The organism is Actinophytocola sp., assembly GCF_036555685.1.
In the GTDB taxonomy this organism is placed as follows: domain Bacteria; phylum Actinomycetota; class Actinomycetes; order Mycobacteriales; family Pseudonocardiaceae; genus Actinophytocola.
In genome coordinates, this window is record NZ_DATBKY010000311.1 from 1 (window position 1) to 41,271 (window position 41,271).

At 72.9% G+C, this 41,271-nt stretch carries 44 protein-coding genes; 20 read left to right on the forward strand and 24 right to left on the reverse strand.

Annotated elements, in window-relative coordinates:
• A partial coding sequence (locus tag VH969_RS32900) for a TraR/DksA family transcriptional regulator (protein ID WP_414638658.1) occupies positions 1 to 325 on the forward strand: 325 nt, incomplete at its 5' end.
• Here the strand turns inward: VH969_RS32900 and VH969_RS32905 are convergent.
• The 7 genes from VH969_RS32905 to VH969_RS32935 form a co-directional block, all read right to left on the reverse strand.
• The gene (locus VH969_RS32905; protein ID WP_331981667.1) at positions 281 to 1,264 is read right to left on the reverse strand and encodes a nucleoside hydrolase; all 984 of its coding nucleotides are present in this window, start codon (positions 1,262 to 1,264) and stop codon (positions 281 to 283) included. The two genes, VH969_RS32900 and VH969_RS32905, sit on opposite strands and share 45 nt — an antisense overlap.
• Complete coding sequence (gene ligA / locus VH969_RS32910; protein WP_331981670.1) at positions 1,261 to 3,339, reverse strand: NAD-dependent DNA ligase LigA; 2,079 nt, start codon at positions 3,337 to 3,339, stop codon at positions 1,261 to 1,263. The genes VH969_RS32905 and ligA overlap by 4 nt, the downstream gene beginning before the upstream one ends.
• A gap of 54 nt (positions 3,340 to 3,393) precedes the next feature.
• Entirely contained in the window at positions 3,394 to 4,545 is a 1,152-nt protein-coding gene (locus VH969_RS32915) for a VWA domain-containing protein (RefSeq protein ID WP_331981672.1), read from the reverse strand.
• Between the two features lie 100 nt (positions 4,546 to 4,645).
• Positions 4,646 to 6,817 (reverse strand): DUF5682 family protein, encoded by a 2,172-nt coding sequence (locus VH969_RS32920; protein ID WP_331981674.1) that lies wholly within the window; start codon positions 6,815 to 6,817, stop codon positions 4,646 to 4,648.
• Positions 6,814 to 7,881 (reverse strand): ATP-binding protein, encoded by a 1,068-nt coding sequence (locus tag VH969_RS32925; protein ID WP_331981780.1) that lies wholly within the window; start codon positions 7,879 to 7,881, stop codon positions 6,814 to 6,816. Before VH969_RS32925 ends, VH969_RS32920 begins: the two co-directional genes overlap by 4 nt.
• 20 nt (positions 7,882 to 7,901) lie before the next feature.
• Positions 7,902 to 9,308 carry a DUF5691 domain-containing protein gene (locus tag VH969_RS32930; protein WP_331981676.1) on the reverse strand — a complete coding sequence of 469 codons (1,407 nt, stop codon included), beginning with the start codon at positions 9,306 to 9,308 and terminating at the stop codon, positions 7,902 to 7,904.
• A complete protein-coding gene (locus VH969_RS32935; RefSeq protein WP_331981678.1) occupies positions 9,305 to 10,612 on the reverse strand; it encodes an SWIM zinc finger family protein in 1,308 nt (435 codons plus the stop codon). Before VH969_RS32935 ends, VH969_RS32930 begins: the two co-directional genes overlap by 4 nt.
• 118 nt (positions 10,613 to 10,730) lie before the next feature.
• Here VH969_RS32935 and VH969_RS32940 point away from each other — a divergent pair, with 118 nt between their 5' ends.
• From VH969_RS32940 to VH969_RS32990, 11 genes are all read left to right on the forward strand, one after another.
• Entirely contained in the window at positions 10,731 to 11,414 is a 684-nt protein-coding gene (locus VH969_RS32940) for an MOSC domain-containing protein (RefSeq protein ID WP_331981680.1), read from the forward strand.
• A gap of 10 nt (positions 11,415 to 11,424) precedes the next feature.
• Positions 11,425 to 12,393, forward strand: a complete 969-nt coding sequence (locus VH969_RS32945) for a DNA polymerase domain-containing protein (protein ID WP_331981683.1) — start codon at positions 11,425 to 11,427, stop codon at positions 12,391 to 12,393.
• Positions 12,394 to 12,916: 523 nt separating this feature from the next.
• Positions 12,917 to 14,428, forward strand: a complete 1,512-nt coding sequence (locus VH969_RS32950; RefSeq protein ID WP_331981686.1) for a sensor histidine kinase — start codon at positions 12,917 to 12,919, stop codon at positions 14,426 to 14,428.
• The gene (locus tag VH969_RS32955; RefSeq protein ID WP_331981689.1) at positions 14,425 to 14,862 is read left to right on the forward strand and encodes a roadblock/LC7 domain-containing protein; all 438 of its coding nucleotides are present in this window, start codon (positions 14,425 to 14,427) and stop codon (positions 14,860 to 14,862) included. Before VH969_RS32950 ends, VH969_RS32955 begins: the two co-directional genes overlap by 4 nt.
• 80 nt (positions 14,863 to 14,942) lie before the next feature.
• Positions 14,943 to 15,284 carry a DUF742 domain-containing protein gene (locus VH969_RS32960; RefSeq protein ID WP_331981783.1) on the forward strand — a complete coding sequence of 114 codons (342 nt, stop codon included), beginning with the start codon at positions 14,943 to 14,945 and terminating at the stop codon, positions 15,282 to 15,284.
• Positions 15,259 to 15,855 carry a GTP-binding protein gene (locus tag VH969_RS32965; RefSeq protein ID WP_331981692.1) on the forward strand — a complete coding sequence of 199 codons (597 nt, stop codon included), beginning with the start codon at positions 15,259 to 15,261 and terminating at the stop codon, positions 15,853 to 15,855. Before VH969_RS32960 ends, VH969_RS32965 begins: the two co-directional genes overlap by 26 nt.
• Before the next feature lie 45 nt (positions 15,856 to 15,900).
• On the forward strand, positions 15,901 to 17,139 hold the full coding sequence (locus tag VH969_RS32970; RefSeq protein ID WP_331981695.1) for a styrene monooxygenase/indole monooxygenase family protein: 1,239 nt from the start codon (positions 15,901 to 15,903) through the stop codon (positions 17,137 to 17,139).
• A 171-nt stretch (positions 17,140 to 17,310) separates the two neighbouring features.
• The gene (locus tag VH969_RS32975) at positions 17,311 to 18,522 is read left to right on the forward strand and encodes a nucleotide disphospho-sugar-binding domain-containing protein (RefSeq protein WP_331981786.1); all 1,212 of its coding nucleotides are present in this window, start codon (positions 17,311 to 17,313) and stop codon (positions 18,520 to 18,522) included.
• Between the two features lie 52 nt (positions 18,523 to 18,574).
• Positions 18,575 to 19,177, forward strand: coding sequence for an MFS transporter (locus VH969_RS32980; RefSeq protein ID WP_331981698.1), 603 nt, complete (start codon positions 18,575 to 18,577; stop codon positions 19,175 to 19,177).
• Positions 19,174 to 19,404, forward strand: coding sequence for a hypothetical protein (locus VH969_RS32985; RefSeq protein ID WP_331981701.1), 231 nt, complete (start codon positions 19,174 to 19,176; stop codon positions 19,402 to 19,404). Before VH969_RS32980 ends, VH969_RS32985 begins: the two co-directional genes overlap by 4 nt.
• Positions 19,405 to 19,481: 77 nt before the next feature.
• A complete protein-coding gene (locus tag VH969_RS32990; RefSeq protein ID WP_331981703.1) occupies positions 19,482 to 19,871 on the forward strand; it encodes a DUF1761 domain-containing protein in 390 nt (129 codons plus the stop codon).
• Positions 19,872 to 19,962: 91 nt separating this feature from the next.
• Here the strand turns inward: VH969_RS32990 and VH969_RS32995 are convergent, their stop codons facing one another.
• The 3 genes from VH969_RS32995 to VH969_RS33005 are packed head-to-tail and all read right to left on the reverse strand — an operon-like array spanning position 19,963 to position 22,185.
• Positions 19,963 to 20,949 (reverse strand): cation diffusion facilitator family transporter, encoded by a 987-nt coding sequence (locus VH969_RS32995; RefSeq protein WP_331981706.1) that lies wholly within the window; start codon positions 20,947 to 20,949, stop codon positions 19,963 to 19,965.
• Between the two features lie 56 nt (positions 20,950 to 21,005).
• Positions 21,006 to 21,719 (reverse strand): DUF6882 domain-containing protein, encoded by a 714-nt coding sequence (locus VH969_RS33000; RefSeq protein ID WP_331981709.1) that lies wholly within the window; start codon positions 21,717 to 21,719, stop codon positions 21,006 to 21,008.
• A gap of 10 nt (positions 21,720 to 21,729) precedes the next feature.
• Positions 21,730 to 22,185 carry a hypothetical protein gene (locus VH969_RS33005; protein WP_331981712.1) on the reverse strand — a complete coding sequence of 152 codons (456 nt, stop codon included), beginning with the start codon at positions 22,183 to 22,185 and terminating at the stop codon, positions 21,730 to 21,732.
• Positions 22,186 to 22,267: 82 nt separating this feature from the next.
• Between VH969_RS33005 and VH969_RS33010 the strand changes: the two genes are divergently transcribed.
• Positions 22,268 to 22,903: a phosphatase PAP2 family protein gene (locus VH969_RS33010; protein WP_331981714.1), complete on the forward strand. Its 636-nt coding sequence runs from the start codon at positions 22,268 to 22,270 to the stop codon at positions 22,901 to 22,903.
• Between the two features lie 77 nt (positions 22,904 to 22,980).
• Here the strand turns inward: VH969_RS33010 and VH969_RS33015 are convergent, their stop codons facing one another.
• Positions 22,981 to 24,129, reverse strand: coding sequence for an MFS transporter (locus VH969_RS33015; protein ID WP_331981717.1), 1,149 nt, complete (start codon positions 24,127 to 24,129; stop codon positions 22,981 to 22,983).
• A 14-nt stretch (positions 24,130 to 24,143) separates the two neighbouring features.
• Positions 24,144 to 24,995, reverse strand: coding sequence for an EamA family transporter (locus VH969_RS33020; protein ID WP_331981720.1), 852 nt, complete (start codon positions 24,993 to 24,995; stop codon positions 24,144 to 24,146).
• Between the two features lie 64 nt (positions 24,996 to 25,059).
• Here VH969_RS33020 and VH969_RS33025 point away from each other — a divergent pair, with 64 nt between their 5' ends.
• Positions 25,060 to 25,542, forward strand: a complete 483-nt coding sequence (locus VH969_RS33025) for an Lrp/AsnC family transcriptional regulator (RefSeq protein WP_331981723.1) — start codon at positions 25,060 to 25,062, stop codon at positions 25,540 to 25,542.
• Between the two features lie 12 nt (positions 25,543 to 25,554).
• Here the strand turns inward: VH969_RS33025 and VH969_RS33030 are convergent, their stop codons facing one another.
• From VH969_RS33030 to VH969_RS33040, 3 genes are read right to left on the reverse strand one after another with little or no spacing between them, the layout of a single operon-like run.
• Entirely contained in the window at positions 25,555 to 26,565 is a 1,011-nt protein-coding gene (locus VH969_RS33030; RefSeq protein WP_331981726.1) for an NADP-dependent oxidoreductase, read from the reverse strand.
• Entirely contained in the window at positions 26,565 to 26,999 is a 435-nt protein-coding gene (locus VH969_RS33035) for an organic hydroperoxide resistance protein (protein ID WP_331981729.1), read from the reverse strand. Before VH969_RS33035 ends, VH969_RS33030 begins: the two co-directional genes overlap by 1 nt.
• Positions 26,996 to 27,445 carry a MarR family winged helix-turn-helix transcriptional regulator gene (locus tag VH969_RS33040; RefSeq protein ID WP_331981732.1) on the reverse strand — a complete coding sequence of 150 codons (450 nt, stop codon included), beginning with the start codon at positions 27,443 to 27,445 and terminating at the stop codon, positions 26,996 to 26,998. The genes VH969_RS33035 and VH969_RS33040 overlap by 4 nt, the downstream gene beginning before the upstream one ends.
• A 154-nt stretch (positions 27,446 to 27,599) precedes the next feature.
• Here VH969_RS33040 and VH969_RS33045 point away from each other — a divergent pair, with 154 nt between their 5' ends.
• Positions 27,600 to 27,899, forward strand: a complete 300-nt coding sequence (locus VH969_RS33045; protein ID WP_331981734.1) for an early set domain-containing protein — start codon at positions 27,600 to 27,602, stop codon at positions 27,897 to 27,899.
• Positions 27,900 to 27,921: 22 nt separating this feature from the next.
• Here VH969_RS33045 and VH969_RS33050 read toward each other — a convergent pair whose 3' ends face one another.
• Genes VH969_RS33050 through VH969_RS33065 form a run of 4 tightly spaced genes read right to left on the reverse strand, consistent with a single transcriptional unit; the run spans position 27,922 to position 31,129 of the window.
• On the reverse strand, positions 27,922 to 28,695 hold the full coding sequence (locus VH969_RS33050; RefSeq protein WP_331981737.1) for an SGNH/GDSL hydrolase family protein: 774 nt from the start codon (positions 28,693 to 28,695) through the stop codon (positions 27,922 to 27,924).
• A gap of 34 nt (positions 28,696 to 28,729) precedes the next feature.
• Positions 28,730 to 29,278 carry an HdeD family acid-resistance protein gene (locus tag VH969_RS33055; protein WP_331981740.1) on the reverse strand — a complete coding sequence of 183 codons (549 nt, stop codon included), beginning with the start codon at positions 29,276 to 29,278 and terminating at the stop codon, positions 28,730 to 28,732.
• A 43-nt stretch (positions 29,279 to 29,321) separates the two neighbouring features.
• A complete protein-coding gene (locus tag VH969_RS33060) occupies positions 29,322 to 29,984 on the reverse strand; it encodes a response regulator transcription factor (protein WP_331981743.1) in 663 nt (220 codons plus the stop codon).
• Positions 29,972 to 31,129, reverse strand: a complete 1,158-nt coding sequence (locus tag VH969_RS33065) for a sensor histidine kinase (RefSeq protein ID WP_331981746.1) — start codon at positions 31,127 to 31,129, stop codon at positions 29,972 to 29,974. Before VH969_RS33065 ends, VH969_RS33060 begins: the two co-directional genes overlap by 13 nt.
• 130 nt (positions 31,130 to 31,259) lie before the next feature.
• Here VH969_RS33065 and VH969_RS33070 point away from each other — a divergent pair, with 130 nt between their 5' ends.
• The 5 genes from VH969_RS33070 (at position 31,260) to VH969_RS33090 (ending at position 34,879) form a co-directional block, all read left to right on the forward strand.
• On the forward strand, positions 31,260 to 31,835 hold the full coding sequence (locus VH969_RS33070; protein ID WP_331981749.1) for a class I SAM-dependent methyltransferase: 576 nt from the start codon (positions 31,260 to 31,262) through the stop codon (positions 31,833 to 31,835).
• A complete protein-coding gene (locus tag VH969_RS33075) occupies positions 31,832 to 32,353 on the forward strand; it encodes a YceI family protein (protein WP_331981752.1) in 522 nt (173 codons plus the stop codon). The genes VH969_RS33070 and VH969_RS33075 overlap by 4 nt, the downstream gene beginning before the upstream one ends.
• A gap of 94 nt (positions 32,354 to 32,447) precedes the next feature.
• Positions 32,448 to 33,422: an acyl-CoA desaturase gene (locus VH969_RS33080; RefSeq protein WP_414638659.1), complete on the forward strand. Its 975-nt coding sequence runs from the start codon at positions 32,448 to 32,450 to the stop codon at positions 33,420 to 33,422.
• 52 nt (positions 33,423 to 33,474) lie between these two features.
• The gene (locus tag VH969_RS33085) at positions 33,475 to 33,945 is read left to right on the forward strand and encodes a hypothetical protein (RefSeq protein ID WP_331981755.1); all 471 of its coding nucleotides are present in this window, start codon (positions 33,475 to 33,477) and stop codon (positions 33,943 to 33,945) included.
• Between the two features lie 28 nt (positions 33,946 to 33,973).
• The gene (locus tag VH969_RS33090; protein ID WP_331981758.1) at positions 33,974 to 34,879 is read left to right on the forward strand and encodes an asparaginase domain-containing protein; all 906 of its coding nucleotides are present in this window, start codon (positions 33,974 to 33,976) and stop codon (positions 34,877 to 34,879) included.
• A 402-nt stretch (positions 34,880 to 35,281) separates the two neighbouring features.
• Here VH969_RS33090 and VH969_RS33095 read toward each other — a convergent pair whose 3' ends face one another.
• The 5 genes from VH969_RS33095 to VH969_RS33115 form a co-directional block, all read right to left on the reverse strand.
• Complete coding sequence (locus VH969_RS33095; RefSeq protein WP_331981761.1) at positions 35,282 to 37,546, reverse strand: NAD(P)/FAD-dependent oxidoreductase; 2,265 nt, start codon at positions 37,544 to 37,546, stop codon at positions 35,282 to 35,284.
• A 19-nt stretch (positions 37,547 to 37,565) separates the two neighbouring features.
• Complete coding sequence (locus tag VH969_RS33100) at positions 37,566 to 37,796, reverse strand: ferredoxin (protein WP_331981764.1); 231 nt, start codon at positions 37,794 to 37,796, stop codon at positions 37,566 to 37,568.
• Positions 37,793 to 38,392 carry a ferric reductase-like transmembrane domain-containing protein gene (locus tag VH969_RS33105; RefSeq protein WP_331981767.1) on the reverse strand — a complete coding sequence of 200 codons (600 nt, stop codon included), beginning with the start codon at positions 38,390 to 38,392 and terminating at the stop codon, positions 37,793 to 37,795. Before VH969_RS33105 ends, VH969_RS33100 begins: the two co-directional genes overlap by 4 nt.
• A gap of 41 nt (positions 38,393 to 38,433) precedes the next feature.
• Positions 38,434 to 39,840 carry a DUF1996 domain-containing protein gene (locus tag VH969_RS33110; RefSeq protein WP_331981770.1) on the reverse strand — a complete coding sequence of 469 codons (1,407 nt, stop codon included), beginning with the start codon at positions 39,838 to 39,840 and terminating at the stop codon, positions 38,434 to 38,436.
• 158 nt (positions 39,841 to 39,998) lie between these two features.
• On the reverse strand, positions 39,999 to 41,271 hold a 1,273-nt coding region (locus VH969_RS33115; protein ID WP_331981773.1), incomplete at its 5' end, for a DUF1996 domain-containing protein.

Below are 41,271 nucleotides of genomic sequence, written 5' to 3' on the forward strand. Positions count from 1 at the left end.
CCGGCTGGCCGCGCGCCGCGACGAGACGCTCGAGCTCGTCGCGGCGCTCGGCCGCCGGCTGGCCGGGATCATCGAGTCGTCGGCGTACACGTCGAACGACGACGAGCACGACCCGGAGGGCGTGACGGTCGCGTTCGAGCGCGCCCAGGTGGCCGGGCTGCTGGAGCAGGCACGCGCGGAGCTGCGCGCCCTCGACGCGGCGAGCGAGCGGCTGGCGGCCGGCACCTACGGCAGTTGCGTGCGCTGCGGCGAGCCCATCGCGGAGGAACGTCTCGAGGCCCTACCCGCCGCCCTCACCTGCATCCGCTGCGCCGACCGCCGTTGAGAGCCGGTCCAGCAGCAGGCCGACCACCCGGGACGCGTCGACATCCACGCAGACGCCGATCTCGGGGCGGCCCTGCCACGGCGCCGGGGTGGCGTCGTCGGTGTCGCCCAGGCTCGGCCAGGTCTTGCCGCGGCTGATGCCCTGCGTCTCGACGCGGACCGGCCAGCGGGAGACGGCGAACGCAGCCGGGTCCAGCAGGCAGGCGAGCGCCGTCGGGTCGTGGAGGTAGATGCCGTCCAGGCCGTTCGTGCGCTCCAGGAACGACCGGTACAGCGGCAGCGCGCGGGCGAGCAGGCGTCCGGGCTCCGTCGGCGCGCTCATCAGCCGATCGACGTCGGCGCCGCGCAGGCTCACCCGGTGGGTCACGTCCAGGCCGACCATCGTCACCGGCCAGCGGGCGCCGAACACGACGTCCGCCGCCTCGGGGTCGCTGCGCATGTTCGCCTCGGCCGCCGGCGTGGCGTTGCCCGGCACCAGCGCGTTCCCGCCCATCACGACCACGCGCTCGACCAGCGTGTCGAGGTCGGGGCGCAGCCGCAGCGCGAGCGCCAGGTTCGTCAGCGGGCCGATCGCGAGGATCGTCAGCTCGCCGGGATGCGCGGCGGCCGTGCGGCACAGGAACTCCGCCGCGCTCTGCGCGACCGGCTCGCGGGTGGGCGACGGCGACGGCCCGCCGTCCCCCAGCCCGTCCACGCCGTGCACCTGCGGCACCGGCCCGAGGTACGGCGACGCGAGCGGGTCGGCCGCGCCGCGGGCCACCGGCACGTCCGGCCGGCGGACGATGTCGAGCAACACCAGCGCGTTGCGGGTCGCCACGTCGATCGCGCAGTTGCCGAACACCGTGGTGAGGCCGAGCAGGTCGAGCTCCGGCGACGCGGTGGCGAGCAGGATCGCGAGCGCGTCGTCGATCCCCGGGTCGGTGTCGATGACGACCTTCACGACGCGTGCTCCGCCAGCAGCGCCGCGAACTGTTCGGCGGGCATGATCCGGATGCCGAGGTCGGCCGCCTTCGTGGCCTTCGAACCCGCGCCCTCGCCGACGACCACGAGGTCGGTCTTCGCCGACACCGAGCCGGACGACCGGCCACCGAGCCGCTCCACGGCCTCGTTGCCCTCGGTCCGGGTCAGGCCCGGAACCGCGCCCGTGACGACGACCGTCATCGGCGCGCCGTCCGCGCGGCGCAGCGGCAGGGCCGCGGGCTCCGCGACCGGCTCGGCCGACGGCTCGGTCATGTTGACCCCACGGGCCATCAGCTTCTCGATCACCGGCCGGTAGTCGGCCAGCTCGGCGGCGATCGTGACCGCGCGTTCCGGGCCGACGCCCTCGACGCGCTGCAGGTCCTCCGCCGACGCCTCGAGCAGTGCCCGCATCGTGCCGAACGAGCGGGCCAGGCGCCGGCACATCGCGCGCCCGGCCATCCGCATGCCCAGTGCGGTGAGCACCTTGGACAAGGGCCGCTCCTTCGCGCCCTGGATGCTCGCGACGAGCTTGCCCGCGGAGATCTCGCCCATCCGGTCGAGCCCGACGAGCGTCGGCACGTCCAGGTCGAACAGGTCCGCCGGGTCGGTCACCAGCCCGACGCTCACGACCTGGTCGATGATCTTGTCGCCGAGGTGCTCGATGTCCATCGCGTCGCGGGTGGCGAAGTAGTGCAGCGTCTGGCGCGCCCCGCAGACCCGGCCCTGCACGCAGCGCCACCGCTTCTGCGACCGGTCGATCTCGCCGCCGCAGCGCGGGCATACGTCCGGCGGCTCGAACGGGACCGAGTCGGGCGGCCGCTTGTCGAGCATCGCGCCGGTGATCTCCGGGATCACATCGCCCGCCCGGTGCACGAACACGGTGTCGCCCACCCGGACGTTGCGCCGCACCAGGTCGCCGAAGTTGTGCAGCGTCGCGGAGGTGACGGTGACGCCGCTGATCATCACCGGCTCCAGCACGGCGACCGGCGTGATCACTCCGGTCCGGCCGACCTGGACGTCGATCGCGAGCAGGGTCGTCGTGCGCGTGTCGGTCGGGAACTTGTGGGAGATGCCCCACCGCGGCGCGCGGCTGGACGACCCGGCCGCGTCGCGGTCGGCCGGGTCGTCGGCCTTCACGACCGCGCCGTCCACACCGAACCCGAGCGTCAGCCGGATCTCGGTCAGCCGCGCGACGGCCGCGACGACCTCGTCCATCGTCTCGCAGATCGTCATGCCCGCGGGCGAGCCGAGCGTCGTGGCCACGCCGAGCCGCTCCAGCTCAGAGAGTGCCCGTGAATGCGGCAGGTCCAGCCCGCGCACGGCGTAGGCGAGGAACGACAGCGGCGCTGCGTACGCGCGCTGGTCCGCTCGAAGCGTGCCGGCCGCCGCGCTGCGCGGGTGCGCGAACGGCGGCTCGTCGTGGGCGACGCGCATCTCGTTGGCGGCGGCGAAATCGGTCTCGGTCATGAAGACCTCGCCGCGCACCTCGATCGTCACCGGCTCGGCCAGCCGGCCGGGCAGCCCGGCCGCGCGGCGGGCGATACGGGTGACGTTCTCGCCCGCGACGCCGTCCCCGCGGGTGGCCACCAGGTCCAGCCGCCCGTCCACGTACCGCGCGGCGATGGCCAGCCCGTCGATCTTGGGTTCGACCGTGTACGTGCGCACCGGGTGGCCGACGAGCTTGTCCAACCGGGCCGCCCACCTGAGCAGCCCGTCGGTGTCGAACACGTTGTCCAGTCCGAGCATCGGCTCGCTGTGCACGATGTCGCCGCCGATCGGCACCCCGGCCGCGACGGTCTCCGTCGGTGAGTCCGTGACCGTCCACTCCGGACGCACGGCCTCGGTGGCGGACACCCGGGCGAGCAGCGCGTCGTAGGTGGCGTCGTCCATGAGGAGGTCGGCACCCTCGTAGTAGGCGAGCGCCGCGGACCGGATCTGCGCGACCGCGGTCGCGTACTCCTCGAGCACGTCGAACGGCACCGCGCGCGCCGGGTCGACGGAATCGACGGGATCGACGGAATCGACGGAGGGGGCGGTCTCGGTCGAGTCGGACATGGCTGCAGGTTACGGCCCGTGACCGGTGCCTGGCGACCTCCTCACGTGCGGACGTCACGTCCCGTCGGGGACCGCGAGCTGGATGTCGTTGTTGCCGGCCCAGACGGCGAGGTCGTCGCGCTGGATGGCGGCGGCGATCAGGTCCGGGAACTGGTCGGGGGTGCACGCGAACGTCGGGATGCCCATCGCGGCGAGTGCGGCCGCGTTGTCGTGGTCGTAGGACGGCGCGCCGTCGTCGGAGAGGGCCAGCAGGCACACGACCTGCATGTCGCTCGCCGCCATGGCCTGCGCGCGGCGCAGCATCTCGTCGTTGTCGCCGCCCTCGTACAGGTCGCTGATCAGCACGAAGATCGTGTCGCGCGGGTTTTCGATGCGGGTCTGGCAGTACGCGAGTGCCGAGTTGATGTCCGTGCCGCCGCCGAGCTGCACGCCGAACAGCAGCTCCACCGGGTCGGTCACCAGGTCGGTGAGGTCGGCGACCGCCGTGTCGAACGCGACGATCTGCGTGCGAACCGACCGGATCGACGCGAGCACCGCGCCGAACACGCCCGCGTACACCACCGACGACGCCATCGAGCCGCTCTGGTCCAGGCACAGCACGATCTCCCGGCTCACCTGCGGCAGCCGCCGGCCGTAGCCGACCAGCCGCTCGGGGATCACCGTGCCGTGCTCGGGCTGGTAGTGCTTGAGGTTGGCGAGGATCGTGCGGTTCCAGTCGATGTCCGCGGCGCGTGGCCGGCTGGTGCGCCCGGCGCGGTGCAGCGCCCCGCCGACCGCCTGCCGGGTGGGCTGGGCGAGCCGGCGCTCCAGCTCGTCGACCACCTCGCGCACCACGGCCCGCGCGGTCTCGCGGGAACGCTCGGGGATGGCCTGGTTGAGGCTCAGCAGCGTGCCGACCAGGTGCACGTCCGGCTGCACGGACTCGAGCAGCTCCGGTTCGAGCAGCAGCTGGCGCAGCCCGAGCCGGTCCATCGCGTCGCGCTGCATCACCTGCACGACCGAGGCGGGGAAGTAGCCGCGGATGTCGCCGAGCCAGCGCGCCACCCGCGGCGAGGACCCGCCGAGCCCGCCGCGCCTCTTCTCCTCGCCGTACAACGCGTCGAGGGTCTTGTCGCGCTTGAGGTCCGCGCCGGCCAGTTCCTCGCCGGTGCCGTCGGCCTCCTCGCCGCCGAGGATCAGCCGCCACCGCTTCAGCCGTTCGCTCACGACGGCCCCTCGCAGGCTCGGTGCCGCCGCTCGCGGTCGCCCTGTGTCGATGGTTCGCTCGCAAGCTCGCCCTGTGTCGATGATTCGCTCGCAAGCTCGCTCATTGCAGGATCTCCAGCAGCTTCGGCAGCACGCGCGCGGCGCGCTCGTGGTCCAGGTCGTCCTCCTCGGCGGCGGAGGTGGTGGTGACGCCGCGGTCCAAACGGGCCACCTGCACGCCGATGGCGCGGCGCTCGGCGGGGGCGAAGTCGGCGAACGTGCGGCGCAGCAACGGAAGCAGGCGCTCGAACAGCTCGCCGTCCACGCCCGTCGCCCACCGGTCGACGACCGCCAGCAGCTCCGGCTCGTGCACCAGCAGTGCCGCCTCGCCGGACAGGAACCCGTCGAGCCAGCCGGCCGCCTGCACGGCGTCGGCGGCCGGGGACAACCGCAGCGACAGCCGCCGGCCGGCCTCGGTCACGTCGACGAGGCCGGCGTCGAGCAGCAGCCGCGTGGCCCGTCCCGCGACGAGGCCGTGCACGCCGGGCTGCTCGGCCACCACCCCGAGCGCCCGCTGCCACTCGCGGCGCAGCTCGTCCTGGTCCAGCAGGGCGATGCCGCGCTGCACGCCGTCCACCAGCTCGCGCACGGTCGCCGCGGCGTCGTCGTCCAGCGCCGCGCACGCCGCCGGCAGCCCGACCGCCACGCGGGTGACCACGCCGGCGAGGACCCGCGCCACCAGCTCGGTGTCCGCCCGCCGCACGTTGCCGTACCGGCGGACCCGGGCCATCGGCTCGACGGCGGCCATCAGCCGCGTCGTGTCGTGCTGGCGGGCCGCCCGTTCGTCCAGAGCGGACAGCACGGTCGCGAGCGCCGCGGGCAGGTCCGCGACGAGCGTGGTCTCCACCAGCTCGGCGAGCACGCCGACGTCCGCGTCGCCCGCGCGCTGCGTCACCACCGCGGTCGCCGCCTGCTCGATCGTCGTGCCGTAGCCGGACGCCTCGATCAGGGCCACCTCCAGCTCCGGGCGCCATTCGAGCGTCCACGCCTCGCGGAACGTGCCGCGCGTGCGGCCGACCTCGGCGGGCCGGCCCCACGGCACGTCCAGCAGCAGCAACCGGTGCAGCAGCTTCGACCGGCCCAGGTGCGACTCGGTCCGCAGGTCCAGGTCGATCGTCTGCTCGGCCGCGCTCTGCCGCATCCGCAACGACTTGCGCGTCGCGGCGAGGTCGCGGGCGAGCGGCACCATCGGGGTGTCCGCGGGCACCCGGCCCAGGATGTCGCCCACCAGCAGCTTGCGCGACACCAGCCGCATCGGCACCGGCGAGCCGCCGCCGAGCACCGCCTGCGCGGACTCCGTCACCTCGGTCAGCCCGGGCAGCGGCCGGTCCCGCAGCCCGGCGAGCGCGTGCGCGAGGCGCACCGCCTCGATCACCGCGGCCGACGACACGTCGTGCTGCTCGCCGCGCAGCAGCCGCGCCACCCGCACGAGCCAGCGGGTGATCACGTCGTCCGGCGCGGTGAACAGGTGGTGGTACCAGCCGGGGGAGTCGATGCCGGCGCCGTAGCCGCTGGCCCGCGCGAGCCGCGTCGACGTCCACGGCACCCACGTGGCCGCGACCTTGGTGGCGCGCAGGCCCTTCAGCAGCTGCGTGTCGGAAGTGGCCGACGGGAACGTCTCCGGCACCAGCACCGGCGCGTGCCAGGCGCCGCACACGACGGCGATCGTGCCGTCCTCGCCGCGCCGTGCGGCGCGCATGACGCGGCGCATCGCGGCCTCGCGGCGCTGGGTCTCCAGGTCGATGTCCTGGCCCTCGCGCAGGGTGCGCATCGCGTCGAGAACGGCGTCGAACAGCTCCAGCCCGTGGTAGCGAAGCTCGATCGCGTCCTCCCACCAGCGCTCGGCGTCGTCGTAGCCGGCCGCCTGGGCGAGCGTCGCGATCGGGTCGAACCGGTTCGCGTCCTTGTCCTCGCGCAGCACCAACGCGTTCGCGGCGGGCAGGTCGAGGAACCGGGCGGGCCGGTCGTGCTCGACCGCCCAGCGCAGCGCGACCCACTCCGGGGAGAACACGGCCATCGGGTAGAACGCGGCCACGGCCGGCTTGTCGACCGCGTAGCAGAGCCCGGCCACCGGTGGCCGCATGCCCTCGGACGCGACGAGCGGCGCCACCTTGTCCAGCTCCGGCGGCCCCTCGATGAGCACCAGCGCCGGATCCAGCTCGTCGAGCGCGGCGCGGACCGCGCGGGCCGAGCCGGGCCCGTGGTGCCGGATTCCCAGAATGTGTGTGCTCACACCAGCTCGCGGCAGGCGCGGTAGAGGTCGGACCACGGCTTGCGCTCCCGCACAACGGCTTCCAGGTACTCCTGCCACACGAGCCGGTCGGCCACCGGGTCCTTGACGATCGCGCCGTGCAGCCCGGCGGCCACGTCCCCGGCCCGGACGACGCCGTCGCCGAAGTGCGCGGCGAGCGCGATCCCGTTGGTCATCACGGAGATCGCCTCCGCCGTGGACAGCGTCCCGGACGGCGACTTGATCTTCGTGCGGCCGTCGGCCGTGACGCCGTCACGCAGCTCGCGGAACACCGTGACGACCCGGCGGATCTCGTCGACCGCCTCCAGCTCCGCGGGCAGCCGCAGCGCCTCGCCGAGCTGGTTCACCCGCAGCCGCACGATCTCCACTTCGGACTCGACGTCGTCGGGCAGCGGGAGCACGACGACGTTGAAGCGGCGCTTGAGCGCGGCGGACAGGTCGTTCACGCCGCGGTCGCGGTCGTTGGCGGTGGCGATGACGTTGAACCCGGCGAGCGCCTGGACCTCGTCGTCGAGCTCGGGGATCGGCAGCGACTTCTCGCTCAGCACCGTGATCAGCGCGTCCTGCACGTCGGACGGGATGCGGGTGAGCTCCTCGATGCGTGCGATGCCGCCGGACTCCATCGCGCGCAGCACCGGGCTCGCCACCAGCGCGTGCCGCGACGGGCCCTCGGCGAGCAGCCGGGCGTAGTTCCAGCCGTAGCGGATGGCCTCCTCGGCGGTGCCGGACGTGCCCTGCACGAGCTGCGTGGAGTCGCCGGAGATCGCGGCGGCGAGGTGTTCGGACAGCCACGTCTTGGCGGTGCCGGGCACGCCGAGCAGCAGCAGCGCGCGGTCGGTGGCGAGCGTGGCGATCGCGACCTCGACGAGCCGGCGCGAGCCGAGGTACTTGGGGCTGATCGGGATGCCGTTGTCCAGCTCGCCGCCCAGCACGTAGGTGGCCACGGCCCAGGGGGACAGGTGCCAGTTGGGCGGGCGCGGGCGCTCGTCGGCCTTGGCGAGGGCCGCGAGCTCGTCGGCGTGCTGCTCCTCGGCATGCTGGCGCATCACCTCGGGGAGGGCGTCACTCACGTGAACTCCTGCTGGATCGTCTGGCGGATGGTCAGTGCGTTGGCGAGGCCGCGCAGCGTGCGGCGGCGGGCGCGCTTGTCGGCCGGGGTGCGGGTGAGCCAGTCCTCGACGCCGGGCAGCGCGGCCGGGTCGAGATGCTCGGCCAGGCTGGCGAACGCGAGCGTCAGCACGCCCTCGCTGTTCGCGGTCTGCAGCAGCTGGGTGACGAGGATCGAGAAGTCGGCCGACCACGGGCCCGGGCACGCGGCGAGCAACGCGGCGAACCGGGCGTCCACGTCGATCAACTCGCCGACGATCCCGGTCGCGGTCGCCGGGTCCAGCGCGGCGAGCAGCTCCGGCGTCGGGTTCGCCTCCGCGAGCGCACGCAGCCAGGTCCGGTTCCGCTGGCGCAGCGCGGCTTTCGTCCACCCGGTGACGAGCTCGGGCGGCGCGCCCGCCAGGTCCGGCTCGTCCGGCAGCGGGGCCGCGCCGACGAGCTGGATCAGCCACGACGCGCGCGGGCCGTAGCCGGGCTCGCGCCGGTTGGCGACGCCGTCCCGTTCGGCGGCCGCGTCGGGCTTCTCCGGCAGCTCGACGATGCCGTCGGGCCGGGTCAGCGCGTGCACCCGCGCGGCCATCCGCTGTGCGCGCCGCGAGTTCGGCAGCCGGTCGAGCAGCGTCGCGGCCGCTGCCCGCACGGTCGCCGCCCGATCGTCCAATGCGGTCTCGAGGAACGGTTCGTCCGCGTCGGACAGCCCGACCTCGAGCGCCTCCAGCAGCGTCGCCCGGCCGGTGGCGGGCTCGGCGCGCCAGGTCTGGTCGACCATCCGCAGTCCGGCGGCCGGGTCGTGGCGGCGGACCGCGGTCAGCAGCGCGACCCGCCTGGTCCACGACCCGGTGACGGCGAACTGCTCCGCGGCCGTGTCGACGTCCACCGGCGCCGCCCAGCTCCACCGCGGGTTGCGGGCGGCGAGCCACGTGCCCCGCGGTCCGGCGACGGCGGCCACCTCGTCGCGGAACGCCGGGTTGCCCGACGCCAGTGCCAGAAGCTGCGCCAGCAGCCGGGTGGGTGGCCGGCGGTTCGCGGCGGCGCACGCGGTGAGCCACTGCCGGGTGAGCAGCTCGTTGCCGCCGTCGATGCGGATGTTGCGGTCCAGCAGCAGCTCGAGCACCTGGGTGGCCCGCGGCGAGCACTCGGACCGCGGGTCGTCGGCGGCGGCCGGCACGGTTCCGCCGCGCCAGGCGGGCGGTACCCAGCCGGCGCGGCGGTAGGAACCGAGCACGGCCGCCGCCGCGAGCACGGTCGCCTCCGGACCGTCGATGTCCACATCGGACGGATCGACGACGCCGGTGAACAGGCCGGCCGGCACCGAGCGGCGTCCCGTGCCCACCATCGCCGTACTCAGCAAGGCCTCCCACGTCACAGCGTCACCAGCCGCCCGTCGGCCGCGACGCTGCACGGGTGCAGGTGCCCGTCGTACCACTCGCCGAAGAGATCCACCGGGTGCCCGCCGGACAGGGCGAGCAGCGGCCAGATGTCGGCGTCCGGGGCGAGCGCGAGCGCGGTCCCGTCCACGTCGACGAGCACGGCCCCGTCGTCGCCGGGCACGACCGTGACCGCGCCGAGCGACATCGGGATCCGCGACAGCCACGGGTTGCCCGCCTGCCACCCGGCCGCCAGGTCGAACGCGCCCAGCACGGTCGACGGCGCGGGGTAGCCCGACCCCGTCGTGACGACCGGCTCGTCGGCCAGCAACGCGCGCCGCGGCGGCGAGCCCGGGTAGAGCGCGAGCTCGACGTCGAGCACCGAGCCCAGCACGTGCGGCACCCGCAGCGCGCCGCCCGCCGCGGCGAAGTCCAGCAGCACCGCGACCTCGCCGGTGTCCTCGCCGTAGAGCCAGGTGCGCTGCGACAGCAGCCGCTCGTCCTCCTCCTGGCTCAGCCCGACCACCCACCAGCGGTCCCGCAGCCGCTCGCCGGCGAGCACCTCGTCCTGCCGCCGTGACCAGCCCAGCACCGCCCGCAGGTCGCCCATCGTCGCCGGCGACAGCTCCGCGCGCCGCCGCCACGCGCGCACCGCGAGGTACCAGCGGCCGAGCTGGCCGAGCAGGTGCGGCGCCCAGTCCTGGCGTACGTGCACCGCGCTGCCCATCGTGCGGACCCGCTCGGCGAGCCCGGGTACCTGCGCGTCGACCAGGCGCGCGGCCGCGGTGTCCCAGAACGACGGCGGCTGGCGGCGCACCCCGGCGAGCCCCTGGCGCACCAGGTCGAACAGCCACCGCTCGAACTCGTCCAGCCCGGCGCTCATCAGGCTCTCGCGCTCCGCCACGCGCCTGGCCTGGGCCTCCGGATCGGGTCCGGCGCCCGACGCCCGCGCCTCCTGCCGGGCGGCCCGCTCCGCGCGGTCGTGCGCCCACGCCCGCGCGAAGTCCGCGGTCGCGTCCAGGTCCGCGACCGACCCGTCGTTGGCCGCCCACATCAGCAGCAGGGCCAGGCCGTGCTTGCAGGGGAACTTCCGGCTCGGGCAGGTGCAGCGGAACGCGGGCTCGTTGAGGTCCACCGTGACCTGGTACGGCTCGCGCGAGCTGCCCTGGCACTTGCCCCACACGAGCGAGTCGTTGCTGCCGAGCGCGGACCACTGACGCGGGCGGGCGAGCGCCCGCGCGGCGCGGGCGCTGCCGGGGTCCGGGGCGAGCCCGAGCACCCGCTCCACAGTCCATCTGCCCACGCCGCCGTCCTCCGATCACCGGAGGTCAACACTAGTCCGCGGCACCGACAGCGACCCGCACGCTGCGCGCCCGGGGAAATGCGTGGTCATGCGGCCGGCGGCCGCTTAGCGTGGGCTCATGGGCGTGCTCAAGTCCGTCAACGTCGGGGTGCCGCGGAAGAACCCGTGGAAGACCGTGCGGACCACGGGGATCGACAAGCGACCGGTCGACGGGCCGGTCGCGGTCGCCGCGCCCGGGCCGAAGGGGACCGGAGCGGTCGGGCTCGCCGGGGACCGGGTGTACGACGTCGCCCACCACGGCGGCGACGACCAGGCGGTCTACGCCTACGCCCGCGAGGAGCTCGACGTCTGGGCGGCGCGCCTTCGCCGCACCCTGCCCGCCGGCGTGTTCGGCGAGAACCTCACCACCACCGGGCTCGACGTGGACGGCGCGCTCATCGGCGAGCACTGGCGGGTCGGGCCCGCCGTGCTGCTCGAGGTGTCCTGCCCGCGGATCCCGTGCGGCACGTTCGCGGGCTGGATGGCCGACGCCGGCTGGATCCGCACGTTCATCGAGGCGGGCCGGCCCGGCGCCTACCTGCGCGTGCTCGAACCCGGCGAGATCCGGGCCGGCGACCCGATCACCGTCGAACACCGGCCCGATCACGACGTCACCGTCGAGGTGGCCTTCCGCGCGCTGACCCTCGACTCCGGCCTGCTGCCCCGCCTGCTGGTCGCCGACGCGCTTCCGGCCGCCGACCTCGCGCTCGTCCGTCGCAGGGTCGCACGAATGCGTGTTGACCAGGGCGGCCCGGCGCGGTGAGGTGATCACCATGGCGAAGGCAGACGAGTCGCGGGACGACGTGCCGCTCACAAACCTCGACGGGTCGCTGTTCGACGGTGCCGACGCGACCAAGCGCCACCTCGTCGACTACCTCGACGCCGTGTCGGAGCGGATCCTGCCTGGTCTGCGCGACCGGCCGCTGTCGGTGATTCGCGTGCGGCCCGGGCAGGACCCGTTCATGCAGAAGAACGTGCCGAAGTACACCCCCGCCTGGGTGCGCACGCTCAAGATGTGGGCCGAGGCCTCGCACCGCGAGGTCTCCTACGCGCTGTGCGACGACCGCCGCACGCTGTTCTGGTTCGCCAACCAGCGGGCCGTGGAGTACCACGTCACGCTGTTCCGCGCCGAGCACATGTTCCGGCCCACCCACCTCGTGCTGGACCTCGACCCGCCCGAGGGGTCGGAGTCCTTCCGGCACGCCGTCGACGCCGCCAAGCTCGTCCGCCAGGCGCTGACCGACCTCGGGCTCTCCGGCGCGCTGAAGACCAGCGGCGCCAAGGGCGTGCACGTCATCGTGCCGGTCGAGGACACCGACCCGGATGACGCCGCCGCGGCCACCCGGGCGATCGCCGCCCGCGCCGAGCGGGTCGACCCGTCGATCGCGACGACGGCGTACGTCAAGGCCGAGCGTGGCGGCAAGGTCTTCGTCGACTCCACCCGCGCGCACGGCGCGACGGTGATCGCCGCGTACAGCCCGCGGCTGCGGCCCGGGGTGCCGGTGTCGTTCCCGGTGGCCTGGGCGGACGCGGACGACGTCGTGCCGCGCGACTTCACCATCCGCAACGCCGCCGAGCTGCTGGGCGACCGGGATCCGTGGGCCGAGGCCCTGCCGGACGCCCAGCGGCTACCGGCGGACCTCGTCGCGGAGGGCCACGAGATCCCGGTCGCCCGGGTGGTGGCGATGCACGAGGGGAAGCGGCGCAAGCGGGCCGCGGAGCGGGCGAAGGACGCGGACTAGGGCCCGACCTCGGTGTACTGGTCGGCCAGGACGGGCCAGCGGCCGTGCGGCGGTGAGCTCGAAGCTCCGCGTCCAGTCGGTCCGCGCGAAGAAGCCGTCGATGAACCCCGCGATGAACCCGGCGGGGCGGGGTGCGCTCTCTCACAACGGCAATTGTCGCCCGTATCGGCAACTGAGGGTTACCACCCGGTCGTGTAACCAACGGCATCGTCGCCCGTCACGACCGGCGCACACTCCACTGTGGACGGTCCAGGTGCGACTACTGTCCGCATTGGAGGGCGGACCACTCGTAGACACCCCACACCCCGTCTGATTACATGTCCGGGTTGCCGTCCGAAGTCGGCCCCGCACCCGCTCGCGACGAGAAACCTGTTGGGACACAATGAGCACCCGCACGAGACAACTGCTTCAACGCTCCCGCGACCTGCTCGAACGCTCTCGCGTCGCGGCCGTCCAGTTCCTGGATCAACCCCGTAACCAACCCGGCGCGCTGCCTCGTGTCATCGAGGGTTCGCGCGAGCCGATGATCCACCAGGAACCCGAGGGAGCCGTTGTCGACATCTGCGCCAGCATCGCGCTGCGTGACCTCAATCTCGTGGACTCGCTGTTGTCGCTGCTGGAGACGATGGAGGAGTCGGAGGCCGACCCCGATCGGCTTACCGAGCTCTACCGGCTCGACCACCTCGCCGCCCGGCTGCGGCGCAACGCCGAGAACCTGCGCGTGCTTGCCGGGCGCGACGCGAGCGACGCCGTCTCCGACTCCGCGTCCCTGGTCGACGTGATCCGCGCGGCCATGTCGTCCATCGACGCGTACTCGCGGGTGTCGATCGGGCGCGTGCTGCAGCTCGGTGTCGTCGGCATCGCCGCGGACGACCTGAGCCGGCTGCTCGCCGAGCTGCTCGACAACGGCGCGAAGCAGTCGCCACCGGACACGTCCGTGCGGGTCAGCGCGCACCTCACCGACTCGGGCAGCGTCCTCATGCGCATCGAGGACGACGGCATCGGGATGCCGGCGGAGCGGGTCAGCGAGCTGAACAGCCGCCTGTCCGACGAGCCGAAGCTGAACGACGACTCGGTGCGGCACATGGGCCTCGCCGTGGTCCGCCGGCTGGCGTCGCGGCACGACATGCGCGTGCGGCTCGACCGTCGCTCGCCGCACGGCACCACCGCGATGGTCCTGCTGCCGCCGAGCCTGCTGTGCGAGCTGCCGGACGCCGCGTGGTCGGGCTCGCAGACCGTGGTCCGCAGCGCCGCGATGGCACACCGCGCGCCGCTGCCGGCGCAGCCGGAGCCGGCGTCGGTGCCGGCCGCCCGGCGTCCCTCGCCGCGCCCGCGGCACTCGGCCGAGCCGGCCGAGATGACCGCGAGCGGACTGCCCAAGCGGACGCGGGCCGGCGGCCGTCCGGCGTCCCGCCCGCCGCAGCCCGAGGAGCTGGTCGACCCCGGCCGCACGGTCAACGGGCTGCCCCGCCGGGTGTCGCGGAGCATCAAGAACCCCGACCACGGCGCCGAAGGTGACCCGTTACCACAGCGCACGCCCGAGGAGGAGCACGCGGGCCACGAGCAGCTGCTCGCCGACCTCGACGCGTTCGCGGCGGGAGAGCAGGCCGCCCGCGGCGGCGGCTGGCCGGAGGGCACCGACCCCGACTCACCGCCCGGCCCGGTCGCCGTCTCGGCGCCGGAGGCACCAGAGGCACCAGAGGCACCGCCGGTACCGGAGGCAACGGACCTGCCGGCGGCGCCCGAGGCATCACCTGCTCCCGAGGTCGAGCAGCAGACGGAGCAGCCGGTCGAGCAGCTGGCGGAGCCGGTCGAGCAGCTGGCCGAGCCGGTGCGGGAGTTCGCGCCGGCACCGGAACCGCAGGCCGCTCCCCAGCCGGAGGCGCGACCGGCCTGGCAGGAACAGTCCGCGTACGCGCCGGACAGCATCTTCGACGCCGCGACCGACTCCACGCCCACGCCGCCGCGCGGCTTCCCCATGCCCCCGGACCCGGAGGCCGACCCGGAGCGCGGGCGTGACGGAGGTGCGCAGTGACGACCGCGCACGAGCAGGCAGCCGACATCACCTGGCTGCTGAACGACTTCGTGGACAAGGTGCACGGCGTCACCCACGCGCTGATCACGTCCTCGGACGGGTTTCCGCTGACCGCCTCGGCGGCAGTGCAGCCCGACGACGCCGAGCAGCTCGCCGCGATCGCGAGCGGGCTGCTCAGCCTGGCCGGCAGCAGCGCCGCGCTCTACGGCAAGGGCAACTGCGAGCAGATCATCATCCGGCTGACGCGCGGCTACTTCCTCTTCATGGGAATCGGCACCGGCGCGGGCCTGGCCGTGCTGACCAACTCGGAATGCGACATGCGCGTTGTGGCCTACGAGATGACGCAGTTCGTCACCAACGCCGGCCATGCGCTGACTCCCGAGTTGCGTGCCGACCTGCGCCGGGTGCTGACCGCGCGTCGGCCACAGTCTTGACCTACCTCGCCAAGGACGTGATCACCGTGTCCAGCCCCGACACCGGCGTAGGCCGAGGCGCCCGGCCGCAGACGTACAAGATGAAGAGCAAGCGGGTCCGCCCCTACGCCCTGACCGGTGGGCGCACCCGCACGCGGCACCAGCTGCTCGTCGAGACGCTGATCTCGGTGCCCGAGTTCGACCCCGTGCTCGCGGAGTCGCTCATGCCCGAGTCGCGGGCGCTCTACACCCGCGCCTGCCAGCGACTGTCGATCGCGGAGCTGTCCGCCACGCTCACCCTGCCGCTCGGCGTGGTCCGGGTGCTGATCAGCGATCTGGTCGGGCAGGACGCCGTGTTCATTCACCCGACCGCGTACGCCTACGAGAACAACCCGCAAGTGCTGGAGAGGATCCTCGATGGACTCAAGCAGCTCCCTGTCTGACTCGGGTCTGCTCACGATATCCGCGAAGATCGTCATCGCCGGTGGTTTCGGAGTGGGCAAGACGACGTTGGTCAACTCGGTGTCGGAGGTCGCACCGCTCAACACCGACGCGTGGATGACCGAGGCGAGCGAGGGCGTCGACGACCTGCCGCCCGGCGGCAAGAAGTCGACCACCACGGTCGCGATGGACTTCGGCCGGATCACGCTGCACCAGGACCTGTTGCTGTACCTGTTCGGCACGCCCGGCCAGTCGCGGTTCTGGTTCCTGTGGGACGACCTGTCCCGCGGCGCGCTCGGCGCGGTCGTGCTCGTCGACACCAACCGGATCGACCAGTCGTTCGCCGCGGTCAACTACTTCGAGCACGACTCGGTGCTGCCGTTCATCGTGGCGGTCAACCGGTTCGAGGGAAAGTTCGCCCACGACCTCGACGAGGTGCGCGACGCGCTCGCACTCGCCGACGACGTCCCGCTGATCGAGTGCGACGCCCGCGACCGGGCCGCGTCGATCGGCGTGCTGCAGGCGGTCGTCACGCACTCGCTGGCGTTGTCCCGGGTCTCCGCACCCGGCTGACACACGGCCGCCTTTCTGTACCCGTCCGGAGGAGCAGTCAACACAATGCGCAAGGTGCTGATCGTCGGGGCCGGCCAGTCCGGCCTGCAACTCGCCCTGACGCTGCTGGAGCACGACTTCGAGGTGACCGTCATGTCGGCGCGCACCCCGGAGGAGATCCGCGACGGCCGGGTGATGTCGACCCAGGCGCAGTTCGAACCGGCGCTGGCGCACGAACGCAACCACGGCCTGAACCTGTGGGAGGAGGAGACCACCCCGTTCGAGGGCATCGGCGTGTCGATCGCGGCGCCCGACGGCAGCCGGGCGCTGGACTGGGTCGCCAAGCTCGACGCGCCCGGCCGGTCGGTCGACCAGCGGGTGAAGATGGCCGGCTGGCTCGAGCTGTTCGAGGAGCGTGGTGGGCAGCTCGTCATCCACGGCGTGACCACCGCGGACCTGGACAAGCTCGCCGGGATGTACGACCTCACGGTCGTCGCCGCCGGCAAGGGCGAGCTGGTGCAGCTGTTCGACCGGGACCCGGCGCGCTCGCCGTACACGGCCCCGCAGCGCATGCTCTCAGTCGTCTACGCCCACGGCGTCGGGCCGCGCCCGGAACACCCGGACTACACCGCGGTCCGGTTCAACATCATCCCCGAGGCCGGCGAGCTGTTCATGATCCCGTGCCTCACGACGACCGGGAACTGCGACATCCTCTTCTTCGAGGGCATCCCCGGCGGCCCGCTGGACGTGTTCGGCGACCGGCCGGACCCCGACGAGCACCTGCGGCGCACCCTCGAGCTGATGCGCACGTACCTGCCGTGGGAGTACGAGCGCTCGCGCGACGCGGTGATGACCGACCCGGGCGGCTCGCTGATCGGCGGCTACACGCCGGTCGTGCGGCGCCCGGTCGGCGAGCTGCCGTCGGGCAACGTGGTGCTGGGCATGGCCGACGTGGTCGTGGCGAACGACCCGATCACCGGGCAGGGCTCGAACAACGCGACGCACTGCGCGGAGATGTACCTGCAGGAGATCCTCGCGCACGACGGCCCCTTCGACCGGGCGTGGATGGAACGCACGTTCGAGCGGTACTGGCACTACGCCCAGCACGTCACGGACTGGACCAACGCGATGCTGCAGCCGCCGCCCCCGCACGTGCTGGAGATCATCGGCGCGGCGAGCCAGAACCCCGTGGTGGCACGCCGCTTCGTGAACGGCTTCGCGGACCCGACGGACTTCCAGCACTGGTTCATGGACCCGGAGAAGGCGGCGTCCTTCCTCGCGGAGGCGTCGGTTCCGGCTCGCTGAGTCCCGCCGACGCTGCGTTCTCCGCGGGCTACCGGCCGTCAGGCCCGTAACACTTCCGCCGCAGGTGCCGACGCCCTTACAGCCCTGCGGTCGCGGTGAAGCGGAGATGAAATGCCCTCTTATCTCGTGTGCAGTGTCCCGGTTCACGGGCATGTGACCCCCTTGCTGGAGGTGGCTCGCCACCTCGCCGGGCAAGGGCACTCGGTCCGGTTCCTGACCGGCGCGCGATACCGGGACAAGGTCGAGGCGACCGGCGCGACGTTCCTGCCGCTGCCCCGCGAGGCGGACTACGACGACTCGGACATGGACGCGTCGTTCCCCGGCCGGATCGGCCGCACCGGCGCCGACGGCATCCGGTACGACCTGTGCACGATCTTCATCGCGCCGGCGGGCGCGCAGCTCGCCGCGATCGACGCCGCGATCGAGGACGAGCCGGTGGACGCCATCCTCGCCGAGACCCTGTTCGCCGGCGCGGCCGCGATGCTCACCCGGCCCGACCGGCCGCGCGTGATCAACCTGGGCATCCTCCCGATGTCCATCCGCCACCCCGATGTCGCGCCGACGGGCATGGGTGTCCCGCCCATGCGCGGCCCGTTCGGGCGGCTGCGCAACGCGGTGCTCACCGCGGCCGCCGACCTGATCGTGTTCAAGCAGGTCCAACGGCTGGCGGAGAAGGTGTTCTTCTCGGCGACCGGCCGTGCGATCGACGGCCCGGTCCTCGACTGGACCGCCCGGGCGGACGCGGTCGTGCAGTTCACGGTGCCGGGCTTCGAGTACCCGCGGCCGGGCCTGCCGGACACCGTCCACTTCGTCGGCCCGATGAGCCGTGGCGCGGTGTCGGACGTGCCGGTCCCCGACTGGTGGGGCGACCTCGACGACGGGGCCCGCCCGGTCGTGCACGTCACCCAGGGCACGGTCGCCAACAAGGACTACCGCCAGCTCATCCGCCCGGCGGTCGAGGGCCTGGCGGACGTCGGCGTGCTCGTGGTGGTCAGCACCGGCGGCCGCGACGTGTCGACGCTGGACTTCCCGCTGCCCGGCAACGTCCGGGTGGCGCCCTACCTGCCCTACGACAAGCTGCTCCCGCGCACGGACGTGATGGTCTCGAACGGCGGCTACGGCGGCGTCCACTACGCGATGGAGCACGGCGTCCCGCTGGTGGTGGCCGGCCGGACGGAGGACAAGATCGAGGTCACCACGCGGGTCGGCTGGTCGGGCGTGGGCCTCGACCTGAACACGAACTACCCGGACCCGGCGAAGGTCGCCGCCGCGGTGCGCAAGGTGCTCGCCGACCCGGGCTACCAGCAGGCGAGCGCCCGCATCGGCGCGGAGATCGCCCGCTCCCCGGGCCTGGCCGGCCTGGCCAAGATCGTCGCCGGGTAGGCCGAGAGCGAAACTCGCCGAACCCGCGCCGGCACTGCGCCATGATCGCCAGGTGCGGAGCGGGTTCCGGCGAATGGTCACCGCGGATGTCGCGAGCCAGCTGGGCGACCAGATCACGCGCGTCGCCCTGCCGCTGGTCGCGGTGGTCGCCCTCGACGCGAGCGCGTTCGAGGTCGGCGTCCTCGTCGCGCTGGGCCGCCTCGCGTTCTCCGCCGCGGTGCTCGCGCGTATCGGCACGCCCGAGCCCGCCTCGGCCGCGCCGCGGCGGGAACGGCGGATCCGCGACGGGGTCGCGTTCGTGCTCGCCGACCAGGGCCTGCGCGCGATCCTGCTCATGGCGTCGACCGGCAACCTGGCATTCGGCGCGTGGTACGCGATCCAGCCGGTGTTCCTCCTCCGCGACCTGCGCCTCGACGCCGCCGCGTACGGCGTCCTGCTCGGCATGGCGGCGGCCGGCGGCGTCGCGGGCTCGGCATTGTCGGCCCGCTTCGCCGGCGCCTTCGGCAGCGCGCGGTACCTCCTGGTCGCCGTGGTCGCGGCCGGCCTTTGCTTCCTGCTCGTACCGCTCACCGGACCGGACCGGGCCTCGCGCCGTTCGTCGTCGGCGCGTTCGGGACGAGCTTCTGCCTCGCCGGCACCGGGGTCGCCGCGGTGACCTATCGGCAGGCGACGTGCCCGCCGGAGCTGCTCGGCCGGGTCACCGCCGTCACCCGCCTGCTGCCGATGGGCAGCGTGCCACTCGGCGGGTTCGCCGGCGGCGCGTGCGCGGAATGGCTCGGCACGCGACCGACGCTGTGGCTCTGCGCCGGCATCCTGCTCGCCTCGCCCCTGCCCGCGCTGCTGTCGCCGATACGCACCTGGCGGGACTTCCCCGTGCGGTGATGTCGAGAACCGCCGGCCGGCCTCTACGTCCCGGGTGACGGCGCCCCGGCCGGGGCGCCCGGACCGGGAGAACCGAGATGATCAACCTCTGGGCCGTCGCGGTGGCGACCGTCGCCGCGTTCGTCGCCAGCAGCGTCTACTACTCCGCCTTCGACAAGCTGCGTGCCGGGCTGCTCGGCACCGAGCCCGCCGCCGGATCACGGCCGCCCGCGTGGAAGGTCGGCGTCGAGCTGCTCCGCAGCCTCGTCATCGCCGCCTCGATCGCCGTCGCCGTCACGCGGCTCGACATCGCCGGCCCAGGCACGATCCTGCTGCTGGGCCTCGGCGTCTGGCTCGCGTTTCCCGTCACGATCCTCACCGGCTCGATCGTCTGGGACGACGTCCCGTGGCGGCTCGCGGCCCTGCACGCCGGCGACTGGCTGCTCAAGGCGATCCTCGTCGCCCTCGTCGTGGGCCTGTGGCAGTAGGCGCGCCGGTACGCGCTGGCGCGCCCCCCGCGGGCCGCTCGGCCCGGCGCAGGTCCTGCCGCACTCGACGGCCCCGGGTGGTGCGAGCCGGCTAGTGCTGCTCCGGCGGGCGGGGGCCGTAGCGCGCGAGGACCCGGGCGCGCAGGTTCGGATCGGTGCGGGGGACTGGTTCGAGGAAGATCTCGTCCAGGTCGCCGAAGCGGTCGGACAGATCACCCGCGATGCGGACGCACGCGTGCTCGAGGTCGGTGGAGGTCAGGCCGTCCACGAAGTCGAGCCGGGCGCACAGCAGGACGCGGTCGGTACCGGTGACCATCGTCAGCAGGTCGACCACCTCCACCACCTCGTCCACCTCGCGCAGGTACTTCCGGATGGCGAACACCACGTTCGGGTCCGCCTGCCGGCCGATCAGCAGGCCCATGTTCGTGCGGCCCAGCAGGTAGGCCACGCACGCCAGCAGCACGCCGATGAGCACCGAGGCGATACCGTCCCAGAACGCCTGGCCGGTGATGTCGTGCATGGCGAGCCCGCCGAACGCGAGCAGCACGCCCACCAGCGCGGCACTGTCCTCGAAGAACACGGTCTTCACCGTCGGGTCGTCCAGCAGCCGTAGATACTCGCGCAGCGAGCGCCCCTCCGCGGCCGACTCCGTGCGCACCTGCTTGAGCGCCCGTAGCCACGAGATGCCCTCCAGCACGAACGCGCCCGCGAGGACGAGGTAGCCGATCAGCACGCTGCTCTGCTCGTGGCCTTCGCCGAAGATCGTGGTGAAGCCCTCGTAGAAGGCGAACAGCGCACCGGAGGTGAAGATCGACACGGCGGCCATCAGCGACCAGAAGTAGCGCTCCTTGCCGTAGCCGAACGGGTGCCGCCGGTCCGCCGGCTTCTCCGAGCGGCGCAGCGCCGTGAGGAGCAGCGCCTCGGTGAACGTGTCGGCCACGGAGTGCGCGGCCTCCGACAGCATCGCGCCGGATCCGGTGATCAGGCCGGCGATGAGCTTTAGGATCGCGATGGCCAGGTTCGCGCCGAGCGCGATGAGCACGGTGAGCATGCTCTCCGAGCGTTCCTGCTCCGCCATCTCGCCTCCCGGGGTCCGGCTACTGACCCTAGCCGGGGAACCCGCACCCGGCGCGGTTACGACGTCGCGGCGCCCATCGACGAGGTGATCTCCCCGACCCGGCCGTCTGGACCGAAGTGGACGGTCAGGGCCAGGCCCGGCCCGCTCATCGTGAGCCGCGAGCCGTTCGGGTCGAAGGCCGGGTTGAGGCCGCGGCGTGCGGCGTAGGAGTGCAGCGCGCGGCGCGGGTCGCGGAGCTCGAGCTCGGCGGTCGTCTCGGTGAGGATCCGGGTCACGCGCGCGGGATCGGGCGGGGGGAGGGCGAAGTCGGGGTGCTCGAGGAGGAACGCGGCGCGCGTGCCGCCCGCGACCTCGCCGCAATAGCTCGTCCAGACGTTGGAGACGGCCTTCGCCGCCTCGAGGAACATGCCGGCGACGAGGTGCGGGTCGCCGGGGGAGCCGGGCAGGCTCGCGAACGGCACCTCCGGCTCGGCGAGCTCGGGGATCGCGTGCCTACGGCCGAAGTCGCGGACGTACTCGCCGAGGCCGATGACCGCGGTCGGGTAGTCGGTCGGGTTGGCCCAGCCCCACAGCCACGTGCCGGGTCCGGGTGCCGCGCTGCCGAGCAGGTGCACCCGGCTGCAGGTGCGGGGTGTCGCGCCGGTGAAGTCGAATGCCGGCCGAGCCAGGTCGACGTGCCAGGAGTGGTCTCCGAGCACGTCGGCGAGATGCAGTTGGTGTTCGAAGGAGAGCAGGGCTGCGTCATCGAGCAGCTCGGTGAACGTCGGCACGTCCTGGACATTAATCAGCGGTCGCGGGATCCGTGGCCGTTTCGCGCTGCCGGCGGGACCAGCGGTTGTGGTGTTTGCAGCTGTAATCCTCGCGCCGGTAGAGCATCGCGAGCAGCATCGTGCCGAGCATCAGGACGTGGCCCCCGGTCATCAGGAACCCGGCGCCGATCACGCCGAGCCACAGCGGGACGAGCAGGACCGCGAACGGCAGGTACATGGCGACGGCCATCTCGACGATCGGGGCGGCGGTGTGGCCGCGGAACCACATCCACAGCGACATCCCGACGACCATGTCCGTGGCCATCGACATCGCCATCACGTCCGTGCGGTCCATGGCGTTCGAGCCGAGCGCCGCGAACACCGCGTGCCACACCGGCGCGAACACGCCCATGCCGATGAACATCGCGATGACCATCTCGACGTAGTGGAAGGCGAACCGGCGGTTTGCGGTGGTTGTCGTCGTCATGGGTCGTATGTATACCCCGTGGGGGTATGAGGTGTCCAGGCTACGCGCGGTCGAGTTCGCCCGGTTGGCCTAGCGTGGAGTCGTGTCCGCCGTCCGGATAGCCGTCCTCGGCGCGCTGGTCCTCGCGGTCGCGGCCCTGACCGCGTCGTTGGGTGGGCTGGTCGCGCTCGACGTCGCGACGCGCGACTGGCTGATCGAGCACCGGGCGCGGCCGCTGACCGCGGTGATGACGGCGTTCACGACGATCGGCAGCTCGGCGGTGCTGGTCACGCTCGCGTTCGGCGTCATGGTGTGGCTCGGCGTGGCTCGGCGGCGCCGCGAGGCGGTGCTCGTGGGCGGCACGACCGCGGGCGCGCTGGTGCTGAGCCCGGTGCTGAAGAACCTCGTCGAGCGGGCCCGCCCGGGCGACGCGCACCTGGTGCTGGTGAACAGCTGGGCCTACCCGTCGGGCCACTCGCTGACGTCGACCGCGGTGATCGGCGTGCTGACCACGCTGGCCGCGAGCCACCTCGCCAGCCGCCGCGCCCGCGCGGCCGTGCTCGTGGCGGGCGCGCTCCTGATCGCGGCCGTCGGCATCAGCCGCGTCTACCTGGGCGTCCACTGGCCGACGGACGTCCTGGCCGGCTGGCTCATCGGCGCCCTCTGGCTCGCGGTCTGCTTGCTGGTCTACGACCGCGCCGCGCGGGACCGGGTCAGGAGTGGTAGCCCTCCGCGATGATGCGTTCCGCGGGTCTCTTCGACGCCCAGGTCGATGTGTGCCATGACCTCGAAGCTTGCGGCGGCCGCGGGCCGGGCCTACCGCTGAATTGCCGGACGCAGCGAGCGCAGCAGCGGCATTGTCAGCACGCTCAGCGCGGCGAGCAACAGGAACGCCACCGGCGGCGCCTCGACGAGCACCCCCACCACCGCCGCCAGCACCAGGCCGCCGAGGTTGCCGCTGAGCCAGATCAGTCCGGTCGCCGTGCCCTCGGCCGCACCGGCCCGCCGCTCGGTCAGCTCCAGCACGATCGGCAGCGCGGGCAGCAGCGCCAGCCCGAGCGCGATCACCGCGACGAACCCGACGGCGAGGCCCGGCACGGTCGCCAGCGCCACGCAGGCCAGCGCGGTCACCGCGAGCGCGAGCCCCATGACCGTCACCTCGAGCCGCCGCCTGCTGGCGAACACCGGTACGACCGCGCACCCGACCACGCCGGCCACCACGTTCGCGACGAGCAGCAACCCGGCCGTCGCCTCCGGCACGCCCGCCGGCTCCAGCAGCGGCTGCAGGAACGTCGACAGCGACACGAACACCCCGAACGGCACGAAGACCAGCGCGCACAGGCGCCGGATTCCCGGATCCCGCAAGGCGAGCCGCAACGCGCCGAACCCGGTGGCCGCCGCGCGTTCCGCCGCGAACGGTGCCGGGCGCCGCAGGACGACCAGTACCGCGAGCCCGACGGCGACCGCGATGCCCGCCTGCACCGCGAGCAGCGGCCGGATCCCCGACGGCGACGCGAAGACCGCCCCGAGCCCGAACCCCACGATCAGCCCGGCGAACGTCCCCGCCGAGCCGATCGCGATGCCCGTGGCCCGGTGCTCCGGCGGCAGGTTCCGCGACGCCACACCGGTGATCGCGTTCAGCACCAGCGGCTGCGCCACCCCGACGAGCAGCTGCCCGGCCAGCGCCCAGCCGTACCCCGGCGCCAGCCGCACCCGCGCGCCCGCCGCCGCCAGCACCGCACCCAGCGCGAGCCCGCCCCGGAACCAGCGGTCCAGCACCATCCCGGCCGGGACGGCCAGCAGCACGTACAGCAACGGGAACACGTTCGCGAGCCAGCCGATCGCGGCGTCCGACACCCCGTAGTAGCTCGCGGCCGCGTCGGTTACCGGCGCGTAGGTGATCCACAGGACCTGCGTCACCGCGCCGAGCAGCGCGTACCCCACGACCACCGACCACCGCGCCATGCCGCCGCCCTTCCTCAGGCGTCAGCGTATTCCTGTTGATCTCGGTGTACCGCGACCCCGGCCACGACGAGCGCCACGCCGAGCACCTCGAGGACGCTCGGTACCTGGGCGAGCACGACGATGCCGATCACGGTCGCGGTGGCCGGCAGCAGCGCGACGAGCAAGGCGTACGTCCCGCGCGGCAGCCGGGCCATCGCCAGCTGGTCGCACACGTACGGGATCACCGACGACGACACGCCCACGCCGATCCCCGCCAGCAGTGCCACCGGATCGGTGAACGCGGGCACCGCGTCCGCGAAGCCGATCGGCGCGGCGACCACCGCGGCGATCAGCATCGCGAGCGCCAGCCCGTCGATCCCGCCCACCCGCGGGCTTCGCGCGACCCGGTGGCCCAGCACGATGTAGAGCGCGAACAGCACCGCGTTGGCCGCGGCGAACACGAACCCGAGCGGCGCGGCCACCAGCCGCACGTCGCTCAGCACGTACACGCCGCCGACCGCGAGCAGCAGCGCGAGCGCGTTGCGGCCGGTCCGCGTCGCGATCGCCGCGAGCGCGATCACCGGCAGGAACTCCACGGCCGCGACCGTGCCCAGCGGCAGCCGCTCGATCGCCAGGTAGAAGCAGCTGTTCATCACCGCGAGCACCGTGGCCCAGCCGGCGAGCAGCCACCGCGTCGCCCGGTCCAGCGACCGCCACACCCGCCACGGCCGGCGCCACAGCGCGAAGATCACCGCCGCCGAGGCGACGCGCAGCCACGCGACGCCGAGTGCCTCGACGCGCGCGAACAGCAGCACGGCGAACGCGGGACCGAGGTAGTGGAAGACCGCGCTGACCACGAAGTACGCGTGTGGTGGAAGGCGCCTCACGAAGAGCTATCCTCGAAGGCCGCACCCGCTAAGCACAGCGCGAACCGACGGGACAAGGACGGAAATGCCTTCGATCAGGACGGCCAGACCGCCGAACGGCTTGCCGGCGGTCACCCTCGACGAGATCAACCGCACCATCCTCGCCGCGCTCGCCGGGAACCCGCGGCAGAGCACGGCCGAGCTGGCCCGCACCGTCGGCATGTCCCCGCCCGCGGTCCGCGAGCGGGTCGGCCGGCTCGAGCGGGCCGGCGTGATCCGCGGCTACCGCCTCGACATCGACCCGGCCGCCATCGGCCTGCCGGTCACCGCGTGGGTGCGCATCCGCCCGGGCCCCGGCCAGCTGCCGAAGATCGCCGAGCTCGCCCGCAGCACCCCGCAGGTCAGCGAGTGCCACCGCATCTCCGGCGAGGACTGCTTCCTGCTCAAGGTGCACGTGCCCGCGGTCGAGGACCTGGAGGGCGTGCTCGACGCTTTCCTCCTCTTCGGACAGACGACGACCTCGTTCGTAGTCGCCACGCCCGTCGAGCCCCGCCCGCCAGGACTGTGACGTGGAGCCGACCTAGAGGCGCACGACCATCTTGCCGGTGTTCGCACCGCGCAGCATGCCCAGGAACGCGTCCACGGCGCTGTCCAGCCCGCCGTCCACAATGGTCTCGTCGGCCACGAGGTCGCCGTTGGTCAGCCAGCCCGACACGTCGCGGATCATGTCCGGGAAGCGGTCGTAGTGGTCCAGCACGATGAAGCCCCGCAGGCTCAGCCGCTTGCCGACGATCTGGCCGAGGTTGCGCGGCCCGGGTGCCGGCTCGGTCGCGTTGTACTCCGACACCGACCCGCACAGCGCGACCCGGCCGTGGTCGTGCAGCTCCGCGATCGCGGCCTCGAGGTGCTCGCCGCCGACGTTGTCGAAGTAGACGTCGATGCCCTCCGGCGCGGCGGCCGCGAGCCGGCCGTGCACGTCGCCGTCGCGGTAGTTGAACGCCGCGTCGAAGCCGAGCTTGTCCGTCAGGTACGCGACCTTCTCCGCCGACCCGGCACTGCCGACGACCCGCGACGCGCCGCGCAGCCGCGCGAACTGGCCGGCCATCGTGCCGACCGCCCCGGCCGCGCCGGACACGAACACGGCGTCGCCGGGCTTGAACTCGGCCTTGTCGAACAGCCCGACGTACGCGGTCAGCGCCGTCATCCCGAGCGCGCCCAGGTAGTGCGAGACCGACACGCCGGGAATCCGGTCCAGCTTGCGGACCGTCCGCGCGTCGAGCACCGCGTGCTCGCGCCAGCCGAGCTGGTGCAGCACGAGGTCGCCCGGCTCGTAGCCGTCCACACGGGACTCCACGACCTCGCCCACTGCGCCGCCGTAGAGCGCCTCGCCCACCTCGTAGGGCGGCGTGTACGACTTGACGTCGTTCATCTTCGGCCGCATGTACGGGTCGACCGACATGTACAGGTTCCGCACCAGCAGCCCGCCCTCCGCGGGGTCGGGCAGCTCGGTCGCCGCGAGCTCGAAGTCCTCATGGGACGGCCAGCCCCGCGGGCGGCGGGCGAGGCGGATCTCCCGGGTCGTGGTGGGCATCAGGCGACCTTCAGCTCGACGTCGATGTTGCCGCGGGTGGCGTTGGAGTACGGGCAGACCCGGTGCGCGGCGGCCACGAGCTCCTGGGCCTGGGCGTGGTCGACGTCCGGGATGTCGATGACCAGCGTGACGGCGAGCCCGAAGCCCTCGCCGGCCCGGCCGATGCCGACCTCGGCCGACACCGAGGAGCCGGGGATCCGGACCTTCGCCATCCGGGCCATGCGCAGCAGCGCGTTGTGGAAGCAGGCCGCGTAGCCGGCCGCGAACAGCTGCTCGGGGTTCGTGCCCGTGCCACCCGCGCCGCCCATCTCCTTGGGCATCGAGAGGTCGTAGTCGATGATGCCGTCGTCGGAGCGGACATGTCCCTGCCGGCCCGCGCCGGTCGAGGTCGCCCTTGCCACGTACAACGCCTCCACGGTGATCGTCTCCTTCATGTCTCGTCGGGGGTCAACTGCTGCGCGCCGACCACCTCGGTCAGCGCGATGAGGGTCCGCCGCAGCTCGGCGAGCTCCGCCGCACGCAGCCCGGTCGCCTTCGCGATCTTGCGTGGCACGCCGGCCGCCCGCGCCCGCAGGCGCTCACCGGCGGCGGTGACCCGGACCTCGACGCAGCGCTCGTCGTCCTCGCGGCGGTCCCGGGCGACGAGCCCGGCCGCCGACAGCCGCTTGAGGAGCGGGGAGAGGGTGCCGGAGTCGAGGTCGAGCGCGGCGCCGAGCTCCTTGACGGTGACCGGGCCGCGTTCCCACAGCACGAGCAGCACGAGGTACTGCGGGTAGGTGAGGCCCAACGCGTCGAGCACGGGCCGGTACAGCTGGGTGACCGCACGGGACGCGGCGTAGAGCGCGAAGCACACCTGCCGGTCCAGTCGCAGCTCGTCCACGTCCGTGACGTTACCGGCAGGTAAGTTGTGCACAACCTAATTGTGTGCGAGGTAACGTCACGCGCCGCGCACGGCGTGCCGAATCGCGCCGGCGCCCCGGTTCCGCCATCCTGGTGTCGATCCCGACCCGACGACGAAAGGACCTGGCAGAGCCATGCTCCGGATCGATCGCGACCGCGCCGGGCGCGGCGTCCGCCTCACGTTCGTGCTGCGCCCCGAGTTCCCGAAAGGCCGGGTCAGCGTGGTCGGAGACTTCAACGGATGGCGCCCGGGCGCGCACGAGCTGCGCACCCGCAGCAACGGCACCCGCTCGGTCGCCGTCACCGTGCCCGACGGCACCAGCGTGCGCTTCCGCTACCTCGGCGAGGGCGGGCACTGGTGCAACGAGACCGAGCACCCGGACGTGCGCCAGATCGGCGACGACAGCGTGATCCTGGCGTCCACCGGGCGTTAGCCGCTGCGGACGAAGCCGGGCCCTACCGGTCGATCAGGCGCGCGAGCTCCGGGCGCTTGGCGACGAACCCGTCGCCGGGCTGGCGGCCGATCAGCTTGTTGCGGACCGCGCCGTGCACGGCCGGCGTCACGTGGTGGCGCACCCAGTTCCACTGCCGCACCACCGCGCGCCACACCGGTTCGCGCACGGCCGAGGGCAGCGGGGCGAGCCAGTCGCCGGGGGAGACGCCGAGCGCGGTGAGCAGGTGGCCGGCGACCCGGTGGTGGCCGAGCTCGCCGAGGTGGAGCCGATCCGCGCCGTAGAGCCGGATGTCCTCGGCCCACGGGTCCTCGCGGACGTCCACGAGTAGCGTGCCGTGCCGGGCCGCGGTCGCGATGATCAGCTCGTTCAGCACGTCGACCCGGGGCCGCAGCCAGCTCATGCCGGGCAGCCGGCGGGCGAGGTCGGGCAGCGTGAACAGGACCGTCGTGCGGGCGATCCCGGCGAACGCGCCGGCGATCGCGTCCAGGTTCGCCGCCAGCCCGGTGATCCGTCCCTGCAGGACGTCGTTGCCGCCGCCGAACAGCGTCACCAGGTCCGGGCGCAGGCGCGTGGCGACCGGCACCTGTTCGGCGAGGATCTGGTCGAGCCGCCGGCCCCGCACGGCCAGGTTGGCGTAGTGCAGATCCGGCTCGACCTCGGCGAGCCGGGTGGCCGTCAGGTCGGCGAACCCGCGGAACCCGCGGCCGTCGGGATACGGGTCGTCGAGCCCCTCGGCGCAGCTGTCCCCGATCGCGACGTACCTCCGGTAGGACATGTCCCCAGGGTAAACGCGAGGTGCCGGGCAGCGGTCAAACCGCGGCGCCGGGTGCGTGGTGGCGCAGCTGGCGCAGCCGGAAGCCGAGCACCACCAGCACGACGCCCCAGGCGATGGCGAACGTGGCGATGGCGATCAGCAGCCCGATCGCGCCCTCGGCCGGCTGGACGATCAGCAGCAGGCCGAGGATCAGCATCACCACGCCGGTGATCGCGAGGAACCACTCGTTGTCGATGACCTTGCGCAGCCTGATCGCGGCCGCGATCTGCAGGACACCGGCGACGATCGCCCACACGGCGATCAGCAACAGCAGCACGACGACCGTGATGTGCGGCCACACCAGCGAGATCACGCCCGCGGCGATGCCGAGGACGCCGATGAGGATCATGTACATGCGGTCGGTGCCGCGGCCCATGCCCATGACGATCGACGAGATGCCGTCCATGAGCAGGTAGACGCCCCACAGCAGCGCGAGCGCCAGCACGGTGATCGCCGGCCAGGCGATGGCGATGACCCCGAACAGTATGGCGACGACGCCACGCAGCACGACCAGGTGCCAGCGGCGGCTCAGCAGCTCAAGCACAGCAACATCCTCGACCTGTCGCGAGACGGCGGCAACCGGTGGATCACGCCAGGCCGGCGTCGTGCATGAGCAGCGCGATCTGCGTGCGGTTGCCGAGCTCCAGCTTGGTGAGGATGCGGGTGATGTGTGCCTTCACGGTGGCCACCGACACGAACAGGCGGCCCGCGATCTCCGCGTTCGTCCGGCCCTCCGCGACGGCCAGCGCGACCTCGTGCTCCCGTGTGGACAGCGCGGACAGTGCCGAGCGGGCCCGGTCGTACGCGCCGGCCTCGGTCGCCGCGCGGTCCATCAGCCGCCGGGTGATCCGCGGGGACAGGATCGGCTCGCCGGCGGCGACCCGGCGCACGGCGTCGGCGATCTGCGCGGGCGGGGAGTCCTTGAGCAGGAACCCGGACGCGCCCGCGCGCAGCGCGCGCAGCACGTTCTCGTCGGTGTCGAACGTGGTCAGCACGATCACCTCGGGCGGGCGCGGCCGCGCGCGGACCCGCTGCGTGGCGGCGATCCCGTTCACCCGGGGCATGCGGAGGTCCATCAGCACGACGTCCGCCGGGTGCGCGTCGAGCTCGGCCGGCACCACCGCGCCGTCGGCCGCCTCACCGACGACGGCCACGCCGTCGGCACCGTCGAGCATCATGGTCAGCCCGGCCCGGACGAGCGCGTCGTCGTCGACGACCAGCACCCGGACCGGACGGGTCAGCCCGGCCACGGCAGCTCCGCGTGCAGGCGGAACTCGCCGGGCCCGGCGACGTGGTCGAGCCGCCCACCGGCCAGCCGGACCCGCTCGGTGAGCCCGAGGAGCCCGCGCCCGGCACCAGGGATCGCCGGCACGGCAACGGGTTCGCGGGGGAGCGCGTTCCGTACCTCGATCACCAGCCGGGCCCCGGGCGTGCCGTCCAGCGCGATGGACACCGGCTGGCCGGGCGCGTGCTTGCGGGCATTGGTCAGCGCCTCCTGCAGGACCCGGTAGGCGGTGCGGCCGGTGCGGCCGGGCAGCGTGCCCGCGTCGGCGACCTCGTCACGCACCTCCACCGGGGTGCCGACCGCGCGGGTCTCCGCCACCAGCCCGGGCAGGTCGGCCAATGCGGGCAGCGGCCGGTCCGGCTCGTCCTCGGCCGGGTCGTCGTTGAGCAGCGTGATCACGTCGCGCAACTCGTCGAGCGCCTGGTGCGCGCTCGACCGGATCACGCCCGCCGCCTCCGACATGCGCTCCGGCGGCGCGTCCGGCCGGTACTCGAGCGCGCCGGCATACGTCGCCAGCAGCGAGAGCCGGTGCGCCAGCACGTCGTGCATCTCCCGGGCGATCGCCGCCCGCTCGGCGGCGCGGGCCTCGGTGACCCGCCTGCCCTGCTCGGCCTCCGCCCGCTCGGCGCGCTCCCGCAGCGAGGCGATCAGCGCGCTGCGGGCGGCGCCGAGCATGCCCCAGCCGACGAGCGCCGCGTGCGCGACGACCACGAGGAGCGCCCACCACCCGAACGGCAGCCCCGCCGTCGGAATCCACAGGAACCGCAGCAGGTGTCCGGCGATCCCGGCCGCCGCGACGCCCACCGCGACCGGCGCGGGCCGGGTCCGGGCGACCTGCAGGGTGCCGATGGTCGACGCCGGCGTGGCGGTCGGCGCCAAGGCGGCGAGCACCGCGAGCCCGAGCGCCGGCGCGACCGGACGCCGGAACAGGAAGGGCACCAACGCGACAGCCGCGACGCCGACCGCGATCTCGAGCGCGAACAACGCGCCGCGGCTGCCCGAGCTGTACTCCCCGAACGCCGACGCGACCACGCACGCCGCCACGGCCACGGTGGTGACGCGGATCCACGCCGCCGACCGCGGTTGCTCGCACGTGATCGCCGGGTCCACGTCCCGAGCGTACGGCCGCCCGCACGGGCGCGGACAGCGACCAAAGTCGACATGGCCCACGACCGCGGTCGACTCCGGTACGACCGCGCGACCGATGTGCCGGACACCCGCCCGGCGCGACGCTTCCGGCATGAACGAGACGACGGCACTCCTCGGCTCGCTGCGCGGCACCGTGCTCGAGATCGGGCCGGGTGCGGGCACGAGCCTGCGGCACTACGCACCACAGGTGCGGTGGATCGGCGTCGAGCCGAACGCCCGGCGCCGGGACCTGGTCCGGTCGGAAGCGGACCGGCTCGGCCGCCACGCCGAGGTGCGGTCCGGCCGCGCCGAACGGCTCGACCAGGACGACGGCAGCGTGGACGCGGTCGTGGCCACGTTCGTGCTGTGCTCGGTGTCCGACCAGGCCGCCGCGCTCGGCGAGCTGTTCCGGGTGCTGCGCCCGGGCGGCCGATACGTGTTCGCCGAGCACGTCGCCGCGCCGCGCGGCACCTGGCTGCGCCGCGCCCAGCACGTCGCCACGGCCCTGGGCGCGTTGACCGGCGACCGCTGCCGGGCCGACCGCGACACCCTGCCCGCCATCGAGCGCGCCGGCTTCGACGTCGTGGAGCTGCGCCTCAACACGCGCGCCGGCCCGTTCGGCGTCGCCATCCCGCACATCGCCGGCGCCGCAGTGCGCCCGGCCCACACCGGAGAGGACACGAGATGACCAGCACGACCACCGACACCGTGGCGATTCCCGCCACCGGGGAGTACCGCGTCGACCCCGACCGGTCGACGATCTCCTTCGCCACCCGCCACCTCTTCGGCCTCGCGCCGGTCCGTGGCACCTTCCGCCTGCGCGACGGGCACATCCGGGTCGCCGGCGACCCCGCCGGGTCCGCGGCTCGCGCGGTCGTCGCGGCCGACAGCTTCCACACCGGCTCGAACGCGCGCGACACCGAGGTCCGCTCCGCGCACTACCTGGACGTGGACCGCCACCCCGACATCGTGTTCGCGTCGACCGACCTGGAACGGACGGAGGGCGGCTGGGTCCTGCACGGCACGCTGACCGTCCGCGGCCGCACCAACCCGGTGCCCGTCCGGATCCTCTCGCTCGCCACGGCGGGCCAGGGCGTGCGGCTGCGTGCCCGGGCCCGGGTCGACCGGTACGCGTTCGGCATCACCGCCGGTCGTGGCCTCGCCGGCCGCCGGCTGACGCTCACGCTGGACGTGGTGGCCGGCTGAGCCGGTGACGTTCACGTCCCATTTGCCCGCCTGGGGCTGGCGTTCTCGGCAGCGACCTGATGTGCTCAGTACACATAGGTCCAGCGAAGTCGGGGTGACGGCATTGACGACTGCCGCGAAGTCCACCAGGTCCACGAGCGCCGGCGGGGTCCGGCCCTTACACGGGGAGCCACGCGGGCTGGCTCCCCAGATCGGGACCTACCTGTTCATCGTCGGGCCGTTCGTGGCCCTGCTCGCCGCCGTCCCGCTGACGTGGGGCTGGGGGCTCGGCTGGCTCGACGTCGGGCTGGCCACGGCGTTCTACGTGGCCACGTGCCTCGGCGTGACCGTCGGCTTCCACCGGCACTTCACCCACCGTTCGTTCAAGGCCCGGCGGCCGGTGCGGGTGGTGCTCGCGATCGTCGGCAGCATGGCGCTGCAGGGCCCGATCACACACTGGGTCGCCGACCACCGCCGCCACCACGCGTTCTCCGACCGCGACGGCGATCCGCACTCGCCGTGGCGGTACGGCACCTCGCCGATCGCGCTGGTTCGCGGGTTCTGGCACGCCCACATGGGCTGGCTGTTCGACCGCAACCTCACCAACGCCGAGCGCTTCGCCCCCGACCTCCTGGCGGACAAGGACATCGCGCGGGTACACCGCCAGTTCGGTTTGTGGACGGCGGTCACGCTGCTCGCCCCGGCCGCACTCGGCGGGCTCTTCACGTGGTCGTGGCAGGGCGCGCTCACCGCGTTCTTCTGGGCGGGTCTCGTGCGCGTGTCGTTCCTGCATCACGTCACGTGGTCGGTGAACTCGATCTGCCACCTGATCGGCAACCGCCCGTTCGCCGCGCGGGACCGGTCGGCCAACTTCTGGCCGCTCGCGATCCTGTCGATGGGGGAGTCGTGGCACAACCTGCACCACGCCGACCCGACGTGCGCGCGGCACGGCGTCCGGCGCGGGCAGATCGACATCTCCGCGCGGCTGATCTGGCTCCTCGAGAAGCTGGGCTGGGTGCACGACGTGCGGTGGCCGACGGCGAAACGGCTGGTCAGCCTGGAGGCACAGCCCCGGCGAGCGGCCGGTTGACGATCCGGTTACGTTGGGGTCGTCCTGGTCGACGACCGACGGAGATGACGGCATGCCGCGGCTTGGGTTGCCCGGGCTGCGGGCCCGGCGCCGAGCGGCCCGCACCGAGAACGAGACCTTCCTGCTCGTCCTGAAGGTCGCGGGGTTGGTGGTCGTCGCCGGCCTGATCGCGGGATTCCTGCTGGTCGGCATCGGCGGCGGGGACGACGACGAGGCCGTGACCAACCCGCCGATCCCGACCATCACCGACGCGGGCGGCGGCTCGGAGTCCACCGAGGTCAACCCACCGCACGAGCCGGACGTGACCATCGCGGCCCCCGTCGTCGGCGCGCAGACCGCCGTCATCAAGCCGAAGACCAGCGCGAAGCCCAAACCGCGCCCACGGCCGACCGTGGTCCGCCCCGGCGGGCCGCCGCGGTTCGTCAAGCCCGGCGGGAAGTGCGCCGACGAGGGCGCGTTCGCCCTGACCAGGCGGTTCGAGCCGCTGGTGTGCCGGAACGGGCACTGGGTCCGCTGGTTCTGACCGGCCCGGCCGTGGTAGCAGTGGTGGTATGACCCTGCTCCTCGTGGCGACCGGCGACACGATCGCCCATCGCGCGGCCGGGGTGGCCACCGGCCGCGAGCTGCTCGAGCTCGCGGGCCCGCCGCCACAGCGCGTAGTCGTCGAGGACGTCCTGGCCGAGCCGTCGTGGGACACCTCCGTATCGACCCAGTTCGCCCTGGCCCGCCGCGTGCGCAAGGCGCTGGCGGAGGACGAGTTCGACGGCGTCGTCGTCACGCACGGCGTGGACTCGCTGGAGGAGACGGCGTTCCTCGCGGACCTGCTGGCCGGCCCCGCGCGTGGCGGCATCGTGTTCACCGGCGCGTTCCACCCGCTGTCCGCCGCCGCACCCGACGGCCCGGCGAACCTCGCGGCGGCGCTCACCGCGGCGGCCGACCGGGCGTTGCGCGGCGCGGGTGCGGTGGTGTGTGTCCGGAACGAGCTGCACGCGGCACGCTGGGTCCGGCTCGCGGACGGCTTCACGTCCGCGCCGCACCCGATGCTGGGCCGGCTCGTCGACGGCCGCGTCCGGCTGACCTCCACGCCGCCCACCCGGCCGCCCGTGGTCGGCGGCGAGCCGGAGTCGGACGTGGCGCTCGTCAAGACGTACCCGGACATGCCGGCGTCGCTGCTGATGACGGTGACCGACCTCGGCGCGCGCGGCGTCGTCCTCGAGGGCACGGGCGCGGGCAACGTCCCGGTCGAGCTGTTCGGCACGATCATGGAGCTGTCCCAGATGGACATTCCGGTGATCGTGGCGTCCCGCGCGCACACCACGGACATCGGGATGGCCGAACGGATGGGCGCGATCGGCGCGAACGGGCTCACCGCGACACAGGCCAGGCTGGCGCTGATGGTCGCATTGAGCAAGGGCGGCGGCGTCGAGGCCGCCTTGCGGTACTTCGGAAGTCTCTAGGGGGCGCGGCCGGCGATGCCTACGGCGCGGCGTACGCGCTGATCCGGCCGGACGGCTACGTCGCACTGCTGGCCGACGACCCGGCGGACCTGCCGGCGTCGGTGTACGGCGTGCTGACGAGCACGGTCGCATGAAAAGGGGGCACCGACACCGGCCAGCCGTTGCCGGTGTCGGTGCCCGGATCCGGGGGTGGTGACCGCGACGGTCACCGGCGTGGGGGGAGGGCCGGCGACTGCATGCCGGGGGCCACCCCGCGGATCCACCACTGCCGCGGCCTGGGCCGGGGTTGCCGCGGCGCTCGGCGGTCGGTTCCGGATAAATGTTGGCGATTTGGCCGGCCGACCTATCGGCGCCTCCCGACCCCACGGGGTGCCGCGGCTGTGGCAGTTCTGTTGTCAATGATCATGACGCTTTCCGCCAGGCGTCGATCGGCGGCAGCTCCATGATCGCCGGATCGGCCGAGTCGGCCGGGCCGGACAGCGGTGGGGTGTACTGCGCCGGATCCACGGTGCCCGGCGGGTCGTAGATCGGGGCCGGGACCGGGTCGGGGACGGGCCCGGGCAGCGGACCGGTCATCGAGGCGTGCAGCGGCGAGTACATCGGTGTGTCGGGACGCTGCGGCGGCCGCCCACCCCGCGCCGGCGGCATGCCGGGTGAGGACTGTTGTGCCGGCGGCATCCCCGGTGAGGACTGTGTCGCGGGCGGCATTCCCGGTGAGGACTGTTGTGCCCGTGGCATGCCCGGGCCGGGCCGGGCCGGGGGCATGCCGGGTGAGGACTGTTGTGCCCGTGGCATGCCGGGGTTGGGTCGCGCGGGTGGCATGCCCGGTGAGGACTGTTGTGCCCGTGGCATGCCGGGGTTGGGTCGCGCCGGTGGCATGCCCGGTGAGGACTGCCGTGCCCGTGGCGCGCCGGGGTTGGGTCGCGCCGGTGGCATCCCTGGTGACGAGTGTGTCGCGGGCGGCATGCCAGGGTTCGAGCGCATGGCGGGTGACATGCCCGGCGAGGACTGCTGTGCCGGTGGCATCGAGGGAATCGACGGATGCGCGGGTGGCATCGACGGGATCGACGGATGCGCGGGTGGCATGCCCGGGTTCGAGCGCATTGCCGGCGGCATGCCCGGCGAGGACTGCATTGCCGGCGGCATGCCCGGCGAGGACTGTTGTGCGGGCGGCATGCCGGGAGAGGACTGCGTCGCCGGCGGCATCGAGGGAATCGACGGGTGTGCTGGGGGCATGCCCGGGTTCGACCGCAGGACGGGGTTCATCGCCGGAATCGACGGCTGACCCACCATGGCCGGACGCGGTATCGGCGGGCGGACCGGTAGCTGGCGCGCCACGTCGGCCGCCATGGCCGGCTGCGGCATCGGCTGGATCTTCTCGGCGGTCGGCGGCACCGGCCGGGCCTGGCGCGTACGCGCGACCGGCTCGACCCGCGGCGCGGCCTCCTCCTCGGTCCGCTCGGCCATCCGGCGCCGCATGTCCTGAGTGGTCTCGTGGTTCAGCACGTGGGTGTAGTGCAGCATGCCGCGCGGGCTGTCCCACGCGAGGATGCCGACGAGCGAACCGCTCGCGACGTAGCCGGTGATCTTCGCGCTGATCGGCACGGCCTCGGTCAGCGACACCGTGTCCTGGGCGAGCGCGGGGATCCCGGCACCCTGGATGCGCACGCCGTGCTGCTCGGACCAGAACTTCGGCAGCGGCGTGTACGGCTCGGCCATCTCGCGGCCGGCCAGCAGCGCGTCCGCGGCCGCGCGGCCCATCTCCACGGCGTTGAGCCAGTGCTCGACCCGGCGTGGCACCGTGTCGAAGCGCAGGTTCGGCCAGCGCGCGACGTCCCCGGCGACCACGACGTCGTCCACGCCGTGCGCGTGCGTTGTCGGTCCACAGAGGACGCCGTCGTCGATGAGCAGGCCGGAGCCGCGCAGCCAGTCGGTGGCGGGCACGCCGCCGACGCACAGCACGACGCAGTCGGCGACGACGACCTCGCCCGTGGACAGGTGCATCGTGACGCCCTGGGCGGAGTCGGTGTACCAGTGCTGGACCGTCGCGTCGGTCACCAGCCGCACGCCGTTGGCCTCCTGCAGCGCGGTTACCGTCTCGCTCACGTCGAAGCCCGGGATGTGGTCGAGCATCGTGGGCTCGCGGATGATGATCGTGGTGTCCCGGCCCAGCTCGCGGGCGGCCGACGCGACCTCGCCGGCGAGGAACCCGCCGCCGATCAGCGCGACGCGGCCCTTGCCGTGCGCGAGAAGCTTCTGCACGGCCACGGCGTCGGCGACGGTGCGCAGCACGTGCACGCGCGGGTCGTGGCGTGGCGCGCCGGGCAGGTGCGCGGGCTGCAGGCCGGTGGCGATGATCAACCCGTCGTAGTCGATCTCCTCGCCGCCGGGCAGGTAGACGATGTGCTCCTCGGTGTCGAGCCGGGCCGCCCGGGTCTTGGGGCGCCACATCGCGTCCAGGTCGGAGTGTGTCGGCAGCAGGACGTCCCGAGGACGGATCGTGCCGGTGAGGACCTGCTTGCTGAGCATCGGGCGGTGATACGGGCGGTACGGCTCTTCACCGATGATCACCAGCTCACCGGCGAAGTCGAGCTCGCGCACGCGTTCGGCGGCCCGGAGGCCCGCGCCTCCGGTACCGACGACGACGATGCGCTCGTCCGTACTCATCAGATGGGTTCCTCCACGCTCACGACTGTTTCCCCTCCGCCAGCACGATGGCCAGCGTCGGGCAGGAGCGGACCGCGGCCCGCGCCTCCTCGAGCTGCTCGGGTTCGACGTTGCGCCGGTAGCGCAGCCCGCCGTTCTCGGAGAGCTGGAACAACGACGGCGCCTCCGCCACGCAGAAGCCGTAACGACGGCAGTGGTCGTTGTTCACGCTGAGCTGGTTGCCAGCCTTCTGACGCTTGCTCGCTCTCATGGCGCCTCATCGAAAAGGCCGGAGGTGGTCAGCGCCCGCGACGGCATGAACCGCAGGATCGCCACGGTCAGCGCCGGCACCAGGAACGTGATTCCCAGCAGCCACATGCCCGACAGCGTGCCGTTGTTGTAGGCGCCGACGAAGGAGTGCACCACGCCGAGCCCGAACGCCACGTAGCTCAGCCGGTGGATGCCGAGCCACTGACGGTAGCCCAGCCAGCGCCGCGCGCCCACGACGATCGACGCGGCGAGCATCCCCTCGAACGCGAGGATGCCCATCGTGTGCCGCAGCTGCACGCCGCCGTTGAACGGCACGAAGACGTTGACGAGCGAGTAGAGCTCGGTGCGGAGGAAGAGGAAGGAGATGATGTGGCTGAACGCGAACGCCAGCGTCAGCGCCGAGAGCAACATGTGCCCGCTGCGCAACGCCTGGCGCCCCGTGAGGCGGTTGGCCCATCCAGCGGAGACCAACACGCCCCACGTGAGCGACAGGCACATCATCGCGTATGCCAGCCGGCCCGACACCGCACCGAGCTCGAGGACCCCGGCGTCGACGTCGACATCGCCGGCTTGGCCGGCTACCAGCTGTAGCAGCACGCTTCTATCCTCCCTCGTACCTCGTCGTCCGGCTCATTTCCCTAGCAGCGCCGCCCGGTGTTGATGCACCGCACGACCTGGTTCATCAACGCCTCCGGCATCACGTTCACGAAGTCACCGTGATCGGTGAGCGGGCTGTGCTTCTCGTCCGGGAACGAGTCCAGGACGAACAGCGAACCGCGTGGGACGTTGTAGGTCAACCGCATCTGCAGTGCCGGCACGGCCTTCGTGCCCGCGGCGCAACGTCCCTGGGCGTCCGGGAACTTGATGTGGTCGCGGTGGTTGGCGCTGTCGATGTTCTGGCCGTCCCAGCAACTCGGGAAGTCCAGGATCCGCATCACGCTGCTGCCGCGCGGGCAGAGCGGGTACTTCGTGGTGATCCGGTTGGTGAACCCGGTGCACGTCCACTTCGCGTTCGCGTTGGCCGGTCCCTTGGTGACGGCCTTGGCGTCACCGGTGATGTCGCGGAGGAACCGCGGCATCGCGACGACGCGGCCGGTGGCGTTGCCGCGGAACACCAGCTGCGCCCGGGCGGGGAACAGCTCGGTGCCGACGTTGTGCGGGTTCTCCTCGTCGACGACGTCCTGCTCGCCGGCCGCCGCGCGGACGCGGATGATCGGCCAGTAGTACGTGGACAGGTCGCCACGGCGGCACGTCGTGTCCGCCTGGACCAGGTTCTCGTTGGTGGAGTTGGCGTCCGCGCTCGTGTTGCCCACGTAGTCGTGGGTGTGCTGAGCACCATTGCGCACGCCCGGGGCGACGATGAAGTTGTCCGGGTTGTTGTGCTTGTTCTCGTTCTGGCCGCACAGCGCGGTGAACGTGCCGCGCGAGGCGTTGCGTCCCTGGCGGGGGGCCAGGTTGGAGGCACGCACGTTGCGGATGTTCACGTAGTCGGTCGCGAAAGGACCGATGTTGGCGGCGCAGTCCTCGTTGCCGAACTCCTGCTGCGCGGAGGCGTCGGGCACCTCGGGCGCCTGCACGGCGGGCGGGGAACCGGCCTCGTCGGGGCTTTCGCTCGGCTGGGCGGCCGCTGGGGCGGTCAGCCCTTGGTTGGCTGAGTTCTCGGGGTTCGCCGGGGTGGGGTTCTGGGTGTCCGTGGCGCCCGGGTCCGCGGGCGGCTGCTCGGCCGGCGGTTGCTCGGCGGGCGGTTGCTCGGCGGGCGGCTGTTCGGCGGGGGGTTGGGCGGGGGCTTCGCTGGATTCCGCTGGGGCGGACTCGGTCGGGGGAGCGGGCTCCTCGGGGGCGGAGCTCGCGGGGGGCGGGGCGGGGACCTCGCTTGACGCAGGCGGTGCCTCGGGGAGGCACTGCGTGGGTGCGGCCGCGTTGTCGCGCGCGGAGGCGATGCCCATGATGCCAACGGTGACCGTGGTACCGATGATCGCCACCGCGGCCACTCCGGCGACCGCGAGACGCCGCTTGGTGCGGCGCGGTAACTCATGTCTCGGCATTTCTTCCTCGGTTTTCTTTTGTCGATCCCTGTTTTCGCTCGGTCGGGGTGAGCGAAGTCTGTGGTGACGGCCACGCCGCGGGCGGAATCAGGTCCGCGGTGGTGGCACCGATGCCGGCGGCGAGAAGCTCGCCGCCGGCATCGGTTCGGGCAACGAGGTCAGCGGCCCTGAGGCTGCTGCTGACCCTGCTCTTCGCCCTGTTGCTGGTCCTGGCCACCGTTCTGGTCCTGACCACCGTTCTGGTCCTGACCGCCCTGGTCGCCGCCCTGGTCGCCGCCGGCACCGTTGATGGCGTCGACAACCTGCTGCATCTGCTCGTCGTTCATCACGTTGATGAAGTCACCGTGGTCGGTGATCGGCTTGTGCAGCTCCTTCGGGAACGTGTCCAGCGCGAACAGCTGGCCCGGCGGGATGTCGAACGACAACGTGAACGTCATCTGCGGCACCGCCACGGGGTTGCTCTCGGGGCAAGCACCGGTCTGCTCGTCCGGGAACTTGATGTGGCTGCCGTCGGCGCTGTCGATGTTCTGACCGTCCCAGCAGCTCGGGAACTCAAGGACGCGAATCGTCTGGCTGCCCTCGGGGCACAGCGGGTACTTGTCCTTGGAGAACCGGTCCTCGAAGCCCGAGCAGGTCCAGTGCGCACGGTCCTTGCCGGAGCCAGCACGCTCGAAGAACGCCTTCGAGTCGCCAGTGGAGACCTGGAGGAACTCCGGCATCGCCGAGACCGGGCTCTGCGCGTTGCCACTGAAGGTGAGCTTGGCCGAGGACGGGTGCAGGATCGTGCCGATGTTGTGCGGGTTCTCCGGGTCGGCCTGGTCCTGGGTCGGGTCCGCCTGGCGGAGGCGGATGACCGGCCAGTAGTAGGTCGACTTGTCACCGTTCTTGCACGTCGTGCCGGCGGCCGCCAGGCTCTCGTTGCTCGAGTCGGCGGTCGTGCTGTCGTTGCCCACGTAGTCGTGCGTGTGCTCGGCACCGTTGCGCACACCCGGAGCGGCGTTCAGGTTGTCCGGGTTGTTGTGGTTCTCCTGGTTGGTGCCGCAGTCGACGGTGAACGTACCGGTCGAGGCGTTCTCGCCGGGCTGGGGCTCATTCTCGCCAGCCGGCTGGATGTTGTTGATGTCGACGAAGTCCTCGGCGAACGGCCCGACGCAGTTCGGGTCGACCTGACCATCGTCGCCACCCTGGTTGTCGCCCTGGTTGTCACCTTGGTCGTCGCCTTGGTTGTCACCTTGGTCGTCGCCCTGGTTGTCACCCTGGTCGCCACCCTGGTTGTCGCCCTGGTTGTCACCCTGGTTGTCACCGGGGTTCTCGGCCGGGGGCTGCTCTTCGCCCTGGCCTGCGCCCGGGTCCTCAGCCGGAGGCTGCTCCTCGCCCTGGCCCGCGCCCGGGTCCTCGGCGTTGGGGTCCTCGGCGTTGGGGTCCTCGGCG

Coding starts and splice junctions, on each gene's coding strand:
- VH969_RS33090 (WP_331981758.1), top strand. CDS start 33,974: ATGACCCTGCTCCTCGTGGCGACCGGCGACACGATCGCCCATCGCGCG.
- VH969_RS33025 (WP_331981723.1), top strand. CDS start 25,060: ATGCCTTCGATCAGGACGGCCAGACCGCCGAACGGCTTGCCGGCGGTC.
- VH969_RS33095 (WP_331981761.1), bottom strand. CDS start 37,546: ATGAGTACGGACGAGCGCATCGTCGTCGTCGGTACCGGAGGCGCGGGC.
- VH969_RS33085 (WP_331981755.1), top strand. CDS start 33,475: ATGCCGCGGCTTGGGTTGCCCGGGCTGCGGGCCCGGCGCCGAGCGGCC.
- VH969_RS32945 (WP_331981683.1), top strand. CDS start 11,425: ATGGCGAAGGCAGACGAGTCGCGGGACGACGTGCCGCTCACAAACCTC.
- VH969_RS33075 (WP_331981752.1), top strand. CDS start 31,832: ATGACCAGCACGACCACCGACACCGTGGCGATTCCCGCCACCGGGGAG.
- VH969_RS32970 (WP_331981695.1), top strand. CDS start 15,901: ATGCGCAAGGTGCTGATCGTCGGGGCCGGCCAGTCCGGCCTGCAACTC.
- VH969_RS32940 (WP_331981680.1), top strand. CDS start 10,731: ATGGGCGTGCTCAAGTCCGTCAACGTCGGGGTGCCGCGGAAGAACCCG.
- VH969_RS33110 (WP_331981770.1), bottom strand. CDS start 39,840: ATGCCGAGACATGAGTTACCGCGCCGCACCAAGCGGCGTCTCGCGGTC.
- VH969_RS33005 (WP_331981712.1), bottom strand. CDS start 22,185: ATGACGACGACAACCACCGCAAACCGCCGGTTCGCCTTCCACTACGTC.
- VH969_RS33015 (WP_331981717.1), bottom strand. CDS start 24,129: ATGGCGCGGTGGTCGGTGGTCGTGGGGTACGCGCTGCTCGGCGCGGTG.
- VH969_RS32950 (WP_331981686.1), top strand. CDS start 12,917: ATGATCCACCAGGAACCCGAGGGAGCCGTTGTCGACATCTGCGCCAGC.
- VH969_RS32960 (WP_331981783.1), top strand. CDS start 14,943: ATGAAGAGCAAGCGGGTCCGCCCCTACGCCCTGACCGGTGGGCGCACC.
- VH969_RS32995 (WP_331981706.1), bottom strand. CDS start 20,949: ATGGCGGAGCAGGAACGCTCGGAGAGCATGCTCACCGTGCTCATCGCG.
- ligA (WP_331981670.1), bottom strand. CDS start 3,339: ATGTCCGACTCGACCGAGACCGCCCCCTCCGTCGATTCCGTCGATCCC.
- VH969_RS33045 (WP_331981734.1), top strand. CDS start 27,600: ATGCTCCGGATCGATCGCGACCGCGCCGGGCGCGGCGTCCGCCTCACG.
- VH969_RS33070 (WP_331981749.1), top strand. CDS start 31,260: ATGAACGAGACGACGGCACTCCTCGGCTCGCTGCGCGGCACCGTGCTC.
- VH969_RS33100 (WP_331981764.1), bottom strand. CDS start 37,796: ATGAGAGCGAGCAAGCGTCAGAAGGCTGGCAACCAGCTCAGCGTGAAC.
- VH969_RS33030 (WP_331981726.1), bottom strand. CDS start 26,565: ATGCCCACCACGACCCGGGAGATCCGCCTCGCCCGCCGCCCGCGGGGC.
- VH969_RS33050 (WP_331981737.1), bottom strand. CDS start 28,695: ATGTCCTACCGGAGGTACGTCGCGATCGGGGACAGCTGCGCCGAGGGG.
- VH969_RS32965 (WP_331981692.1), top strand. CDS start 15,259: ATGGACTCAAGCAGCTCCCTGTCTGACTCGGGTCTGCTCACGATATCC.
- VH969_RS33035 (WP_331981729.1), bottom strand. CDS start 26,999: ATGAAGGAGACGATCACCGTGGAGGCGTTGTACGTGGCAAGGGCGACC.
- VH969_RS32925 (WP_331981780.1), bottom strand. CDS start 7,881: ATGCGCCAGCATGCCGAGGAGCAGCACGCCGACGAGCTCGCGGCCCTC.
- VH969_RS32990 (WP_331981703.1), top strand. CDS start 19,482: ATGATCAACCTCTGGGCCGTCGCGGTGGCGACCGTCGCCGCGTTCGTC.